Genomic DNA, 42,625 nt, shown 5'->3' on the forward strand with positions numbered 1-42,625 from the left:
GACATCGACGCGGACACCATCAACCAGGTCATCGAGGAAGCCGGCAAGTTCTGCTCGGACGTGGTGTTCCCGCTCAACCAGGTGGGCGACCGCGAAGGCTGCACCTACGTCGGCGACGGCGTGGTCAAGGCCCCCACCGGCTTCAAGGAAGCCTACCAGCAGTACGTCGAGGCCGGCTGGCCGGCGCTGGCGTGCGATCCCGAATTCGGCGGCCAGGGCCTGCCGATCGTGATCAACAATGTGGTCTACGAGATGCTGAACTCGGCCGGCCAGGCCTGGACCATGTACCCGGGCCTGTCGCACGGCGCGTACGAGGCGCTGCACGCGCACGGCACGCCCGCACTGCAGCAGACCTACCTGCCCAAGCTGGTCTCCGGCGTGTGGACCGGCACCATGTGCCTGACCGAGCCGCACTGCGGCACCGACCTCGGCATCCTGCGTTCCAAGGCAGAGCCGCAGGCCGACGGGTCGTACCTGATCTCGGGCACCAAGATCTTCATCTCGGCCGGCGAGCACGACATGGCCGAGAACATCATCCACCTGGTGCTGGCACGCCTGCCGGACGCGCCGGGCGGCACCAAGGGCATCTCGCTGTTCGTGGTGCCCAAGTTCATCCCCGATGCCAACGGCAACCCGGGCGAGCGCAACGGCATCAAGTGCGGCTCGATCGAGCACAAGATGGGCATCCACGGCAACGCCACCTGCGTGATGAACCTGGACGGCGCGCGCGGCTGGATGGTGGGCGAGCCCAACAAGGGCCTGAACGCCATGTTCGTGATGATGAATGCCGCGCGCCTGGGCGTGGGCGCGCAGGGCCTGGGCCTGACCGAAGTGGCGTACCAGAACTCGCTGGCCTACGCCAAGGACCGCCTGCAGATGCGCGCGCTGACCGGCCCGAAGGCGCCGGACAAGCCCGCCGACCCGATCATCGTGCACCCGGACGTGCGCCGCATGCTGCTGACGCAGAAGGCCTACGCCGAAGGCGGCCGCGCCTTCAGCTACTGGACCGCGCTGCAGATCGACCGCGAGCTGTCGCACCCCGACGAAGCCGTGCGCAAGCAGGCCGGCGACCTGGTCGCGCTGCTCACGCCGGTGATCAAGGCCTTCCTGACCGACAACGCCTTCACGTCCACCAACGAGGGCATGCAGGTGTTCGGCGGCCACGGCTATATCGCCGAGTGGGGCATGGAGCAGTATGTGCGCGATGCGCGCATCAACATGATCTACGAAGGCACCAACACCATCCAGGCGCTGGACCTGCTGGGCCGCAAGATCCTGGGCGACATGGGCGCCAGGATGAAGGCCTTCGGCAAGATCGTGCAGGAATTCGTTGAAGCCGAAGGCACTAACGAAGCCATGCAGGAGTTCATCAACCCGCTCGCCGATATTGGCGACAAGGTGCAGAAGCTCACCATGGAAATCGGCATGAAGGCGATGGGCAATGCCGACGAGGTGGGCGCCGCCGCGGTGCCGTACCTGCGCGTGGTGGGCCACCTGGTGTTCTCGTACTTCTGGGCCCGCATGGCCAAGATCGCGCTGGAGAAGGAAGCGAGCGGCGACAAGTTCTACACCGCCAAGCTGGCCACGGCACGTTTCTACTTTGCCAGGCTGCTGCCGGAAACCGCCGCCGAGATCCGCAAGGCGCGCGCTGGTGCGGCAACGCTGATGGCGCTGGACGCAGACCTGTTCTGAGTCGACTCTACGCGTCGTTCCCGGCCGGGAACGACGGCTTCGCATCTGTCTAACGCTCACTAATCCAGGAGCGAGCATGTCCAATTTCATCGTCAAGAAAGTCGCCGTGCTGGGTGCCGGCGTCATGGGGGCGCAGATCGCCGCCCACCTGATCAATGCGCGCGTGCCCGTGGTGCTGTTCGACCTTCCCGCCAAGGAAGGCCCCAAGAACGGCATCGCGCTGCGCGCCATCGAGAACCTGAAGAAGCTCTCGCCCGCGCCGCTGGGCATCAAGGAAGAGGCCGGCCTGATCCAGGCGGCCAACTACGAGGACGACATCGCGCTGCTCAAGGAATGCGACCTGGTGATCGAGGCGATCGCCGAGCGCATGGACTGGAAGCACGACCTGTACAAGAAGGTCGCGCCGCACCTGGCCTCGCACGCGATCTTCGCGACCAACACCTCGGGCCTGTCGATCACAGCGCTGTCCGACGGGTTTGATGCGGACCTGAAGTCGCGCTTCTGCGGCGTGCACTTCTTCAACCCGCCGCGCTACATGCACCTGGTCGAGCTGATCCCGACCGCGACCACGCAGCCGCAGATCCTCGACCAGCTTGAAGCATTCCTGACCACCACGCTCGGCAAGGGCGTGGTGCGCGCCAAGGACACGCCCAACTTCATCGCCAACCGCGTCGGCATCTTCTCGATCCTGGCCGTGTTTGCCGAAGCCGAGAAGTTCGGCATCCCGTTCGACGTGGTCGATGACCTGACCGGCTCCAAGCTGGGCCGCGCCAAGTCCGCCACCTTCCGCACCGCGGACGTGGTCGGCCTGGACACCATGGCGCACGTGATCAAGACCATGCAGGACACCCTGCACGACGACCCGTTCGCGCCGGTGTACAAGACCCCGGCCGTACTCAAGGGCCTGGTCGACGCGGGCGCGCTGGGCCAGAAGACCGGTGCCGGCTTCTACAAGAAGGAAGGCAAGGCCATCAAGGTGCTCGACGCCAAGACCGGCCAGTACGTCGATGCCGGCAAGAAGGCCGACGAGATCGTGGTGCGCATGCTGAAGAAGGATGCGGCCGAGCGCATCAAGCTGCTGCGCGAGTCGACCAACCCGCAGGCGCAGTTCCTGTGGGCGGTGTTCCGCGACGTGTTCCACTACATCGCCGTGTACCTGGAGCAGGTCGCGGGCTCCGCCGCCGACATCGACCTGGCGATCCGCTGGGGCTTCGGCTGGAACTCGGGTCCGTTCGAAGACTGGCAGTCGGCCGGCTGGAAGCAGGTGGCCGAGTGGGTCAAGGAAGACGTGGAAGCCGGCAAGGCGCTGTCGGCTGCGCCGCTGCCGGCATGGGTATTCGAGGGCCCGGTGGCAGAGAACCAGGGCGTGCACGCCGCTGCCGGTTCGTGGTCGCCGGCGACGCAGTCCTTCGTCGCGCGCAGCAAGCTGCCGGTGTACCAGCGCCAGGCATTCCGTGCCGCGATCAAGGGCACTGCCGCGGCCGATCCGCGCAAGGCCGGCCGCACTGTCGAAGAGAACGACGCCGTGCGCATCTGGGTGAGCGAAGGCCAGGACGACGTGCTGGTGGTCTCGTTCAAGAGCAAGATGAACACCATCGGGCCGGACGTGATCGACGGCCTGACCCGCGCCATCGACCTGGCCGAAACCGGCTACAAGGGGCTGGTGGTGTGGCAGCCGACTTCGCTGCAGCTGGGCGCACCGGGTGGCCCGTTCTCCGCCGGCGCCAACCTGGAAGCGGCCATGCCCGCCTTCATGATGGGCGGCGCCAAGGGCATCGAACCGTTCGTGAAGAAGTTCCAGGACGGCATGATGCGCGTGAAGTACGCCTCGGTGCCGGTGGTATCCGCGGCGTCCGGCATTGCGCTGGGCGGCGGCTGCGAGCTGATGCTGCATTCGGCTTCGCGCGTGGCCGCGCTGGAGACGTATATCGGCCTGGTCGAAGTGGGCGTGGGCCTGGTGCCGGCCGGCGGCGGCCTGAAGGAAGCCGCGCTGGCGGCCGCGCGCGCGGCGCAGGCCGCGGGCAGCACCAACATCCTGCAGTTCCTGACCAGCCGCTTCCAGAGCGCGGCCATGGCCAAGGTCTCGGCCTCGGCGCTGGAAGCGCGCCAGATGGGCTACCTGCAGCCGTCCGACAAGATCGTCTTCAACGTGCACGAGCTGCTGTACGTGGCGCAGAACGAAGTGCGCGCGCTGGCCAGCGCCGGCTACCGCGCGCCGCTGCCGACGCTGGTCCCGGTGGCCGGCCGCTCGGGCATTGCCACCATCAAGGCATCGCTGGTCAATATGCGCGACGGCGGCTTTATTTCGGCGCACGACTTCCTGATCGCCAGCCGCATCGCCGAAGCGGTGTGCGGCGGCGACGTCGAGGCCGGCTCGCTGGTGAGCGAGGACTGGCTGCTGGCGCTGGAGCGCAAGGCCTTTGTCGACCTGCTCGGCACCGGCAAGACGCAGGAGCGCATCATGGGCATGCTGCAGACCGGCAAGCCGGTGCGTAACTAACAGGGCAAGCGAGGAACCGACATCATGAAACAACTGCAAGACGCATATATCGTTGCGGCCACCCGCTCGCCGATCGGCAAGGCCCCGAAGGGCGCGTTCAAGAACACGCGCCCGGACGACCTGCTGGCAACCATCCTGAAGGCTGCCGTGGCACAGGTGCCGGACCTGGACCCGAAACTGATCGAAGACGCCATCGTCGGCTGCGCGATTCCTGAAGCGCAGCAGGGCCTGAACGTGGCCCGCATCGGCGCGCTGCTGTCGGGCCTGCCCAATACCGTGGGCGGCATCACCGTCAACCGCTTCTGCGCCTCGGGCGTGAGCGCGGTGGCGATGGCGGCCGACCGCATCCGCGTGGGCGAGTCCGACGTGATGATCGCCGCCGGCGTGGAATCGATGAGCATGGTGCCGATGATGGGCAACTCGCCGTCGATGTCGCCGGAGATCTTCACCCGCGACGAGAACGTGGGCATCGCCTACGGCATGGGCCTGACCGCCGAGAAGGTGGCGCAGCAATGGCAGGTCAGCCGCGAGGACCAGGATGCGTTCTCGCTGGCCTCGCACCAGAAGGCCATCGCGGCGCAGCAGGCCGGCGAGTTCAAGGACGAGATCACGCCGATCGAGATCGTCGAGCGCTTCCCCGACCTCGCCAGCGGCCAGGTGAACGTGAAGTCGCGCACGATCTCGCTGGACGAAGGCCCGCGCCCGGAGACCTCGCTGGAAGGCCTGGGCAAGCTGCGCCCGGTGTTTGCCAACAAGGGCAGCGTCACCGCCGGCAACAGCTCGCAGACCTCTGACGGCGCCGGCGCGCTGATCCTGGTCTCGGAAAAGATCCTCAAGCAGTTCAACCTGGTGCCGCTGGCGCGCTTCGTCTCGTTCGCGGTGCGCGGCGTGCCGCCCGAGATCATGGGCATCGGCCCCAAGGAAGCGATTCCGGCGGCGCTGAAGGCCGCGGGCCTGACCCAGGACCAGCTCGACTGGATCGAACTGAACGAGGCCTTTGCCGCGCAGTCGCTGGCGGTGATGCGCGATCTGCAACTGGATCCGGCCAAGGTCAACCGCATGGGCGGCGCGATTGCGCTGGGCCACCCGCTCGGTGCCACCGGTGCGATCCGTTCGGCCACGGTGGTGCACGCGCTGCGCCGCCATAACCTGAAGTACGGCATGGTGACCATGTGCGTTGGCACGGGCATGGGCGCCGCAGGTATTTTCGAGCGCGTCTAAAACGCGCCTGCGGGACGGCTCCTCGGGGCTGTCCCGCCCTTCTGTCAGGTGAAGAAAGCAGTACCGGGGCTGCCGCCCGCCATGCGGGTCACCAGGTAGGGGAGACAATAATATGCAGGAGACAGCCATCCTGGCCGATGCCGCGTGCGATCTGCCGCGCGACATCATGGCCCAGCTGAAGGTCCACACCATTCCGTTCCGCATCCGCGCGGGCGAACATTTTGTCGCCGATACGCGCGATGAAGACGCGCTGCCCACGCTCTACCAGCAATACCTGGTTGGCCGCCAGGACCACTACGCCGAATCGATCCCGCTGCTCGAGCGCGAGCTGGAAGAACACCTGCTGCGCAACGTGGTGGCCCATTGCGACCGCGCCATCCTGTTCACCATCGCCAGTTCGCGCAGCAAGCTGTATGCGCATGCCACCGGCGCGGTGATCGGCACCGTGGCGCGCAGCGTGCGCCTGCGCAAGGAAGCCGGGCGCACCGGCCTGTTCGACCTGACCGTGGTCGACACCGGCGCGATCGGGCCGGGCCAGGCACTGATCGTGCGCGAAGCCGCGCGCATGGCCGCCGCAGGCGCCAGCCCGCAAGCGGTGCGGGAAGCGGTCGAGACGCGCCTGCGCGATGCCGCCCATATGTTCCTGGTGCCCGACGAGCTGCTCTACATGTACACGCGCGCGCGCCAGAAGGGCGAGGGCAGCATCACCTGGGGCCGCTATGTGATGGGCAGCGCCTTCAATATCCGCCCGGTGGTGCGCATGCACCGCGGGCACACCGAGGCCATCGCCAGGGCACGCGGCTCCGAGGAGGGTGCGCGCCGCGTGCTGCAGCATGCCGAGCAGTGCATCCGCGGCGGCGACCTGATGGTGCCGGCGATCTCGGTCTGCTATGCCGGCCCGCTCGATGACGTGCGCGCGATGCCAGCCTTCCAGTCGCTGGAGCGCACCGCGCGCGGCCAGGGCGTGGCACTGATGCTGGCGCCGATGAGCCTGACGGTGGCGCTGAATGTCGGCGCGCGCGCGTTCGGGCTGAGCTATCTTTCCGAATCGCCGCCGCCTTTTGAATAACCCCAGCAATGCATCCACAGACGAGGACACCATGAGCATCCGCACCGGCATCGAGCAGGGCATCCTGACCATCGAGTTCGACCGCATCGACAAGAAGAACGCCATCACCGCGGCGATGTACCAGGCCATGGCCGACGCGCTGCGCGCGGCCGAAACCGACCGCAGCGTGCGCGCCATCCTGCTGCGCGGCAAGCCGGAGATCTTTACCGCCGGCAACGACCTGGAAGACTTCATGCAGCGCCCGCCTGCCGGGGGTGAAGGCACTGAGCAGGCGCCGGTGTTCCAGTTCCTCTACCAGATCAGCCACGCCACCAAGCCGATCGTGGCAGCCGTCAGCGGTGCCGCGGTCGGGGTGGGCACCACCATGCTGCTGCATTGCGATCTGGTTTACGCGTCCGATACGGCCAAGCTGTCGCTGCCGTTCGTGCAGCTGGGCCTGTGTCCTGAAGCGGCCTCGAGCCTGCTGCTGCCGCGGCTGGTCGGCTACCAGCGCGCGGCCGAGAAGCTGCTGCTGGGCGAAGCCTTCAGCGCGCAGGAGGCGCTGGAGATCGGGCTGGTGACGCGGGTGCTGCCGGTGGCCGAGCTGCACGACTTTGCGCTGCAGCAGGCGCGCAAGCTGGTAGCCCTGCCGGCGTCGTCGCTGCGCGAGAGCAAGCGGCTGATGAAGGCGGGCGATATGACGGCAGTGGAAAAGCAGATGGCCGACGAGGGCGCGGTGTTCCGGAAGATGCTGGTGGCGCCGGAGGCGAAAGAGGCGTTTGCTGCCTTCTTCCAGAAGCGCAAGCCGGATTTTACGAAGTTCGAGTAAACCTGTCCGATTCGCCCCTCGGTAATGCAATGCCGGGGGGCCCTTTCCTGGCGACTCCACGCTCCTGTATCTCTGGATGGCTGAACCGGTGGGACTAGTCGCCTAATCGACAAAGAAGTATCAGGTTTCGCTGATTGATTCCTTATGGAAGCTCTGGCGCAATGGCGTGCGGTGAAAACCTATCTCATGTTCTCTTGTTAGGCATGCTCGGACCCCTCGCACTGCTTTGCCAGGGCTTCGTCGCCCCAATAGACCGAGTACTCGTCGGCGTTCTCCGTATATACGCGAGGCAGCTTTCCGCTTTCGTCCAGGCGCCCGGCGAACGGAAGACAGGCGGCGGACTGCAACCGCACGCGCAGATGTCACCGCTCAAGGCTTCTTCCTTGCCCTCATCCGTGCTGGGCCAGCGTGGGCCGACGCAGACAATGACTCCCGTTCGCTTGCAGACTGGGCAGTACACCGGATCGCCTTCACGCGCTGTCGGGTTGCCTTCGTAGCTGGTTGGTGGCAGCCTCGGATCCAATCGCGTTAGGACAAATTCGACCCCGGATTCCATCAAGGAGGTATCACTAAAGGCTGTTACATTCGCTGAGCTGTGGACGGCCTATCCGCAAGGCGCACCGTACGTCGATCCAAAGACAGGAGACATACCGCCAGGTTTCGAGAACCAGTGCGCGATTCGCATGAGCGTGACCCTGCACCGGGTCGGCATCGAGATGAAGTCCTTTCGCGGCAAGGGCCAGATTCGCTTGGACGGCAAGCGCACGGCAGTCCTGGCGTCCGAGATGGCGGATTGGCTGCGGCTGAAGCCGCTGGCGGGCATCGGCGCGCCGGAAAACGTCACGGGGGCCGATTGGCAGAAGAAGATCAAGGGGCGCACAGGAATCGTTGCCTTCAAGAGCTACTGGAGGCGGGACGGTGAATCGGCTGGCAATGCGACAGGCGGTCACGTTGACCTGTGGAACGGATCGAGGCTGACCATCAGCAGTGCGCCCGGTGCTATTGCAACAATTGGTCGCAGCTTGGGCTGGGACGCATTGTTTCCCGGCACCCACTACGGGTGGTCGGATCTCGGGCGGTCAACGGAGATACTTTTCTGGGAAATCAAGTGAACAAGCGGCGCATTGCCATCACAGCAGCATTCGTCGGCACTGGTCTGGCCAGTGTTCTCACATGGTCCCGTGTCGATGTTTACCTCTGCGACATGTTCCCGAGCCTGTGCATGCCGCGGCCTGGGACTTGCGTTGGAATCGATATATGCCCTTCTGATATCCGGATGCTACTGGGTTTGATCTTGCTGATACCTGTGCCACCAGCCTTGTTTGGTGTCCTGGGGTTCCTGCTTTGCGCGCGTGTCGATAGAGTCACCGTGCTGGCTGCCGCGCTGGCGGGGGCGGTCCTCGCACATTGGGCGGTTGTGTTCACTGTAACCAGGATCATTGCGCTGTAGTGCCAAGGGGGCGGCGCAAATGGACAGGACATTGGAAGGAATGTATTGACCTGCCGCTCCTCAAGCCGACGGCAGCATCCGCGGCTGCCGCGATTCATCCGTCGCCACATACGTCAGCGTGGCCTCCGTCACCTTGACGATCTCATTGCTGTGGCGCATCCGTTGCGCGTAGACCTCGACCGACACCGTGATCGAGGTACGGCCGGTCTTGACGATGTCCGCATAAAAGCTGACCAGGTCGCCAACGAACACCGGATGCTTGAACAGGAAGGAGTTGACCGCGACCGTGGCCACGCGGCCCTGGGCGCGTTCCACCGCCGGGATCGAGCCGGCGATATCCACCTGCGCCATGATCCAGCCGCCGAACACGTCGCCGTGCACATTGGCGTCGGCGGGCATGGGCACCACGCGCAGAGCGGGATTCTTGCCGGCGGGCAGGGCGGGGACGGTGTGGGGAGCGTTCATGACGGTGTGTGGTGGACTGCGGAAGGAGGCGGAGCGCGGCGAAAGACCCTTCGCCTGCCACGTAATGCGAACTCTGCGACAATCGCGCATTGGCTCGAATTCTAACGTATGCGCCGCTATTCCACGACCGCTGAGCCGGCCCCCGCTCCTGCTTCAAACACGCTCTTTCCCGGTCAGCGCGCGCCCCGCAGCGACTGGCAGACGGTGCGCAACCTGCTGCCCTATGTCTGGCACTACAAGTGGCGCGTGATGCTGGCGCTGGCGTGCCTGGTGTCGGCCAAGGTGGCCAACCTGGGCGTGCCGGTGCTGATGAAGCAGTTGATCGACAGCATGAACCTGCAACCGGGCGATCCGCGCGCGCTGCTGGCGGTACCGGTGGGGCTGATTGTTGCCTACGGGCTGCTGCGGCTGTCGGCGACGCTGTTCACCGAGTTGCGGGAGATGCTCTTTTCCAAGGTCACGCAGAGCGCGGTGCGCGAGATCGCGCTGCAGGTGTTCCGGCACCTGCACGCGCTGTCGCTGCGTTTCCACCTGGACCGGCAGACCGGCGGCATGAGCCGCGACATCGAGCGCGGCACGCGCGGCATCCAGTCGCTGATCTCGTATTCGCTGTACAGCATCCTGCCCACGCTGGTCGAGATGGGCCTGGTGATCGGCTTCTTTATCCTGCACTACGACATCTGGTTCGCGGCCATCACCGGCTGCGCGCTGGTGGGGTATATCGTCTTCACCATCGTGGTGACGGAATGGCGCACGCATTTCCGCCGCCGCATGAACGAGCTCGATTCGCGCGCCAACCAGAAGGCGATCGATTCGCTGCTCAACTTCGAGACCGTCAAATACTTCGGCAATGAAGAGTACGAGGCGCAGCGCTACGACGAGAACCTGCGCAAGTACCGCACCGCCGCAATCCGCTCGCAGAACTCGCTGTCGTTCCTGAACTTCGGCCAGCAGACCATCATCGCGCTGGGGCTGATCCTGATCCTGTGGCGCGCCACCGTGGGCGTGGTCGACGGCAAGCTCACGCTGGGCGACCTGGTGCTGGTCAACACGCTGATGATCCAGCTCTATATCCCGCTGAACTTCCTCGGCGTGATCTACCGCGAGATCAAGCAGGCCACCACCGACATGGACCGCATGTTCGTGCTGCTGGGCACCAACCAGGAGGTGGCCGACGCGCCCGGCGCGCAGCCGCTGCAGGTCAGCGGCGCGCAGGTGCGCTTCAGCGACGTGCGCTTCAGCTATGAGCCGGACCGGCTGATCCTGGATGGCGTGGATTTCACCATTGCGGCGGGCACCACCACCGCCGTGGTCGGTCACAGCGGCTCGGGCAAGTCGACGCTGGCGCGGCTGTTGTTCCGCTTCTACGACGTCAACGGCGGCGCCATCGAGATCGACGGCCAGGACATCCGCGCGATCACGCAGGACAGCCTGCGCCGCGCCATCGGCATCGTGCCGCAGGACACGGTGCTGTTCAACGACAGCATCTTCTACAACATCGCCTACGGCCGGCCAGACGCCGGCCGCGACGAGGTCATCGCCGCCGCGCGCGCCGCACAGATCGACAGCTTCATCCGCGAGCTGCCGCAAGGCTACGACACCCCGGTGGGCGAGCGTGGCCTGAAGCTGTCCGGCGGCGAGAAGCAGCGCGTGGCGATCGCGCGCACGCTGCTGAAGAACCCGCCGGTGCTGGTCTTCGACGAAGCCACCTCGGCGCTGGATTCACGCACCGAGCAGGCGATCCAGGCCGAGCTGATGCGGCTGGCGCAGAACCGCACCACGCTGCTGATCGCGCACCGGCTGTCCACCGTCGTGCATGCCGACCAGATCCTGGTGATGGACCACGGCCGCGTCGTCGAGCGCGGCACCCATGCCGAGCTGATGCGCGCGCGTGGCCGCTACGCCGAGATGTGGGACATCCAGGCGCGCGCCGCCGCCAAGGGCGGCGAAGCCGTGGGCGCGGATGCACTGGCACTCGACGTGGGCGACGCCACGCAGGACGCCTGACGGGGCTGCATTCTCCTGCATCCGCGTGCACCAAGGGGTGGCGGGCATTGTCGACAATCATTGCCGACGATGGCGCTGCGGCAATCGCCTCGCACGTTTTTGGTTCGGCAATCGCTTGCGGGCCCGCCCTGAAACGGGGCTGAAAAACCTGGCACGTCCCTTGCGGACGAATCCCTCCGAGATCACGATCAACGGAGAGATTCCATGCCTCATTTCCACGCTGCGCTAGCGTCCGCCGGCGTTTGCGCTGCTGCCGCCGAGAACCATGAACATACCGGCACGCGCGCGTCCCGCACTACGGCACGGCGCCGCCTGCTGAAGCTCGGCGTGATGATCGGCACCAGCCTGGTGCTGTCGACACAATTCGCCGGCGCGGCCCACGCGCAGGCTGCACCAACCAAGCTCCGCTTCCAGCTCGACTGGCGCTTCGAAGGGCCGGCGGCGCTGTTCCTGCTGGGCGAGCAGAAGGGCTACTACAAGGCCGAGAAGCTCGACGTCTCGATCGACGCCGGCAACGGCTCGGGCAACGTGGTCAACCGCGTGGCCTCGGGCACGTACGACATGGGCTTCGCCGATATGTCGTCGGTGATGGAGTTCTACGGCAACAACCCCGACGCGAAGAACAAGCCGGTGGCCGTGATGATGGTCTACAACAACACGCCCGCCGCCGTTCTCGCGCTGAAGAAGTCCGGCATCCGCGCGCCGAAGGACCTCGCCGGCAAGCGCATGGGCGCGCCGGTGTTCGACGCCGGCCGCCGCGCCTTCCCGATCTTCGCCAAGGCCAACGGCCTGCAGGCGTCCTCGTTCAACTGGCAGGCGATGGACCCGACGCTGCGCGAGACCATGCTCACGCGCGGCGACCTCGATGCCATCACCGGGTTCTCGTTCACATCGATCCTGAACCTGAACGCGCGCGGCGTGAAGGATGAAGACATCGTGGTGCTGCCGTACCCGCAGTTCGGCGTGAAGCTGTATGGCAACGCGGTGATCGCCTCCGAGGAATTCATGAAGAAGAACCCGGAGGCAGTGAAGGCCTTCCTGCGCGCCTTCAGCAAGTCGGCGCGCGACGTGATCGCGCGGCCGGAAGAGGGCATCAAGGCGGTCAAGGCGCGCGACGGCATCATCGATGAGAAGCTGGAAGTGCGCCGGCTCAAGCTGGCGCTGGACAGCGTGGTCAAGTCGCCGGATGCGAAGGCCGAGGGCTTCGGGCGCATCAGCAAGCCGCGCCTGTCGCTGATGGCCTCGCAGGTGGCTGATGCCTTCGGCACCAAGGGCCGCATCAACCCCGATGCGCTGTGGACCGATGCGTTCCTGCCCAGCGCGGCCGAACTGGATGTGCTGCGATGATGACACGCCAGGCTGCCTTCATGCCCGCCTCTGGCGGGAGCGCCGCGCCCGCGGCCGTGGAACCCTTTGTCGATTTCAACCGGGTCTGGCTGGCCTATAACGACGAGCTCGCGCACAAGGGCGAGTTCGCGGTCGAGGACATCTCGCTGCAGGTGGCGCCGGGCGAGTTCATCGCCATCGTCGGCCCGTCCGGCTGCGGCAAGTCCACCTTCATGAAGCTGGCGACCGGGCTCAAGCCGGCCACGCGCGGCGTCGTGAAGATTGCCGGCCAGAAGGTGACCGGCCCGCTCAAGCAGGTCGGCATGGCCTTCCAGGCGCCCACGCTGCTGCCGTGGCGCACCACGCTGGACAACGTAATGCTGCCGCTGGAGATCGTCGAACCATATCGCTCCACCCTGCGCGCACGTCGCGACGAGTACGTCGAGCGCGCACGCAAGCTGCTGCATACGGTGGGACTGGCCGGCTACGAGGACAAGTACCCGTGGCAGCTGTCCGGCGGCATGCAGCAGCGCGCCTCGATCTGCCGCGCGCTGGTCCACCAGCCGCGCATGCTGCTGCTGGACGAGCCCTTCGGCGCGCTCGACGCCTTTACGCGCGAGGAGCTCTGGTGCGTGCTGCGCGACCTGTGGCAGGCGCAGCGCTTCAACGTGATCCTGGTCACGCACGACCTGCGCGAGGCCGTGTTCCTGGCCGACACCGTCTACGTGATGAGCCAGCGCCCGGGCCGCATCCTGATGCGCAAGGAGATCGACCTGCCGCGCCCGCGCGACCTGGAACTGACCTATACCGAGCCCTTTGCCGACCTGGTGCACGTGCTGCGCGAGAAGATCGGCCATGTGCGCCAACACTGAGGCAAAGCTACCATGATGACTCTCACTTCCGCGCAGGAGCGCCGCGTGCAGCGCGTGGCGCCCTGGCTGCTGCTGGCCGCGGTGCTGCTGCTGTGGCAGGGCGCGTGCATGGCCTTCGGCGTGTCCGACTTTATCCTGCCGACACCATCGGCGATCGTGGCCTCGCTGGTGGAATATGCCGACGTAATCGCCGGCCATGCGTGGCGCACCTTCTGGACCACCATGGTGGGCTTCGGCGTAGCCATCGCCGTGGGCGTGCTGCTGGGGCTGGCAATGGGCTCGTCGCGGCTGCTCTATGCCGCCAGCTATCCGCTGATGACGGCCTTCAACGCGCTGCCCAAGGCCGCCTTCGTGCCGATCCTGGTGGTGTGGTTTGGCCTGGGCGCGGGTCCGGCCATCCTGACCGCGTTCCTGATCTCGTTCTTCCCGATCATGGTCAATATCGCCACCGGCCTGGCCACGCTGGAGCCGGAGCTGGAGGACGTGCTGCGCGTGCTCGGCGCCAAACGGCGCGACGTGTTGTTCAAGGTCGGTCTGCCGCGCGCCATGCCGTATTTCTTCGCATCGCTGAAGGTGGCGATCACGCTGGCCTTTGTCGGCACCACGGTGTCGGAGATGAACGCCGCCAACGAAGGCATCGGTTACTTGCTGGTGTCGGCCGGCTCGGCCATGAAGATGCCGCTGGCCTTTGCCGGGCTGGTGGTGATCGCGGTGATGGCGATGGCGATGTACGAGCTGTTTGCGGTGGTCGAGAAGCGCATGACCGGCTGGGCCCACCGAGGCTAGCCATGCTTCAGCTGCCGGCCTGCGTCAACTGGTAGCTCGTGCAATAGCTGAAGCGGCTGGCCGGATGGACACCGGTGGTCACGACAATGGCCTGTTCACGCAGGAAATAAGTCCGGGTGATGCGCAGCCCGGCCGATTTGTCGGGGACCTGCAAGGCCTTTGCCTGAGCGCCTTCGATCAGCCAGCCTTCCACTTTCTGCTCGACGCGGGTGATCTTGATCCCGTACTGCTTCTCGACCATCGTGTACACCGGCACGTCCAGGGTCTCGCCGAGCTGGGACAGGGCACCATATGTGCCGTCGACGTAGATGTCGACCAGCGCAATCGGCTCGAGGGCGGGCGGGCAGCCATAGCGCGTGCCGGCAATGTGGAGCCACGCGGCGCCGGGCGCGCAGCGCAGCAGTGCCGCCAGGGCTTCATCAGCCTGGATGGTGCTGCTTCCTGAGGTGCGCAGCGTCGTGCCCTTGGCGTAGCTGACCAGGTCGGCCGGAGAGTCCATGACTTGCATGAAGCGGCTCTGCGGCCGGTCCGCGATCACGCGCGTGCCCACGCCTGCTTGCCGGGTCACCATGCCGAGGCTGGTCAGCTTCTGCACGGCCTGACGCACCGCGTACCGGCTCAGATTCCACCTTTCGCACAATTCGGCCTCGGTCGGCAGCAGTTCGCCGACCGGTGGGCGGCCGCCGATGATTTCCTGCATCAATGTGCGTGCCAGGTCCAGGTGGCGCGGAGTGTTGGCGGCCAGCGCGGCCGCGTAGGCGTCGGTGTCGTCTTGCATGCTTTCAAGCGCTTTCAGAGTCGCTTCATGGTCGCGGGGCAGAGGGAACAGGCTGCCTCCAGCCTTTTGCCAATGCTAGCACGGGCGGCAGGGTTTTTCCTAATATTCGAATGTTCGAACAAACTTCTATAGTTCGAGCCATCGAAGGGCGGCGAGCCGTTTTTCGCCTCGATGCCGTCCTTGTTTCCTGGAGATTCCCAAGCATGTATCCCATCGACTTCCTGTGGCGCGCCGCCCACCGGTATCCCGGCCGGGTGGCCATCATCGGCCCCGCCGGCGAGCTGTCGTTCCGGGCGCTGGCAGACATGGTGCTGCAGCGAGCCGCCGCACTCACCGCGATCGACCCTGCGCCGCGCAGCCGGGTCTGCGTCGGGGCCGCGAACACGGTTGACCACCTGGTGGCGATCCTGGCAATCCTGGCCGCCGGCAAGGTGTGGATACCGCTGAACCCGCGCAACGGCGACCCCGAGCTGCACCGCATCGTTGATTTCGTCGAGCCGTCGCTGGTGCTGGCCGATGCCGAGATGGCGGCGCGGCTGGTGGGTATCACCGTGCCAGTGCGTCCGCTGGCAGACCTCGCTTGCCATGCGGGTGACGTCAACACGGTCATGATGGGACCCCACGGGCGCGGTGGTGTCCCCCTCGACGCCGCGCAGGCGATCAAGTTCACCGGCGGCTCGACGGGGTTCCCCAAGGGCGTGATCCAGCCGCTGCGCGCCTGGAACGCGAACATCGCCACCCAGATCCATGAACTGGGCCTGACGCCGGATGACCGCTACCTGGTGGCCGCGCCGATCACGCACGGCACCTCGACCTACATGCTGCCGTTGCTGGGCGCTGGCGGCGCATTGATCTTTCCGGCGCACAACAAGGCGGCGGCATTGCTTGATGCGGCGCAGGCCCATGGCGCGACGCTGTTCTTCGCGCCCCCGACGCTGATTCTGTCGCTGGTGGAAGAGCAGCGCCGCGCGCCCCGTGGGCTGCGTTCACTGCGCTACCTGGTCTACGGCGGCGCGCCGATGCGCCCGGAACAGATCCGCGATGCCCAGGCGGTGTTCGGTCCGATTCTCTGCACGTCCTTCGGCCAGACCGAGGCGCCGCAGATCATCACCTTCCTGCCGCCGGGCGACATGACGGGCACCAACCTGGCTTCCGTTGGAAAGCCATCGCTGCTGACCCGGGTTGCCATCGTCGACAAGCACGGCAACGTGCTCAAGGCCGGGGAGGAGGGTGAAATCGCCGTGCGCGGCGACCTGGTGATGAGCGGCTACCTGAAGGCGGAGCAAGAGACCCGCAAGACGCTGGTCGACGGCTGGCTGCGCACGGGCGATGCCGGGGTCCTTGATGAGCGCGGCTACCTGTTCCTGCGCGACCGTATCCGTGACGTGATCATCACCGGCGGCTTCAATGTCTACCCCAGCGATGTCGAGGTGGTGCTGTCCGCGCACCCCGCTGTCGCCGACTGCTCGGTGGTCGGCATCCCGGATGCCAAGTGGGGCGAGGCCGTCCACGCGGCCGTGCAACTGCGCCCGGGCATGCGTGTCGACGCCGCCGACCTGATTGCGCTGGTCAAGCGCGAGCTGGGCTCGGTCAAGACGCCCAAGCAAGTACACCTGTTCGATGCGCTGCCGCGCAGTGCGGTGGGCAAGGTGCTGAAGCCCGCGGTCCGGGCAACCATCGTGGGCATCGGGAGCGCATCATGAGCCAGCCGCAAGCGGGCGCCGCGCCGCGCACCAAGCTCTGCCACTACACCACGGAGGCGGTCTACTACGGCGACGATGACCTGGTGGGCGACCTGCTCGGCCAGGCCAGCTTTGTCGATGTCTTCATGAAGCAGACCTTCGGCAGCGCGCCGACCGCGGCCCAGCGCCGCATCGTCGAAGCGGTGTTGGTCACGCTGATGGAGCACGGCATGACGCCGAGTGCCATCGCCACGCGCATGATCTATGCGAGCTCGCCGGAAAACCTGCAGGCGGGTGTGGCAGCCGGCTTGCTTGCGGTGGCCAGCCAGTTCATCGGCACCATGGAGCCGGCCGCCGGCCTGCTTGACCAGATCGCGGTTGCCGGCGAAGCGGGCGCTGCCGAGGCGCAGCGCATTGCCCGGGACTACCGCGCCAGGCGCGAGGCGGTGCCTGGTTTTGGCCACCACCTGCACCGCCCGGACGATCCACGCGCCCTGGCCTTGCTGGCGCTGGCGCGCGAGCTTGGCACCCATGGCTCGCGCTGCGCCGCGCTGGCGCTGCTTGCCGCCGAGGTGGATGCCGCCGCCGGGCGCCATATCACCATCAACGCCACCGGTGCGATCGCCGCCGTGCTCGGCGACATCGGCATCCCGGCCAGGCTGATGCGCGGTTTCGCCGTGCTCAGCCGCACGGCTGGCCTGATCGCCCATATTGCCGAAGAGCAGCGCGAGCCATCGGGGCGGTTCATCTGGGACCTCGTTGACCACGCGATGAAGCCCCCACATCCCGCGGACCAGCCAGGCTGACGATCCCGGTACGGCCTTGCGCACCTGTTCCATCAGAAAACAGCAAGAGGAGACAACATGACACAAACGGACCAGTCCATTCAGCGCCATCACCACATCACGCTGAGCGTGGGCACCGCACAGGACGACTATGACTTCCACACCAAGGTGCTGTCGCTCAAGAGCGTGAAGAAGACGCTGATCTATGACGGCGGTACGCCGTTCTATCACCTGTACTACGGCAACGACGTCGGCGAGGAGAGCACCCTGATCACCTGCTTCCCGGTGGCGCATTTCGGGCGCAAGGGCAAGCGTGGCACGGGGCAGATCGGCAGCCTGGCGCTGTCGGTGCCGGTATCGGCGATTCCGTTCTGGGAGAAGCGCCTGGCCGACCATGGCTTCGAGGTCCGCCGTTCGGAACGGTTCGGGGAAACGGTGCTGGCATTCGCGCATCCCTGCGGTGTCGAGTACGAGCTGATCGGCATTGCCGACGATGCTCGCAAGCCTTACTCCAACGGCGAAGTGCCTGCGGAGCTGGCCGTCCGCGGCCTGCATACGATCGCGGTCAATGTGCGGGAAATGGAGACTTCGCAGGAGTTCATGCAGACCGGCTGGTCGGGCCGCGAGGTGGCACGCGACGGCAAGTACACCCGCTACGCATTTGGCGACGGCGGCTCCGGCAAGTTCGTCGACTATGCGCTCGAACCCGGCATGCCCCAGGCGAGCTGGACTTACGGCGAGGGTACGGTGCACCACTGCGCGTTCCAGGTCGAGGATCGCATGGTCCAGGACCTGGTCAAGGCCCGTCTCGAGGGGATGGGCCTGACCGATACGTCGGAGCGCAAGGACCGCGGGTATTTCGAGTCGATCTACGTGCGCACCCCCAGCGGTGCGATGTTCGAGGCCACGGTATCCAAGCCGGAAGCTTTCCTGATCGACGAGCCCTACGAACGCCTGGGCTCGGAGCTGAAAATCGCACCGCAGTTCGAGAGCCAGCGCGCCAGCATCCTGCAGTCGCTGGAAACCCTGAACTATTGAGAGAACGGGCATGGCAGGGCCAACGCCCTGCCGCTCGCCCATCGCCCGTTATGCCGGGAAGACTATGCCTGACATCAATCCCCACATGCAGACGCCGCTGAGCGTGTTCGATGCGCCGGCTGGCAACGCGAAGCTCGCCGCGATCCTGGTGCATGGGCGCGGCCAGTCCCCCGCGCTGATGCGCGAGCTGCTGGTCAGCCGCATCAGCCACCCCGGGGTCGCATGGTTCGCGCCGCTGGCGGCGGACAATTCCTGGTACCCAGAGCGCTTCATCGCCCCCCTCGACACCAATGAGCCGAGGCTCTCGCAGGCGCTGGAGCGCATCGACGTCCTATCCGAGGCGCTGCTGGCCATGGGCTTTCCTTACGCATCCCAGGTGCTGGTCGGGTTTTCACAGGGCGCTTGCCTCTGCAGCGAGTTCCTCTGGCGCCAGCGCCGCAGGTATGCGGGGCTGATCGCCTTCACCGGCGGACTGATCGGACCGCCCGGCATGCCCCGCGACGGCTCGCATCGCGAACTCGAAGGCATGCCGGTGCTGCTCTCCACCTGGGACCAGGATCCGCATGTGCCCGCCGACAGCGTGCGCGAGTCGGCCTCATGGTTCAGCGCGGTCGGCGCCGACGTCACCCTCAAGGTGGAGCCGGGCAGCGAGCATGGCATCCGCGACGCGGAAGTCACCTATGCCAATACCCTCCTGGCTGCTTGCGCGCCGGGAACCTGTTGATCATCTGGAGCAGTCACCATGCAGTCATTCGTGCATGAATCCCGCGCTTGCCGCGTCGTCTTCGGCCGCGGCGCACGGCAACACCTTCCGCGCGAACTGGACCAACTGGGGCTGCGGCGGGTGCTGGTGCTGACCACCCCGGAGCAGGTGGCGCTCGGCCAGCAAATCGCCGATCTCCTCGGGGACCGCTGCGTCGGCGTCTACGGCGAAGCCGTGATGCATGTGCCCGCAGACGTCGCCCGCGCCGCGGTCCAAGCCGTGCATCGGGCCGGCGGCGATGGCTGCGTGGCCGTTGGCGGCGGCTCCACCATCGGCCTGGCCAAGGCGATCGCGCTCAACGCGGATTTGCCTATCATCGCCTTGCCGACGACCTATGCCGGCTCCGAGATGACGCCGCTCTACGCCATCACCGAGGGCGGTCTGAAACACGCCGGCCGCGACTGGCGCGTGGCGCCGCGCAGCGTTATCTACGATCCGGATCTGACGCTGACGCTGCCCCAGGGCCTCACCATGACCAGCGGCATGAATGCCATCGCCCATGCGGCCGAAGGCCTGTACGCAAGCGACGGCAACCCGGTCTACAGCCTGATGGCGGAGGAGGGCATCCGCGCCCTGGCCAGTGCGCTGACATGCCTGAAGCGCGCTCCCACGGATGCCGATGCGCGCGGCGACGCGCTGTACGGCGCCTGGCTGTGCGCCACCGTGCTGGGCAACCTGCAGATGGGTCTCCACCACAAGCTGTGCCATACGCTGGGTGGCAGCTTCAACCTGCCGCATGCGGAAGTCCACACCGTCATGCTGCCTTACGCGCTGGCCTACAACGCCGCGTCGGCGCCGCAGGCGATGGCGCGCATTGCCCGCGCACTGGGTCGCGGGCCCGCCCCCGCCGGCCTGCGCGAGCTGGGCGCGGCGCTTGGCGTGCCACGGTCCCTGCGCGAGATCGGCATGCCGGCGCACGGCCTCGATCATGCCGCGGACCTGGTGGTGCAGACGCCATATCCCAATCCGCGCCCGATCGAACGCGGGCAGGTCCGGGAGCTGTTACAGCGGGCCTACGAAGGCGCCGATCCGGCCTGACCGGCGAGCCGCCTGAACGAGAACACCCATCCTGATCCCATACCAGCGCGCAGGGTCCGATGACCGGGCGCCGCAGTGGAGTTACTTGCCATGCCATACATCATTCGCGGCTACTTCCGGCAGGACGTTGCGCAGGCGCGCCTCAAGCTTCGCCCTGAACATATCCGCCACATCCTGTCCAGGTTGCCGGAGATCGTCTGCGCCGGTGCGTTGTGCGGGGAGGACCAGCGTCCGCAAGGCCTGTTTCTCGCCGTCGGCTGCACCGACAGAGAGCAGGCGCAATTACTGATCGCGGACGATCCGTACTGCCGCGCAGGCTTGTTCGAACGGATCGAGATCGAACCCTTCCTGCAATTCGTCCCGCATCCCAACCCGCGCATCCTGCACGAGGAACTGGAGCGCGCGCTGCAGAGCGCAACCATGGCTGCGCGATAAACCTGCCCGGCGCCGGCTAGCGTCCGCGTAGCCGCCGCGTATCCCCTGAGCTTGCCATGCAGTGAAACCCTGCGGGGCGGAATTCGCCCGCGGCCGGCGCAGCCTTGCGCATCCTATTCAGAGAGAAGACCTGAACCATGCAACGTATCAAACGCATCCTGCTGTCCGGCTTGCCCGTGGCCATCATTGGCGGGCTTCTTTATGCCGGCTTGTTCGTCAAGCCCAAGCCGGCAGGCAAGTCCGTCGCGCAGCCGCTGGTGGAACGCGGCGACGCCTTCTACGGCCTCGCCGTGCTGCCCGATGGCCGCATGTGGGCCGTGGGCACGAACGGGAAGATCCTGCACAGCGACGATGCGGGACAGGGCTGGCACATGCAGCGCACCGCCAGCCAGGAGACCTTGCAGGACATCGCCGCCTGGGATGCGCGCCGCGCGGTGGCGGTCGGCAATGAGGGTGTGGTCCTGACCACGGCCGACGCCGGCCTGACCTGGGCCCCGGCGCAGGCACCCAGGTCAGCCATCAGCAACAAGCTGATGCGCGTCCATGTGAGCCAGGACGGCAGTGCGTGGGCGGTCGGCAGCGGCGGCGTGCTGCTGCGCTCGCGGGACTACGGCAAGCGCTGGGAGTCCGCGGCGCAGGGCGAGGACACCGCATGGAACGGCATCGCCTTCGACGGGCCGCGCGGCTGCGTGGTGGGCGAGTTCGGCCGCATCCGCATCACCGGCGATGCCGGCGAGCGCTGGACCAGCGTCGCCAGCCCGGTCAAGCACAGCCTGATGTCGGTCAGGTTCCGGGATTCCAGCCACGCCATTGCCGTGGGCCTCGGCGGAACCGTGCTGGTCAGCGACAACGGCGGCGCCAGCTGGACGCAGGCCGCCAGGGCCACCGACGAGGACCTGCTCGACGTCGCCTGGGACGGCAGCCAATGGATCGCCGTGGGAGACAAGGGGGTGGTGCTGGTGGCCGGCCCGGATGCAGGCAGCTGGCGGCTGACGCGGTTCGAGCCGCTGGACCGCCGCTGGTACACGCGCGTGCAGCCGCACGGCGGCAAGTACTACGCCACGGGCTCGCGCCTTGCCGTCAAGGAAGCGGCAGCCCTGTAGACGCATTGTCCAGGGACGACCGAAGAATATGGAGGAGAACATGAATACGACAGAACAGGGCAGGCTCGAACGCTTCGTCGAGTCCTGCATACGCCGGCGGGCCTACGTGACCGGCATCTTCCTGCTGGTCACGGCAGTGATGCTGGTGGCCGCGCTGCGGGTGGAGGTCAGGACGGTCTTCGAAGACCTGCTGCCGCGCAGCCATCCCTATATCCAGGTCCATGAGCAGTACAAGCAAGCGTTCGGCGGCTCGAACGTGGTCAGCCTCGTGCTCGAGGCCGAGCAGGGCGACATCTTCAACACCGCGTTCCTCACCAAGGTGAAGTCGGTAACGTCCGCCCTGCAACAGGTGGACGGGGCGAACCAGTTCCAGATCGTTTCGCTGGCATCGCGCAAGCTCAAGGAAATCCGCGGCTCGACCGAGGCCATCGATTCCAGCCCGCTGATGTGGCCCGATGTCCCGCAGGACCAGTCGGGGCTGGAGGCCCTGAAGCAGGCCATGCTGAATAATCCCCTGGTCTATGGCGCCTATGTCTCGAAGGACCTCAAGGCTGCGCTGGTCACGGTGGATTTCTATGAAGGCGCCGCCGACTACAACAAGATCTTTCCGCAGGTGAGGGCGATCGCCGATGCCGCGCGCGGCGACGGCGTGCGGGTGCGCGTGACCGGCGAGCCCATCCTCTACGGCTGGGTCAACCACTTCCTGCCGGAGACGCTGCACATCTTCCTGCTGACGATCGGTTGCCTGGTGCTGCTGCTCTTCGTCATCGCCCGTACCTGGCGCGGCACGCTGCTGCCGCTGCTGGCGGGCCTGAGCAGTGCCATCTGGGCGCTCGGTGCCGCGCGCCTGCTGGGCTATAACCTGGATCCGCTGGTGATCGTGATCGCCTTCCTGATCACCGCGCGCGCCATCTCGCATTCGGTGCAGCTGGTGTCGCGCTTCGATGAAGAGCTTGCCGCGGGGGCGGACACCACGCGCGCGGCGGCCAAGGCCAGCATGCTGCAGCTGTTCAAGCCAGGCATGCTGGGTGTGGTGGCCGACGCGGGCTGCATGATCGTGGTGGTGCTGACGCCGATTCCGCTGATGCACAAGGTGTCAATCATCGGCACGGTGTGGGTGATGACGATCGCATTGAGTGCCTGCGTGATGACGCCGGTGCTGCTTTCGTGGGTGCACTACCCGCGCGGGTATGCCCATCGGCTGGATCTCGGACCCGGCATCGACCGCATCCTGGGCGTCTGCGTGCGCAGCGCCACCTCGCGCTGGCGCTATGCAGTGCTGGCCGGGGCGGCGGCGGTGTTTGGCGTGTCGGCGTGGTACGCGACCCGTATCCAGGTGGGAGATGCCCAGCCTGGCTCACCCATCCTCTGGCAGGACTCTGCCTACAACCGCGATGCGGCGGCCATCAACCGGCAGTTCCAGGGCGCTGACCGGCTGTACGCGGTGTTCGCGGGGCACCAGCCCAACGCGGTCAAGTCGCCCGCGGTGCTGGCGAGCATGGCGGGCATGCAGCGCTACATGGCGGCCCAGCCAGAGATCGGCGGCAGCGCGTCGATCGCGGACGTGATCCCGATGGTGCGCCGCGTACTGAACGAGAACAACCCGCGCTACCAGGAGCTCGGCCGCACGGCACAGGAGAACGGCGAGCTGATGTACATGTTCGTGTCGGGTTCCGATCCCGGCGACATGGCGCGCTTCACTGATGCCCAGGCCCGGGATGCATCGGTGACGTTCTACTTCCGCGACCACCAGGGCGAGAGCATCCGCACCGCCATGGCGCGGCTCAAGGCCTACGTCGATGCCCATCCGCTGGCGGAGGGCAGCTACCGCCTGGCGGGCGGCCTGGTCGGGGTGCTGGCTGCGGTCAACGAGGTGATTCTCGCCGGCCAGATCGAAAGCATCGCGCTGGCCTTGCTGGTGTTGGTGATCTGCTGCGCGGTCGCCTACCGCTCGGTCACGGCGGGCATCTTCTTCATGGTGCCGGTGATCCTGTCCAACACCATCACCTTCAGCTACATGGCGTGGAAAGGCATCGGCATGAACCTCAGCACGCTGCCGGTGGCCGCGCTGGGTATCGGCCTCGGGGTCGACTACGCCTTCTACATCGTCGACGGCATCAAGGAAAAGATCGCCGAGGGCAAGGACCTGTCCGCGGCCACCATCGCCTCGCTGCTGGGCGCCGGCCGTGGCGTGGTCGTGACCGCGCTGACGCTGACCACCAGCGTCGTGCTGTGGTGCGCATCCTCGCTGAGGTTTCAGGCCGATATGGGCGTGTTGATGGCGATCTGGCTCTTCGTCTCGGCGCTCAGTGCCCTGTTCATCATGCCGGCGATGGTGCTGGTGTTCCGGCCGGCATTCATCGTGAAGGCGGCAGGCGAGCGAACGGCGCCCGGCGGCGGCCAGGATCTCGCCATGCGCGCAGTGCCCGAGGCCTAGCGCCTCGGCCAGTCATAAGAAATAAAAGCAAACACCAACAGGAGGAGACCGTGACATTGAATTCTTGGGGAGAGCGGCGCATGAAGTCCGGCGCCGCAGGCCTGGCGCTGATGCTGCTGGCGGCGTCGCCAAACGCGCTCGCCGCGGATGCGGAAGAGGCTGGCGCGACGGCCGCGGCCAGCGCGGAAAGCGCCGACGGCGGCGACGGTAAATCAGATGACTACAGCTTCCGCCTGGGCGGCTATGCGCGCACGTGGGCCTCTTTCAATCTGCAGAACCCGCCGGAGACCAGCCGCAATGACCGGTTTTCGCCATCCATGCTGCGCGCGGCGCTGCTGCTCAATGCCGACGCGAAAACCGGACCGGTCACATGGAAGGTGGTCGGGCGGGCCGAAGGGGAGTACAAGACGCGATACCTGAAGGACCTGGAGCAACTGAATCGGTCCAACTCGCCAGGCGGGCCGGGCAGCCGGCTGATGGACCAGTATGACCGGGCCGACCTGCGCGAGTACTACATGGAGTTCGCGCCCGTGGAGCGGGTCAACTTCCGCATCGGCAAGCAGCAGGTCGTCTGGGGCGAGACCGATTTCTTCCGCGCCCTGGATCTCGTCAATGGCTTCGATTACCGCTGGCGCTCCTTCCTCGAGCGCGAAGGCGACGAACTGCGCAAGCCGTTGTTCCTGGTCAAGGCAAAGGTCAATGTGCCGGAGGCGGACGGCAGCCTGCAATTGCTGTATCGGCCAGGCATCGACCGGAACCGGGACATCGGCAACAGCTACGATCTCTACGGCGGCCGCTGGGCGGGGCAGCCTTACAAGGGCGTCGACTTCCTGGCGCCCGGCGCGCTGAACTACAACTATCGTCACCCGGGAGCGAATGTCAGCGATCAGACCGGAGGCGTACGCTGGGAAGGGATCGCGGGACCGGTGAACTATTCGCTGGCCTACCTGAAGACATTCAACAACGACCCGGTGGTGAACTCGGCCTTCGCGCCTTCGGGTGCCGCGCCGACCGGCGCGCTCGGGGATTTCATCTTCCCCAAGATCGACCTGTTCGGCGCCACCGTCAGCGGCTATGTGCCCGCCATCGACTCCGTGCTGAGCACGGAGCTGGTCTACACGCGCAACGCGCCTTACAACATCGGCACCAGCTTCTTTGGCGGTGCCCTGCCGGGCTTTGGCGGGATCATCAAGAAGGACGTGGTCACCACTATGTTCCGGATCGACAAGAGCCTGAACCTGACGAAGCTGCTGGGCACCAGCCGGCCGTCATTCTTCTCGGTCCAGGTGTTCGACAAATGGATCCAGAACTACAAGCGGTCGGACGATATCGTCAACCTGGTGGGCTATGGCGCCGCGGCCAAGGAGCACTCCACCATCGCCACGGTGATACTGGGGCTGAATTACAGGAACGACAAGATCAATCCGCAGCTTGCCGCGGGGGTGGACCTGCAGGGCCGCGGGGGCTTCCTGATCCCGAGCGTGGAGTTCGTCTACGGCGACCACTGGCGCCTGGTGCTGGAGGCGGATCTGTTCTTTTCCAAGAACAAACGTCAGCCCGGCCAGGTGGAGGGGTCGACGCGCCTGTTCGGCACCTTTGCCAACAATAGTCAGTTCCTGGCCCGCCTGACGCGACAGTTCTGACAGTTCCAAATAAGGAGACACATCATGTATCGCATCCAGAAGACACTCGCGCTGTGCATGCTTGCCGCGCTAGGCGGCACTCTTGCCGTCGCCGCTGAACTGCCCGCCGGCACCGTGATCGACAAGGCCAACATCGACAAGGTCAAGAACGACACCTTCGACGGCCACACCATTGCGAGCCTGCTGACCGAGAAGCTTGAATGGCAGATCCGCAATACCGGCCTGACGATTCCGCTTGGCCACGCCAAGCCCGTGCAGCTCGATCCCAAGTACCTTGAGGCGACCCGCAAGAACGCGGGCAAGGCGCAGTTCGATGAAAAGACGCGCGAGGTCACGGGTTGGGAGGCCGGCATTCCCTTCCCGCAAGTCAGCCAGAACGACCCCTTTGCCGGCGACAAGCTGATCTGGAACTTCTATTACGCCTCACCGGAAGGGGACGTCATCAACAACAAGGTCACCTTCCTGATGATCAGCGGCGACAAGGGCCTGGAGTCGACGCAGGACTGGGTGTTCCAGCGCTATTACATGAAGGGACGGCTCAGCGGCGACAAGCCGGTGCTGGGGGATGGCAGCGTGCTCAGCAAGACGCTGTTCGCCGCGACCGCGCCGGAGGATATCCGCGGGCTGGGCACGTTCACCATCCGCTATGACAGCCCGAAGGTGGAAGACAGCTGGGCCTATATCAAGTCGGCCCGGCGCACGCGGCGCCTGTCCGGCGGGGCGTGGATGGACCCGGTGGGCGGGCTCGATGTGCTGAACGACGACATCTACGTCTGGAACGCCAGGCCCTCGTGGTATCCGAAGATCAAGCTGGTGGGCAAGCGCTGGATCCTGGCAATTTCGGATGCCAGGCTCGGCTACACCCCGTCGAAGAAGGGGACGCCGGACGAATGGAAGACCGTGGACCTGAAAAACGCGCCGTACTGGAACCCGGTGCAGACCTGGCAACCGCGCGAGGTGTGGGTGATCGAAGGCACGCCGCCGGGCGAGCACCCGTACGGCAAGAAGGTGGTCTATATGGACGTGAACTATCCGCGCGTCTACATGGGCGAAGCCTATGACAAGAAGGGCGAGTTCTGGAAGTTCATCAACTTCCATATGACCCCGTCAGTGGGCGAGGACGGTACCAAGTACTCTTCTTCGATCCAGGGCGACATCATCGATTTCAAGGCGCGCCACGCTTCGATCTACATGTTCCGCGGCTACAAGCTCAATGAAGCGAAGATCAAGGAAGGCGACATGACCTACAGCGCGTTGGAGTCCATCGCCAAGTAACAAGCCGACCTTCACAAGCGCGGCCCGGACTTCGCTTCTTCTGGTGCCAGGCCCGCCCGGGGGCGTGCCGGCCAAGGATTCAGGGATCATGGAAATCAAGATAATGACGGATGAACAGCGCAAGGCGGTTGCGCTGGAGTATTTCAAGCGCATGGACCGCGGCGAGAGCGTGCTCGATCTCTTTGACGAGCATGCCGAGTTCTGCTTTCCCAAATGGGGAGTGGCGCACGGCCGCGCGCAGATCGAGCAGCTGTTCGGGGACCTGATGGGAATCCTGGAGTCGGTCCGCCATGATATCGCCCATGCCAACTTCATCCAGCAGGGCGACTTGCTGGTGGTGGAGGGCACCTCGGCCGGAAGCCTCAAGAGCGGCGAGACCTGGCGCGCGGACGTCACCCACGCCGGGCGCTGGTGCGATGTGTTCGAAATCCGCGACTTCCGCATCCAGCGCTGCTATGTCTACCTGGATCCCGACTATGGCGGGCAGGATGTCGGGCGCTATCCGTGGCTGCGCCAGCGGCACGAGGGCAAGGGCGGGGCAGCGTAGTCCGCCGTGCTCCCCGGGGCCAGGTGACGGCCCCCATGCCGCGGGTGGATAATCCGCGTCATGGAAATCAAATGGCTTGAAGACTTCGTCAGCCTGGCCGAGACGCACAGCTTCTCGCGCTCGGCCGAGCTGCGCCACGTCACGCAGCCCGCGTTCTCGCGCCGCATCCAGTCGCTGGAGGCGTGGGTCGGCACCGAACTGATCGACCGCTCGAGCTACCCCACCAGCCTGACCCCGGCCGGCAAGGTGTTCTACGAGCAGGCGCTGGCCATGCTGGCGCAGGTCAGCGAGACCCGCGCGCTGATGCGCGGCCAGCGCTCGGCCAACGCCCAGGTGCTGGAGTTCGCGGTGCCGCATACGCTGTCGCTGACCTTCTTCCCGGAATGGCTCAAGGCGCTGGAGCGCAGGATCGGCACGCTGCCGTGCCGGCTGCGCGCGCTCAACGTCCACGACGCGGTGCTGATGCTGGTGGAAGGCGGCTGCGACCTGGTGATGGTCTACCACCACGCGCGCCAGGCGATCCAGCTGGATCCGGCCCGGTACGACATGCTGGTGCTTGGTACCGAGCGGCTGTCGCCCTACAGCGTGCCGGACGCTGCCGGCAAGCCGCAGTTCCGGCTGCCCGGCACCGACAAGAAGCCGGTGCCCTTCCTCAGCTACACGCCCAACGCCTTCCTCGGCCGCATGGTCGACCTGCTGCTGGCCGACACCTCCGAGGCGCTCAAGCTCGACAAATGCTACGAGACCGACATGGCCGAGGCGCTCAAGGTGATGGCGCTGGCCGGCCACGGCATGGCCTTCCTGCCCGAAAGCGCGGTGCGCGAGGACGTGGCCGCGGGCCGGCTGGTGCGGGCCGAGTCGGCGCGCGGGCTGCCGTTGTCGATCGACATGGAAATCCGCCTGTACCGCGAGCGCCCGGGCGAGAACGGCAACGAACGCCGCGCCGGCGCACGGCGCAAGCGCCAGCTGGTCGACCAGGTGTGGTCGACCTTGTCGGCGGCCCAGTCCGCCCAGCCGGCCGGCTCCCCAGTTTCCGCCAGATGACAACGTTATGCAGGTTTTGCATGACCGGATGAGCAAACGGCATTGGATTCGGGCGGGGCGCCAGCCCTAAGCTTGCGGGCATTCTTCACACCGGAACCAACCGATGTCTTCCGCAGCACCGACCAATATTGCTGGCCAAAAGCACGCACTCCCGTCTTACCTCAATGCCGACAATCTCGGCCCCTGGGGCATCTACCTGCAGCAGGTCGACCGTGTCACGCCTTACCTGGGCTCGCTGGCACGCTGGGTCGAAACCCTCAAGCGCCCCAAGCGCGCGATGATCGTCGACGTTCCCATCGAACTGGATAACGGCACCATTGCCCATTTCGAGGGCTATCGGGTGCAGCACAACCTGTCGCGCGGCCCGGGCAAGGGCGGGGTGCGCTTCCACCAGGACGTGACCCTGTCCGAGGTGATGGCGCTGTCGGCCTGGATGTCGGTGAAGAATGCCGCGGTCAACGTGCCCTACGGCGGTGCCAAGGGCGGCATCCGCGTCGATCCGCGCACGCTCTCGCACGCCGAGCTGGAACGCCTGACGCGCCGCTACACCAGCGAAATCAACATCATCATCGGGCCGAGCAAGGATATTCCGGCGCCGGACGTGAACACCAACGCCCAGGTCATGGCCTGGATGATGGACACGTACTCGATGAACTCCGGCAGCACGGCCACCGGCGTGGTGACCGGCAAGCCGATCTCGCTGGGCGGCTCGCTCGGCCGCCACGAAGCCACCGGCCGCGGCGTGTTCGTGGTCGGCTCCGAGGCCGCGCGCAATATCGGCCTGGAGATCAAGGGCGCGCGCGTGGCGGTGCAGGGCTTCGGTAACGTGGGCGCGGTGGCGGCCAAGCTGTTCCATGAGGCCGGCGCCAAGGTGGTGGCGGTGCAGGACCACCGCACCACGCTGTTCGACCCGGCCGGCCTGGACGTGCCGGCAATAATGGAATACGCCTCGCACAGCGGCACCATCGAAGGCTTCCGCGGCGAAGTCCTGCGTACCGAGCAGTTCTGGGAAGTCGACTGCGACATCCTGATCCCGGCCGCGCTGGAAGGCCAGATCACGGTGCAGAACGCGCCCAAGATCACGGCAAAGCTGGTGATTGAAGGCGCCAACGGCCCGACCACGCCGCAAGCCGACGATATCCTGCGCGAGCGCAATATCCTGGTCTGTCCCGACGTGATCGCCAACGCCGGCGGCGTGACCGTGTCCTACTTCGAATGGGTGCAGGACTTCTCCAGCTTCTTCTGGACCGAGGAGGAGATCAACCAGCGCCTGGTACGGATCATGCAAGAAGCCTTCCGGGCAATCTGGCAAGTGGCACAGGACAACAAGGTGACGCTGCGCACGGCGGCGTTTATCGTGGCCTGCACGCGGATCCTGCAGGCGCGCGAGATGCGCGGCCTGTATCCCTGATCTGGGCACGGGAAACGGGACAAGGCACTGCCATGGTGCAATGCAATAATCGTCCCGCTCCCCATGGCTCATGACCGCCAGACGCGGTCTCCGGCAAGCGCCGGAGACCGCGTTGTCGTATCCGGACGCCGTGCGCAGTGATTGCCCTGAAGTGGGGTTCTAGGAGAAAACCCAGTTGTATTGCGGCGGATGCTGCGCAATACTGTTTCACCAGTGGGGGTTTTATCTCTAGAATCCCGCTTTCTCTTCATGGTCAAGGAGATGTTATGAATTTTGCCAAGCTGGCTGCCCTGATGATTGCCGGGGGCGTGATGTGCGGGACGGCACAGGCAGCTGAACAACTGACGGGCACGCTGAAGAAGATCAAGGACACCGGCGTCATCACGCTGGGCGTGCGCGAGTCGTCGATTCCGTTCAATTACAACCTGGGCGGCGTGCGCCAGGTCGGCTATTCCTACGATATCAACATGAAGATCGTGGAAGCCATCAAGGACCAGCTGAAGCTGCCGAACCTGCAGGTCAAGGAAATCCCGATCACCTCGCAGAACCGCATCACGCTGCTGCAGAACGGCACCATCGACATCGAGTGCGGCTCCACCACCAACAACCTGGAGCGCCAGAAGCAGGTTGGGTTCACCAACTCCATCTTCATCATCGGCACGCGCATCATGGTGAAGAAGGACGCCGGCATCAAGGACTGGGCCGACCTGAAGGGCAAGAACGTCGTCACCACCGCCGGCACCACGTCGGAGCGCCTGCTGCGCAAGATGAACGACGACCAGAAGCTGGGGGTGAACATCATCAGCACCAAGGACCATGGCCAGTCGTTCCTGACGCTTGAGTCGGGGCGCGCGGTCGCGTTCATGATGGACGACGCGCTGCTGTACGGCGAGCGCGCCAAGGCCAAGAACCCGGCCGACTGGATCGTGGTGGGCAAGCCGCAATCGCGCGAGTCCTATGGCTGCATGATCCGCAAGGACGATCCGCAGTTCAAGAAGCTGTCCGATACCGTGATCTCCGGCATGATGAAGGACGGTTCGATCAACACCCTGTACACCAAGTGGTTCATGACGCCGGTGCCGCCGAAGGGCCTCAACCTGGACTTCCCGCTGTCCGAAGACATGAAGGCGTTGTTCAAGACGCCGAACGACAAGGCGCTGGACTGACCTGCCGTTGACAGCAGTGTGAAACGGAAGGCATGTCCTTCCGTTTCTTTTTGAGGACGCAACATGAACTACAACTGGCATTGGGCAGTTTTCCTCGAACAGGCCGCCCAGAACGAGACCTACCTGGACTGGATGATCTCGGGCCTGAAGGTAACGCTCGCCCTGGGACTCTCGTCCTGGGTCATCGCCCTGGTCATCGGTTCGGTGCTCGGCGTGCTGCGCACCGTGCCCAACAAGTGGCTGGCGGGCATCGCCGCCACCTATGTGGAAATCTTCCGCAACATCCCGCTGCTGGTGCAGCTGTTCATCTGGTATTTCGTCGCGCCCGAGCTGCTGCCCGGCGGCGAGGCGATCAAGCAGATGAACCCGTTCGCGCAGCAGTTCCTGGCCGCCATGCTGTGCCTGGGCACCTTCACCGCCGCGCGGGTCTGTGAGCAGGTGCGCTCGGGCATCAACTCGCTGGCGCGCGGGCAGAAGAATGCCGGCCTGGCGATGGGCTTCACGCTGCCGCAGACGTACCGCCACGTGCTGCTGCCGATGGCGTTCCGCGTGATCGTGCCGCCGCTGACTTCCGAATTCCTGAACATCTTCAAGAACTCGGCGGTGGCTTCGACCATCGGCCTGCTGGAACTGGCGGCGCAGGGCCGGCAACTGGTGGACTACACCGCGCGCCCGTATGAATCGTTCATCGCGGTCACGCTGATGTACGCGCTGATCAACGTGACGGTGATGCTGATCATGCGCTGGGTGGAAGCCCGCACGCGCGTGCCCGGCTTTATCGGCGGCAAGTAAGGGGGCGCCATGGCTTATTCCTTCGATTTCACTTCCATCACCCCTGCCACGCTCGAGGTCCTGGGCGAGGGCATGATGGTCTCGCTCAAGATCACCGTCACCGCGGTGGTGGTGGGCATCGTCTGGGGCACCATCCTGGCGATGATGCGGCTGTCGTCGTTCAGGCTGCTGAACTGGTTTGCGCAGGGGTACGTGACCATCTTCCGCTCCATCCCGCTGGTGATGGTGCTGTTGTGGTTCTTCCTGATCATTCCGCAGGTGCTGCAGAACCTGTTCAACCTGTCGCCGGCGACCGACCTGCGCATGACGTCCGCGCTGGTGGCCTTTGCGCTGTTCGAGGCCGCGTACTACTCGGAAATCATCCGCGCGGGCATCCAGAGCGTGTCGCGCGGGCAGATGTTCGCGGCGCAGGCGCTGGGCATGACCTATGGCCAGTCGATGCGGCTGGTGATCCTGCCGCAGGCGTTCCGCAACATGGTGCCGCTGCTGCTGACCCAGGGCATCATCCTGTTCCAGGATACGTCGCTGGTCTACGTCAGCGCGCTGGCCGACTTCTTCGGCCAGGCCTACGGCATCGGCGAACGTGACGGCCGCATCGTCGAGATGCTGCTGTTCGCCGGCGTGGTGTACTTCGTTATCTGCTTCTCCGCTTCGCTGCTGGTCAAGCGTTACCAGAAAAAGGTGGCTGTATGATCGAAATCAACAATGTCTCCAAGTGGTACGGCGCCTTCCAGGTGCTGACCGACTGCACCACCAAGGTCGCCAAGGGTGAAGTGGTGGTGGTGTGCGGCCCGTCCGGGTCGGGCAAGTCCACGCTGATCAAGACCGTCAACGCGCTTGAGCCGTTCCAGAAGGGCGATATCCTGGTCGACGGCACCTCGGTGGGCAATCCCAAGACCAACCTGCCCAAGCTGCGCTCGCGCGTGGGCATGGTGTTCCAGAACTTCGAACTGTTCCCGCACCTGTCGATCACCGAGAACCTGACCATCGCGCAGATGAAGGTGCTCGGCCGCTCCAAGGACGAGGCCATGGCCAAGGGCCTGAAGTACCTGGACCGCGTGGGCCTGAAGAGCCAGGCAGAGAAGTACCCGGGCCAGCTGTCGGGCGGCCAGCAGCAGCGCGTGGCGATCGCCCGTGCGCTGTCGATGGACCCGATCTGCATGCTGTTCGACGAGCCGACTTCGGCGCTGGACCCGGAGATGGTCAACGAAGTGCTGGACGTGATGGTGCAGCTGGCGCAGGAAGGCATGACCATGATGTGCGTAACCCACGAAATGGGCTTCGCGCGCAAGGTGGCCAACCGCGTGATCTTCATGGACCAGGGCAAGATCGTCGAGGACTGCGAGAAGGAGGAGTTCTTCGGCAATATCGAACACCGCTCCGAGCGCGCCAGGCAGTTCCTGTCGAAGATCCTGCATCATTGACCGGCCTCGCAGGGCAATCAAAAAGGGACGCCTCGGCGTCCCTTTTTTCGTTCCCGATGGCTCAGGTGCAGGCCGTGTTGGCCGCGTTCTTCGCCTGCACTTCCGGCGGGATCGGCACCGTCAGCGTCATGGTCGGGTGCCCGTCCTCGAACATGATCAGCTCGCCCGGGGCGAAGCGGGTCCAGGTCTCGTTGTCGGTCAGCGGCTGGGTGGCGATCACCGCCACGCGGTCGTCCGGCGTGGTGACCTGGGCGAAGTCGATCGACAGGTCGGCGTCGATCAGGTGCGCGGTCGAAAACGGCCACTGCCGCACGATGTAGTACAGGTGCGTGGAGCAGTGCGCGAACTGGGCCTGGCCGTTGCACAGCAGGTAGTTGAACACGCCATGCAGCGTGATCTCGCGGGTGATGTCGGCCAGCGCATGGCACAGCTCGTTCAGCGGCGGCTGCGAACCCGGGAAGCGCTTGCGCAGGCCCTGCATCAGCGTGCAGAAAGCCAGTTCGCTGTCGGTATCGCCCACTGGCTGGTAGACGCCGGACAGGAACGGGGTGAAGCCCTTCAGGTCGCCGTTATGGGCAAAGATCCAGTGCCGGCCCCACAGCTCGCGCATGAAAGGGTGGCAGTTCTCCAGCAGCACGGTGCCCTGCGTGGCCTTGCGGATATGCGAGATGACGTTCTTGGACTTGATCGGGTAGCGCTTGATCAGGTCCGCCACCGGCGAGGTGCCGGCGGACTGGTTGTCGATAAACAGGCGGCAGGCCTTGTCCTCGAAGAAGGCGACACCGAAGCCGTCGGCGTGATGGTCGGTCAGGCCACCGCGCGCGGCAAAGCCGGTGAAGGAGAACGTCACGTCGGTCGGCGTGGCGCAGTTCATGCCTAGCAGCTGGCACATATCGGGGCACCGGTCGGCAGCGGGCTGCCGCTTTGCAATAGAATGCAGACATTATCCCGCGCACCCGGGCCGCTGCCAAGCAGCGTCGGCCGGCCGCGCGCGGCGACCGGCCATCCTGCACGTATCTCCCCAATAACCATGCGCCAATACAAGATCGCCGTGATTCCCGGAGACGGAATCGGCACGGAAGTCATGCCCGAGGGCATCCGCGTGATGGACGCCGCGGCGCGCCGCTTCGGCATCGACTTCCAGTGGGACCACTTCGACTTTTCCAGCTGCGACTACTACGCCCGCCACGGCAAGATGCTGCCGGACGACTGGTTCGACACGCTGGTCAAGTACGACGCCATCTACTTCGGGGCGGTGGGCTGGCCTGATGCCGTGCCTGACCACGTCTCGCTGTGGGGCTCGCTGCTGCAGTTCCGGCGCTCGTTTGACCAGTATGTGAACCTGCGCCCGGTGCGGCTGATGCCCGGGATCAGGAGCCCGCTGGCCGGCCGTCAGCCTGGTGATATCGACTTTTACGTGGTGCGCGAGAATACCGAGGGCGAGTATTCCAGCATCGGCGGGCGCATGTTCCCGGGCACCGAGCGCGAGATCGTGGTGCAGGAAACCGTGATGAGCCGTACCGGCGTCGACCGCATCCTGAAGTTTGCCTTCGAACTGGCGCAGAAGCGGTCGAAGAAGCACCTGACGTCGGCGACCAAGTCCAATGGCATCTCGATCACCATGCCGTACTGGGACGAGCGCGTCGAGGCGATGGCGGCCAGCTATCCCGGCATCAAGGTCGACAAGTACCACATCGACATCCTGACCGCGCATTTCGTCCAGCATCCGGACTGGTTCGACGTGGTGGTGGCCAGCAACCTGTTCGGCGACATCCTGTCCGACCTGGGCCCGGCCTGCACCGGCACCATCGGCATCGCGCCGTCGGGCAATATCAACCCCGACCGCACCTTCCCCAGCCTGTTCGAGCCGGTGCACGGCTCGGCCCCGGATATTGCCGGGCGCGGCGTGGCCAACCCGATCGGCCAGATCTGGTGCGGCGCCATGATGCTGGAGCACCTGGGCCATGAAGCAGCCGGTGCCGCCGTGCTGGGCGCGATCGAGAAGGTGCTGGCCGCGGGCCCCGAACATGCGCCGCTGACGCGCGACATCGGCGGCAGGGCCGGCACGGCCGACCTGGGCCTGGCTATCGCGGAGGCGCTGTGAGCGCGGCGGTCGCGGGCGATCCCCGCGCCTTGCTGCTGGACAGCTTCCACGCCGCGGTGGCGGCGGCCGATCCGCTGCAGATCGTGGCGCAGTACCTGCCGCCCCCCCACGTGGGCGGCCGCACACTGGTGGTGGGCGCGGGCAAGGCCGCGGCGTCGATGGCGGCGGCGGTCGAGCGTGCCTACGCCGGCAAGGCCACGCTGGAGGGGCTGGTGGTCACGCGCTACGCGCACGGGCTGCCGACCGACCATATCCGCGTGATCGAAGCCGGCCATCCGGTGCCCGATGAGGCAGGCGAGCAGGCCGCCGCCGATATCCTGGCCAGCGTGCAGTCGCTGACGCCGCAGGACCGGCTGCTGGTGCTGGTGTCGGGCGGCGGCTCCAGCCTGCTGTCGCTGCCGGCCGAAGGCATCCCGATGGCTGACCTGAAGGCCACCACCCGGGAACTGCTGCGCTGTGGCGCGCCGATCACCGAGATGAATATCGTGCGCAAGCATGTCTCGCGCATCCAGGGCGGGCGGCTGGCGCAGGCAAGCCATGCGCCGGTGACCACGCTGATCGTCTCGGACGTGGCCGGCGACGACCCCAGCGCGATCGCCTCGGGCCCGACCGTGGCCGACCCGAGCACCTTTGCCGATGCGCTGGAGATCCTGCGCCGCTGGGGCGCGCAGGTGCCGGCCAGCGTGCAGGCGCACCTGGGGCGCGGCGCCCGCGGCGAGGTGCCGGAGACGCCCAAGCCGGGCGATGCGCTGTTCGCCCGGGTCGACAACCGCATGATCGCCACCGCCCATGGCAGCTTGCAGGCGGCCGCGGCGCTGTTCCGCGAACGCGGCATCACGCCGGTGGTGCTGGGCGATACCGTGACCGGCGAAGCGCGCGAAGTGGCTCGCGTCTACGCTGCGCTGGTGCGCGAGATTCGCGCGTACAATGCGCCGTTTGCCGCGCCCGTGGCGCTGATTTCCGGAGGTGAGTGCACGGTCACTTTGCCTGCCGGCGGTGGTGCCACGAAGGCACGGGGCGGGCGCTGCTCCGAATTCCTGCTGTCGCTGGCGGTCGAACTTGACGGCATGCCCGGCGTGCATGCGATCGCGGCCGACACCGACGGCATCGACGGTTCGGAAGACAATGCCGGTGCGCTGGCCGATCCGACCACGCTGGCGCGCGCCGCGGCCGCCGGCCTGCCTGGGCTGCGCCAGCTGGACGCGCACGACGCCTGGGGCCTGTTCGATGCCATCGGCGACCTGGTGGTCACCGGCCCGACGCGCACCAATGTGAACGACTACCGCGCCATCCTGATTCTCTGATTTCGACGAACGCCAGCCGCCGCCGCGGCAGGCCCAAGCTAGCCATGACCCAGAAGCTCACCATCACCCGCCCGGACGACTGGCACCTGCACCTGCGCGACGGCGCGTCCCTGGCCGCCGTGCTGCCCGACACCGCGCGCCAGTTCGCACGCGCCATCATCATGCCCAACCTGAAGCCGCCCGTGACCACGGTGGCGCAGGCGCAGGCCTACCGTGCCCGCATCCTGGCGGCGCTGCCGGCCGGCCTGCAGTTCGAGCCGCTGATGACGCTGTACCTGACCGACAACACCACGGCCGAAGAGATTGCCGCGGCCAAGGCCAGCGGCTTCGTGCACGGCGTCAAGCTGTACCCGGCCGGCGCCACCACCAACAGCGACGCCGGCGTGACCGATATCCGCCGCTGCTACCCGGCGCTGGAAGCGATGCAGCGCGCGGGCCTGCCGCTGCTGGTGCACGGCGAGGTGACCGACCCCAGCATCGACATCTTCGATCGCGAAGCCGTCTTTATCGACCGCGTGATGACGCCGCTGCGCCGCGACATGCCCGAGCTGAAGGTGGTGTTCGAGCACATCACCACCAAGGACGCGGCCGAATACGTGCGCGACGCCAGCGGTCCGGTGGGCGCCACCATCACCGCGCACCACCTGCTCTACAACCGCAACGCCATCTTCACCGGCGGCATCCGCCCGCACTACTACTGCCTGCCGGTGCTCAAGCGCGAGACCCATCGCGAGGCCCTGGTGGCGGCCGCGGTCTCGGGCAGCCCGCGCTTTTTCCTGGGTACCGACAGCGCGCCGCACGCGCGCGGGTTGAAGGAGCACGCCTGCGGCTGCGCCGGCTGCTATACCGCGCTGCATGCGATGGAGCTGTATGCCGAGGCCTTCGACGGCGCCGGCGCGCTGGACAAGCTGGAAGCCTTTGCCAGCTTCAACGGCCCGGCCTTCTACGGCCTGCCGCGCAACACCGGCATGCTGACGCTGGAGCGCGAGGACTGGGAACTGCCGGCCGAGCTGCCCTATGGCGACACCACGCTGGTGCCGCTGCGCGGCGGCGAGACGCTGCGCTGGAAGGCCCGCTAAACCCTGCTGCGGCCTTGCCCATGCAGGTGCAAGCGGGCGACGAGCGCTTCGTCGCCGCGCTGGCCGGGATCGACTGGTCCCGGCCGTGGTTCCAGCCGTTTGCTGCGCAGGGTGCCGCACTCGCTGCGGCGGTGCAGGGCGGCGCCGATCTGCGCGCGCTGCTAAGCGCGTATGCAGCCCAACTCCGCCTGTGCAATGCCCGCGGCCTGCCGCTGCGTTTCATCGCCCAGCATGCCTTGCCGGAAGGCAGCGCCTATGAGGCGCATATCCATGCCACCGGCGAGATCCCGACCCGCGACAATCTCCACGATTTCTTCAACGCGCTGACCTGGCTGCATTTCCCGCAGGCCAAGCGCGTGCTCAACCAGATCCAGGCCGAGGTCATCGCGCGCGATGGCGTGCAGACCACGCGCGGCGGCGTGCGCGATGCGGCGACCCTGTTCGACGAGAACGCGGTGCTGTTTGTCAGCACCGACCGGGACCTGGCGGATGCGCTCAAGGGGTTTGCGTGGCAGCGCCTGCTGGTCGAATCCAGGCTGGTGTGGGGCAGGGCCTGCACGGTGGTGCCGTTCGGCCATGCGCTACTCGAAAAACTGGTGCAGCCGTACAAGTCGGTCACTGCCCATGCATGGGTGCTGCCGCTGGCGCCGCAGCAGGCGGCAGGCCCGTCGCTGGACGCCATGCTGGCGCAATCCCTTGCCGCTGCGGCCCAGGCTGGCGCGCTGCGCGGCGGGCGCAGTTTTGCGCCGCTGCCGGTGATGGGCATTCCGGGCTGGTGCAGCGATAACGCCGAACCTGGCTTCTATGCCGATACCGCGGTATTCCGGCCGGGACGTCGCTCTGGCTGAAGGCGCCGCCAATCGGTGTTAGACTGCGGGCCGCAAAGCAGGCCAGGCAACCGCTGCCTGCACCGCAAGGTGCAGGGGGAGGAAAGTCCGGACTCCACAGGGCAGGGTGTTGGCTAACAGCCATCCACGGCAACGTGCGGAATAGGGCCACAGAGACGAGTCTTGCCGCCGGGTTCGCCCGGCGGGAAGGGTGAAACGCGGTAACCTCCACCTGGAGCAATCCCAAATAGGCAGGCGATGAAGCGGCCCGCTGAGTCTGCGGGTAGGGAGCTGGAGCCGGCTGGTAACAGCCGGCCTAGAGGAATGGTTGTCACGCACCGTTTGCCGCAAGGCGGGCGGGGCGCACAGAATCCGGCTTATCGGCCTGCTTTGCTTCTTCTTCCGGCATGACCCGGCGCCACCACGGCGTACCGGGTCTGCATCTTCCCTTCAGGCTTCGACGATTTCCATCGTGTGCGTGATCTCGGCCGTCTTGGCCAGCATGATCGACGCCGAGCAGTACTTTTCGTGCGACAGCTTGATGGCACGCTCGACCGTGGCGGGGTTGAGATTCTTGCCGGTCACCACAAAATGGAAGTTGATGCGGGTGAAGACCTTGGGGTCCTCGCCGGCGCGCTCGGCCTGCAGCTGCACGCTGCAGCCGGAGACGTCCTGGCGGCCGCGCTTGAGGATCAGCACCACGTCGTAGGCGGTGCAGCCGCCGGTGCCGAGCAGTACCATTTCCATCGGCCGCGGCGCCAGGTTATGGCCGCCGCCCTCGGGCGCACCGTCCATCGCCACGATATGGCCGCTGCCGGTCTGGGCCACGAAGCTCATGCCGTCGGCACCCATCCATGTCACTTTGCATTCCATTTTGTTCGTTCCTGTCGTTTATATTGTGTGCTTCCGATCACAAGCGCATGATCACGAATCTTGCAATTCTCAGTATATGGCATCGCCAAGCTTGGGCTGCTGACGCCCATATCCCTACGAAATCTGAGGGTTTCCTCTAGTATGACAGCTCAATGACATGCCTTGATTTTGCATAAACCATTGATTTTTAAATGAAATATCCTGTCTGGTGCGCCACGTTCTTCTTTCCGCAATACGAAATTGCATTTCGCAGTGCAAATTCCCCTTGCACTGGGGAAAACCCCATGTATAATTTGAATCATTGAACGACGGCACTGACAGCGCGCCAGAGTGCGAAAGCGAAGCTCCAGGGCAAGCCGCACCGCCCGCCAGTCCCTCCGTCGATCTCCCAGTGTCTCCTCCACCCTCCTCCTTTGGTGGATTCAAACCCAAGCTCAACCGCTTGGGTTTTTTTTCGCCCCTGCGTTCTGGTGCGCTAAGCACTGACAAGTGCGCGACGCTGCCCTGGTTTGGTCCCGCCATGGCGGCGACCTTGACGAAAAGGTCAGTCTTTGCTTGTGCGGTTCCGGCAGCCGCCAGTATAATGGAAGGCTTTCCGTCATACCCGCGGAAGAAAGAGCAGGATCAGGCCAGCCTTCACGGGCCAGCCACAAGACTTGCAGGGGCGAGCACAAGCCTTCGCGAGTCGGATTTCGGGTACGAACTAATAGTCAGGAAAAATCATGAAGACCTTTTCCGCCAAGCCTCATGAGGTAAAGCGCGACTGGTACGTGATTGACGCGACGGACAAAGTCCTCGGCCGTGTCGCCAGCGAAGTGGCACGCCGTCTGCGCGGCAAGCACAAGCCGGAATTCACTCCGCACGTCGACACGGGTGATTACATCATCATCGTCAATGCAGCCAAGCTGCGTGTCACGGGTACCAAGGAAACGGACAAGAAGTACTATCGCCATTCGGGCTACCCGGGCGGTATCTACGAAACGACGTTCGGCAAGATGCAGCAGCGTTTCCCGGGCCGTGCCCTGGAAAAGGCTGTGAAGGGCATGCTGCCGAAGGGTCCGCTGGGCTATGCGATGATCAAGAAGCTGAAGGTTTACGCCGAAGCCGAGCATCCGCATGAAGCGCAGCAGCCCAAGGCGCTGGAAATCTAAGGAGGCCAATCCATGATCGGTAACTGGAATTACGGTACTGGCCGCCGCAAGAGCGCTGTGGCTCGTGTCTTCATCAAGTCGGGCAAGGGCGACATCATCGTCAACGGCAAGCCCATCAAAGAGTATTTCGCTCGCGAAACCTCGCTGATGATCGTGCGCCAGCCCCTGGAACTGACCGCTCACGCTGAAACGTTCGACATCAAGGTCAACGTGACCGGCGGTGGCGAAACCGGCCAGGCCGGCGCAGTGCGCCACGGCATCACCCGCGCCCTGATCGACTACGATGCGACCCTGAAGTCGGCCCTGTCGAAGGCTGGCTACGTCACGCGCGATGCACGTGAAGTCGAACGTAAGAAGGTCGGCTTCCACAAGGCGCGTCGTCGCAAGCAGTTCTCGAAGCGCTGATGCGTTTTCGCGGGTCCGGTACTGCCGGATCTTGCGAGACCAAAAAACCGCACGCTGGCCGTGCGGTTTTTTTTCGCCCGCAGGGTACGAAAATACTCTGGCCTGCCGAAAAAGCGATGGGGCAGCCATACTTTTGTGGGGTATGGGCTGCGCGCGGCTACAATCACGCCCTGTCGCCATCGGCAAGTGCTGCTTGCCGGCGCGAATGCGCCACGGCCGGAGGGGTCGGCACGAACGAGAGAGGAGTGAGAGTTATGCTGTTTTCGAAAAAGAAGGGCCTTTCGATCGATACGCTGATCGGCGAAGACACCGCCATCGACGGCGACCTGGTGTTTGCTGGCGGCCTGCGCCTGGACGGCCGCGTGCGCGGAAACGTCACCGCGGCGCAGGGCAAGCCGAGCATGCTGGTGGTCAGCGAAAAAGGCATGGTCGAGGGCGAGATCAGCGTCGGCCACCTGGTGCTCAACGGCACCGTCAAGGGCCCGGTGCAGGCCACCGACCTGCTCGAACTGCAGCCGCATGCCCGCGTGCTGGGCGACGTGCGCTATGCGGCGCTCGAAATGCACCAGGGTGCGCTGGTCGAAGGCCGCCTGATGCCGCTGCTGCAAGGCGAGGTCAAGGCGCTGCCGAACCTGGTCGAGGCCGCGCCTGCGGCTGAAGTGACGGAAGCGGCGGACGAGGCTGGTGCCACGGACCACACAACCCCCGCTGCCGACGCCCATCCCACTGAAAAGGCCGCCTGAGCGGCATCCGCCATGCCGGGAACCCCTTGAAAGCACAGGGTTTCGGCACGATCTTCCAGTAGCGCTTAGAATACAGGCGTATCTAAACAGGAGAACACCCCATGAACGCAGTCGCAGAGGCACCCGTTACCGAGGACGTGCCGGCACCGTTCGTCTTTACCGACAGCGCCGCCGACAAGGTCAAGCAGTTGATCGAGGAAGAGGGCAATGCCGAACTGAAACTGCGCGTGTTCGTGCAGGGCGGCGGCTGCTCCGGCTTCCAGTATGGCTTCACCTTCGATGAGGAAGTCAACGAAGACGACACCACCATGGTCAAGAACGGCGTCACCCTGCTGATCGACTCGATGAGCTACCAGTACCTGGTCGGCGCCGAGATCGACTACAAGGAAGACATCAACGGCGCGCAGTTCGTGATCAAGAACCCGAATGCCTCGACCACCTGCGGTTGCGGCTCGTCGTTCTCGGTCTGACCGGCACCGGTCCCCAAAAAAACGCACCTTCGGGTGTAATGCCGTTCAGTTAAGGTCCTTCTTCAGGTACCGAACGGTGTAGCGAGAAGGTCGCGACTTAACGATCCGTGCG

Annotated in this window: 40 protein-coding genes and 1 other RNA gene (1 of these 41 only partly in view); 36 read left to right on the forward strand and 5 right to left on the reverse strand. The window is 65.6% G+C overall.

The features are described from left to right. From AC3WVS_RS13570 to AC3WVS_RS13590, 5 genes are all read left to right on the forward strand, one after another. Positions 1–1,692, forward strand: the 3' portion of a protein-coding gene (locus AC3WVS_RS13570; protein ID WP_492319038.1) for an acyl-CoA dehydrogenase C-terminal domain-containing protein. Its footprint begins 96 nt before the window's first position; 1,692 of the gene's 1,788 nt are visible here — the last part of the coding sequence; its start codon lies beyond the left edge, outside the window; it ends in the stop codon at positions 1,690–1,692. A 76-nt stretch (positions 1,693–1,768) separates the two neighbouring features. Continuing rightward, the gene (locus tag AC3WVS_RS13575; protein ID WP_492319039.1) at positions 1,769–4,192 is read left to right on the forward strand and encodes a 3-hydroxyacyl-CoA dehydrogenase/enoyl-CoA hydratase family protein; all 2,424 of its coding nucleotides are present in this window, start codon (positions 1,769–1,771) and stop codon (positions 4,190–4,192) included. Positions 4,193–4,213: 21 nt separating this feature from the next. Further along, positions 4,214–5,413, forward strand: coding sequence for an acetyl-CoA C-acyltransferase (locus AC3WVS_RS13580; RefSeq protein ID WP_037025321.1), 1,200 nt, complete (start codon positions 4,214–4,216; stop codon positions 5,411–5,413). Between the two features lie 112 nt (positions 5,414–5,525). After that, entirely contained in the window at positions 5,526–6,482 is a 957-nt protein-coding gene (locus tag AC3WVS_RS13585) for a DegV family protein (protein ID WP_492319040.1), read from the forward strand. 31 nt (positions 6,483–6,513) lie between these two features. Continuing rightward, entirely contained in the window at positions 6,514–7,290 is a 777-nt protein-coding gene (locus AC3WVS_RS13590; protein ID WP_492319041.1) for an enoyl-CoA hydratase, read from the forward strand. A 184-nt stretch (positions 7,291–7,474) separates the two neighbouring features. On the opposite strand, the gene AC3WVS_RS13595 is transcribed toward AC3WVS_RS13590, so the two are convergent. Next, on the reverse strand, positions 7,475–7,846 hold the full coding sequence (locus tag AC3WVS_RS13595) for a PAAR domain-containing protein (protein ID WP_492319042.1): 372 nt from the start codon (positions 7,844–7,846) through the stop codon (positions 7,475–7,477). Between AC3WVS_RS13595 and AC3WVS_RS13600 the strand changes: the two genes are divergently transcribed. Beyond that, positions 7,788–8,402: a type VI secretion system amidase effector protein Tae4 gene (locus AC3WVS_RS13600; protein ID WP_492319071.1), complete on the forward strand. Its 615-nt coding sequence runs from the start codon at positions 7,788–7,790 to the stop codon at positions 8,400–8,402. The genes AC3WVS_RS13595 and AC3WVS_RS13600 overlap by 59 nt on opposite strands. Positions 8,403–8,800: 398 nt before the next feature. Here the strand turns inward: AC3WVS_RS13600 and AC3WVS_RS13605 are convergent, their stop codons facing one another. Beyond that, positions 8,801–9,205 carry an acyl-CoA thioesterase gene (locus AC3WVS_RS13605; RefSeq protein WP_037025319.1) on the reverse strand — a complete coding sequence of 135 codons (405 nt, stop codon included), beginning with the start codon at positions 9,203–9,205 and terminating at the stop codon, positions 8,801–8,803. A 108-nt stretch (positions 9,206–9,313) separates the two neighbouring features. Here AC3WVS_RS13605 and AC3WVS_RS13610 point away from each other — a divergent pair, with 108 nt between their 5' ends. The 4 genes from AC3WVS_RS13610 to AC3WVS_RS13625 all read left to right on the forward strand — a co-directional run bounded on the left by AC3WVS_RS13610 (position 9,314) and on the right by AC3WVS_RS13625 (position 14,196). Then, positions 9,314–11,212, forward strand: a complete 1,899-nt coding sequence (locus AC3WVS_RS13610; protein ID WP_492319043.1) for an ABCB family ABC transporter ATP-binding protein/permease — start codon at positions 9,314–9,316, stop codon at positions 11,210–11,212. Between the two features lie 204 nt (positions 11,213–11,416). Next, positions 11,417–12,559, forward strand: coding sequence for an ABC transporter substrate-binding protein (locus AC3WVS_RS13615; protein WP_492319044.1), 1,143 nt, complete (start codon positions 11,417–11,419; stop codon positions 12,557–12,559). Then, positions 12,556–13,410: an ABC transporter ATP-binding protein gene (locus AC3WVS_RS13620; protein ID WP_492319045.1), complete on the forward strand. Its 855-nt coding sequence runs from the start codon at positions 12,556–12,558 to the stop codon at positions 13,408–13,410. The genes AC3WVS_RS13615 and AC3WVS_RS13620 overlap by 4 nt, the downstream gene beginning before the upstream one ends. 12 nt (positions 13,411–13,422) lie before the next feature. Next, positions 13,423–14,196: an ABC transporter permease gene (locus AC3WVS_RS13625; protein ID WP_010813920.1), complete on the forward strand. Its 774-nt coding sequence runs from the start codon at positions 13,423–13,425 to the stop codon at positions 14,194–14,196. Positions 14,197–14,203: 7 nt separating this feature from the next. On the opposite strand, the gene AC3WVS_RS13630 is transcribed toward AC3WVS_RS13625, so the two are convergent. Then, on the reverse strand, positions 14,204–14,974 hold the full coding sequence (locus AC3WVS_RS13630; protein ID WP_492319046.1) for a GntR family transcriptional regulator: 771 nt from the start codon (positions 14,972–14,974) through the stop codon (positions 14,204–14,206). A gap of 203 nt (positions 14,975–15,177) precedes the next feature. Between AC3WVS_RS13630 and AC3WVS_RS13635 the strand changes: the two genes are divergently transcribed. From AC3WVS_RS13635 to AC3WVS_RS13715, 17 genes are all read left to right on the forward strand, one after another. After that, complete coding sequence (locus AC3WVS_RS13635; protein WP_492319047.1) at positions 15,178–16,677, forward strand: class I adenylate-forming enzyme family protein; 1,500 nt, start codon at positions 15,178–15,180, stop codon at positions 16,675–16,677. Continuing rightward, positions 16,674–17,462 (forward strand): citryl-CoA lyase, encoded by a 789-nt coding sequence (locus tag AC3WVS_RS13640; protein ID WP_492319048.1) that lies wholly within the window; start codon positions 16,674–16,676, stop codon positions 17,460–17,462. The genes AC3WVS_RS13635 and AC3WVS_RS13640 overlap by 4 nt, the downstream gene beginning before the upstream one ends. A 57-nt stretch (positions 17,463–17,519) precedes the next feature. Continuing rightward, positions 17,520–18,479 (forward strand): VOC family protein, encoded by a 960-nt coding sequence (locus tag AC3WVS_RS13645; protein WP_492319049.1) that lies wholly within the window; start codon positions 17,520–17,522, stop codon positions 18,477–18,479. 85 nt (positions 18,480–18,564) lie between these two features. Further along, positions 18,565–19,203: an alpha/beta hydrolase gene (locus tag AC3WVS_RS13650; RefSeq protein ID WP_492319050.1), complete on the forward strand. Its 639-nt coding sequence runs from the start codon at positions 18,565–18,567 to the stop codon at positions 19,201–19,203. An 18-nt stretch (positions 19,204–19,221) separates the two neighbouring features. Further along, positions 19,222–20,280: a maleylacetate reductase gene (locus tag AC3WVS_RS13655; protein ID WP_492319051.1), complete on the forward strand. Its 1,059-nt coding sequence runs from the start codon at positions 19,222–19,224 to the stop codon at positions 20,278–20,280. Positions 20,281–20,370: 90 nt separating this feature from the next. After that, entirely contained in the window at positions 20,371–20,715 is a 345-nt protein-coding gene (locus tag AC3WVS_RS13660) for a YciI family protein (RefSeq protein WP_492319052.1), read from the forward strand. Between the two features lie 137 nt (positions 20,716–20,852). Further along, positions 20,853–21,818 (forward strand): sialidase family protein, encoded by a 966-nt coding sequence (locus AC3WVS_RS13665; protein ID WP_492319053.1) that lies wholly within the window; start codon positions 20,853–20,855, stop codon positions 21,816–21,818. Positions 21,819–21,858: 40 nt separating this feature from the next. Beyond that, positions 21,859–24,255, forward strand: coding sequence for an efflux RND transporter permease subunit (locus AC3WVS_RS13670; RefSeq protein ID WP_492319054.1), 2,397 nt, complete (start codon positions 21,859–21,861; stop codon positions 24,253–24,255). Positions 24,256–24,305: 50 nt separating this feature from the next. After that, the gene (locus tag AC3WVS_RS13675; protein WP_492319055.1) at positions 24,306–25,898 is read left to right on the forward strand and encodes a DUF1302 family protein; all 1,593 of its coding nucleotides are present in this window, start codon (positions 24,306–24,308) and stop codon (positions 25,896–25,898) included. 24 nt (positions 25,899–25,922) lie between these two features. Next, on the forward strand, positions 25,923–27,173 hold the full coding sequence (locus AC3WVS_RS13680; RefSeq protein ID WP_492319056.1) for a DUF1329 domain-containing protein: 1,251 nt from the start codon (positions 25,923–25,925) through the stop codon (positions 27,171–27,173). A gap of 88 nt (positions 27,174–27,261) precedes the next feature. Then, entirely contained in the window at positions 27,262–27,720 is a 459-nt protein-coding gene (locus AC3WVS_RS13685) for a nuclear transport factor 2 family protein (RefSeq protein ID WP_492319057.1), read from the forward strand. A gap of 60 nt (positions 27,721–27,780) precedes the next feature. Continuing rightward, positions 27,781–28,764, forward strand: a complete 984-nt coding sequence (locus AC3WVS_RS13690) for a LysR substrate-binding domain-containing protein (protein WP_011614535.1) — start codon at positions 27,781–27,783, stop codon at positions 28,762–28,764. Between the two features lie 103 nt (positions 28,765–28,867). Further along, complete coding sequence (locus tag AC3WVS_RS13695) at positions 28,868–30,175, forward strand: Glu/Leu/Phe/Val family dehydrogenase (protein ID WP_492319058.1); 1,308 nt, start codon at positions 28,868–28,870, stop codon at positions 30,173–30,175. 266 nt (positions 30,176–30,441) lie between these two features. Then, positions 30,442–31,341 carry a glutamate/aspartate ABC transporter substrate-binding protein gene (locus AC3WVS_RS13700; protein WP_010813917.1) on the forward strand — a complete coding sequence of 300 codons (900 nt, stop codon included), beginning with the start codon at positions 30,442–30,444 and terminating at the stop codon, positions 31,339–31,341. A 63-nt stretch (positions 31,342–31,404) separates the two neighbouring features. After that, positions 31,405–32,133 carry an amino acid ABC transporter permease gene (locus AC3WVS_RS13705; RefSeq protein WP_010813916.1) on the forward strand — a complete coding sequence of 243 codons (729 nt, stop codon included), beginning with the start codon at positions 31,405–31,407 and terminating at the stop codon, positions 32,131–32,133. A gap of 9 nt (positions 32,134–32,142) precedes the next feature. Further along, positions 32,143–32,826, forward strand: a complete 684-nt coding sequence (gltK, locus tag AC3WVS_RS13710; protein WP_010813915.1) for a glutamate/aspartate ABC transporter permease GltK — start codon at positions 32,143–32,145, stop codon at positions 32,824–32,826. Then, on the forward strand, positions 32,823–33,557 hold the full coding sequence (locus AC3WVS_RS13715) for an amino acid ABC transporter ATP-binding protein (protein WP_010813914.1): 735 nt from the start codon (positions 32,823–32,825) through the stop codon (positions 33,555–33,557). Before gltK ends, AC3WVS_RS13715 begins: the two co-directional genes overlap by 4 nt. A 61-nt stretch (positions 33,558–33,618) precedes the next feature. Here AC3WVS_RS13715 and AC3WVS_RS13720 read toward each other — a convergent pair whose 3' ends face one another. Then, the gene (locus tag AC3WVS_RS13720; protein WP_010813913.1) at positions 33,619–34,449 is read right to left on the reverse strand and encodes a class II glutamine amidotransferase; all 831 of its coding nucleotides are present in this window, start codon (positions 34,447–34,449) and stop codon (positions 33,619–33,621) included. Positions 34,450–34,587: 138 nt separating this feature from the next. On the opposite strand from AC3WVS_RS13720, the gene AC3WVS_RS13725 reads away from it, so the two are divergent. The 5 genes from AC3WVS_RS13725 to rnpB all read left to right on the forward strand — a co-directional run bounded on the left by AC3WVS_RS13725 (position 34,588) and on the right by rnpB (position 39,267). Beyond that, entirely contained in the window at positions 34,588–35,661 is a 1,074-nt protein-coding gene (locus AC3WVS_RS13725; protein ID WP_492319059.1) for a tartrate dehydrogenase, read from the forward strand. Continuing rightward, a complete protein-coding gene (locus AC3WVS_RS13730) occupies positions 35,658–36,965 on the forward strand; it encodes a glycerate kinase type-2 family protein (RefSeq protein WP_492319060.1) in 1,308 nt (435 codons plus the stop codon). Before AC3WVS_RS13725 ends, AC3WVS_RS13730 begins: the two co-directional genes overlap by 4 nt. Before the next feature lie 44 nt (positions 36,966–37,009). Beyond that, positions 37,010–38,044, forward strand: coding sequence for a dihydroorotase (gene pyrC / locus AC3WVS_RS13735; RefSeq protein ID WP_492319061.1), 1,035 nt, complete (start codon positions 37,010–37,012; stop codon positions 38,042–38,044). Between the two features lie 20 nt (positions 38,045–38,064). Further along, complete coding sequence (locus tag AC3WVS_RS13740) at positions 38,065–38,892, forward strand: DUF3025 domain-containing protein (RefSeq protein WP_492319062.1); 828 nt, start codon at positions 38,065–38,067, stop codon at positions 38,890–38,892. A gap of 34 nt (positions 38,893–38,926) precedes the next feature. Next, positions 38,927–39,267: RNase P RNA component class A (gene rnpB, locus AC3WVS_RS13745), an RNA gene on the forward strand. 54 nt (positions 39,268–39,321) lie between these two features. Here rnpB and AC3WVS_RS13750 read toward each other — a convergent pair. Further along, positions 39,322–39,744, reverse strand: a complete 423-nt coding sequence (locus AC3WVS_RS13750) for an OsmC family protein (RefSeq protein ID WP_492319063.1) — start codon at positions 39,742–39,744, stop codon at positions 39,322–39,324. A 722-nt stretch (positions 39,745–40,466) separates the two neighbouring features. Between AC3WVS_RS13750 and rplM the strand changes: the two genes are divergently transcribed. From rplM to erpA, 4 genes are all read left to right on the forward strand, one after another. Then, positions 40,467–40,895, forward strand: coding sequence for a 50S ribosomal protein L13 (gene rplM / locus AC3WVS_RS13755; RefSeq protein ID WP_010813907.1), 429 nt, complete (start codon positions 40,467–40,469; stop codon positions 40,893–40,895). Positions 40,896–40,907: 12 nt separating this feature from the next. Further along, positions 40,908–41,300, forward strand: a complete 393-nt coding sequence (gene rpsI, locus AC3WVS_RS13760) for a 30S ribosomal protein S9 (protein WP_010813906.1) — start codon at positions 40,908–40,910, stop codon at positions 41,298–41,300. Positions 41,301–41,554: 254 nt separating this feature from the next. Beyond that, positions 41,555–42,043 (forward strand): bactofilin family protein, encoded by a 489-nt coding sequence (locus tag AC3WVS_RS13765; protein WP_492319064.1) that lies wholly within the window; start codon positions 41,555–41,557, stop codon positions 42,041–42,043. Positions 42,044–42,144: 101 nt separating this feature from the next. Next, on the forward strand, positions 42,145–42,513 hold the full coding sequence (erpA, locus tag AC3WVS_RS13770; protein WP_010813904.1) for an iron-sulfur cluster insertion protein ErpA: 369 nt from the start codon (positions 42,145–42,147) through the stop codon (positions 42,511–42,513). The last annotated feature ends 112 nt before the right edge of the window (positions 42,514–42,625 follow it).

The sequence above is a fragment of the Cupriavidus sp. CPT47-8839-RL05A genome (assembly GCF_058792255.1).

What these genes read in the sequence shown, in the direction of transcription:
- AC3WVS_RS13575 (WP_492319039.1), top strand. Translation starts at nt 1,769, where the DNA reads ATGTCCAATTTCATCGTCAAGAAAGTCGCCGTGCTGGGTGCCGGCGTC.
- AC3WVS_RS13585 (WP_492319040.1), top strand. Translation starts at nt 5,526, where the DNA reads ATGCAGGAGACAGCCATCCTGGCCGATGCCGCGTGCGATCTGCCGCGC.
- AC3WVS_RS13590 (WP_492319041.1), top strand. Translation starts at nt 6,514, where the DNA reads ATGAGCATCCGCACCGGCATCGAGCAGGGCATCCTGACCATCGAGTTC.
- AC3WVS_RS13595 (WP_492319042.1), bottom strand. Translation starts at nt 7,846, where the DNA reads ATGGAATCCGGGGTCGAATTTGTCCTAACGCGATTGGATCCGAGGCTG.
- AC3WVS_RS13605 (WP_037025319.1), bottom strand. Translation starts at nt 9,205, where the DNA reads ATGAACGCTCCCCACACCGTCCCCGCCCTGCCCGCCGGCAAGAATCCC.
- AC3WVS_RS13610 (WP_492319043.1), top strand. Translation starts at nt 9,314, where the DNA reads ATGCGCCGCTATTCCACGACCGCTGAGCCGGCCCCCGCTCCTGCTTCA.
- AC3WVS_RS13615 (WP_492319044.1), top strand. Translation starts at nt 11,417, where the DNA reads ATGCCTCATTTCCACGCTGCGCTAGCGTCCGCCGGCGTTTGCGCTGCT.
- AC3WVS_RS13620 (WP_492319045.1), top strand. Translation starts at nt 12,556, where the DNA reads ATGATGACACGCCAGGCTGCCTTCATGCCCGCCTCTGGCGGGAGCGCC.
- AC3WVS_RS13625 (WP_010813920.1), top strand. Translation starts at nt 13,423, where the DNA reads ATGATGACTCTCACTTCCGCGCAGGAGCGCCGCGTGCAGCGCGTGGCG.
- AC3WVS_RS13630 (WP_492319046.1), bottom strand. Translation starts at nt 14,974, where the DNA reads ATGCAAGACGACACCGACGCCTACGCGGCCGCGCTGGCCGCCAACACT.
- AC3WVS_RS13635 (WP_492319047.1), top strand. Translation starts at nt 15,178, where the DNA reads ATGTATCCCATCGACTTCCTGTGGCGCGCCGCCCACCGGTATCCCGGC.
- AC3WVS_RS13640 (WP_492319048.1), top strand. Translation starts at nt 16,674, where the DNA reads ATGAGCCAGCCGCAAGCGGGCGCCGCGCCGCGCACCAAGCTCTGCCAC.
- AC3WVS_RS13645 (WP_492319049.1), top strand. Translation starts at nt 17,520, where the DNA reads ATGACACAAACGGACCAGTCCATTCAGCGCCATCACCACATCACGCTG.
- AC3WVS_RS13650 (WP_492319050.1), top strand. Translation starts at nt 18,565, where the DNA reads ATGCAGACGCCGCTGAGCGTGTTCGATGCGCCGGCTGGCAACGCGAAG.
- AC3WVS_RS13655 (WP_492319051.1), top strand. Translation starts at nt 19,222, where the DNA reads ATGCAGTCATTCGTGCATGAATCCCGCGCTTGCCGCGTCGTCTTCGGC.
- AC3WVS_RS13660 (WP_492319052.1), top strand. Translation starts at nt 20,371, where the DNA reads ATGCCATACATCATTCGCGGCTACTTCCGGCAGGACGTTGCGCAGGCG.
- AC3WVS_RS13665 (WP_492319053.1), top strand. Translation starts at nt 20,853, where the DNA reads ATGCAACGTATCAAACGCATCCTGCTGTCCGGCTTGCCCGTGGCCATC.
- AC3WVS_RS13670 (WP_492319054.1), top strand. Translation starts at nt 21,859, where the DNA reads ATGAATACGACAGAACAGGGCAGGCTCGAACGCTTCGTCGAGTCCTGC.
- AC3WVS_RS13680 (WP_492319056.1), top strand. Translation starts at nt 25,923, where the DNA reads ATGTATCGCATCCAGAAGACACTCGCGCTGTGCATGCTTGCCGCGCTA.
- AC3WVS_RS13685 (WP_492319057.1), top strand. Translation starts at nt 27,262, where the DNA reads ATGGAAATCAAGATAATGACGGATGAACAGCGCAAGGCGGTTGCGCTG.
- AC3WVS_RS13690 (WP_011614535.1), top strand. Translation starts at nt 27,781, where the DNA reads ATGGAAATCAAATGGCTTGAAGACTTCGTCAGCCTGGCCGAGACGCAC.
- AC3WVS_RS13695 (WP_492319058.1), top strand. Translation starts at nt 28,868, where the DNA reads ATGTCTTCCGCAGCACCGACCAATATTGCTGGCCAAAAGCACGCACTC.
- AC3WVS_RS13700 (WP_010813917.1), top strand. Translation starts at nt 30,442, where the DNA reads ATGAATTTTGCCAAGCTGGCTGCCCTGATGATTGCCGGGGGCGTGATG.
- AC3WVS_RS13705 (WP_010813916.1), top strand. Translation starts at nt 31,405, where the DNA reads ATGAACTACAACTGGCATTGGGCAGTTTTCCTCGAACAGGCCGCCCAG.
- gltK (WP_010813915.1), top strand. Translation starts at nt 32,143, where the DNA reads ATGGCTTATTCCTTCGATTTCACTTCCATCACCCCTGCCACGCTCGAG.
- AC3WVS_RS13715 (WP_010813914.1), top strand. Translation starts at nt 32,823, where the DNA reads ATGATCGAAATCAACAATGTCTCCAAGTGGTACGGCGCCTTCCAGGTG.
- AC3WVS_RS13720 (WP_010813913.1), bottom strand. Translation starts at nt 34,449, where the DNA reads ATGTGCCAGCTGCTAGGCATGAACTGCGCCACGCCGACCGACGTGACG.
- AC3WVS_RS13725 (WP_492319059.1), top strand. Translation starts at nt 34,588, where the DNA reads ATGCGCCAATACAAGATCGCCGTGATTCCCGGAGACGGAATCGGCACG.
- pyrC (WP_492319061.1), top strand. Translation starts at nt 37,010, where the DNA reads ATGACCCAGAAGCTCACCATCACCCGCCCGGACGACTGGCACCTGCAC.
- AC3WVS_RS13740 (WP_492319062.1), top strand. Translation starts at nt 38,065, where the DNA reads ATGCAGGTGCAAGCGGGCGACGAGCGCTTCGTCGCCGCGCTGGCCGGG.
- AC3WVS_RS13750 (WP_492319063.1), bottom strand. Translation starts at nt 39,744, where the DNA reads ATGGAATGCAAAGTGACATGGATGGGTGCCGACGGCATGAGCTTCGTG.
- rplM (WP_010813907.1), top strand. Translation starts at nt 40,467, where the DNA reads ATGAAGACCTTTTCCGCCAAGCCTCATGAGGTAAAGCGCGACTGGTAC.
- rpsI (WP_010813906.1), top strand. Translation starts at nt 40,908, where the DNA reads ATGATCGGTAACTGGAATTACGGTACTGGCCGCCGCAAGAGCGCTGTG.
- AC3WVS_RS13765 (WP_492319064.1), top strand. Translation starts at nt 41,555, where the DNA reads ATGCTGTTTTCGAAAAAGAAGGGCCTTTCGATCGATACGCTGATCGGC.
- erpA (WP_010813904.1), top strand. Translation starts at nt 42,145, where the DNA reads ATGAACGCAGTCGCAGAGGCACCCGTTACCGAGGACGTGCCGGCACCG.